50 protein-coding genes and 1 other annotated feature (1 of these 51 running past the window's edge) are annotated in these 57671 nt (G+C 63.1%); of the genes, 38 read left to right on the top strand and 12 right to left on the bottom strand.

Going from position 1 to position 57671, the window contains the following annotated elements; translation table 11 throughout:
• The 14 genes from smc to B5E67_RS09370 form a co-directional block, all read left to right on the top strand.
• Positions 1-878 carry the final stretch of a chromosome segregation protein SMC gene (smc, locus tag B5E67_RS09435; RefSeq protein WP_087384935.1) on the top strand. It extends 2680 nt beyond the left edge of the window, so 878 of the gene's 3558 nt are visible here — the last part of the coding sequence; the start codon falls outside the window, past its left edge; it ends in the stop codon at positions 876-878.
• 45 nt (positions 879-923) lie between these two features.
• Positions 924-1856 (top strand): signal recognition particle-docking protein FtsY, encoded by a 933-nt coding sequence (gene ftsY, locus B5E67_RS09430; RefSeq protein ID WP_087248089.1) that lies wholly within the window; start codon positions 924-926, stop codon positions 1854-1856.
• 2 nt (positions 1857-1858) lie between these two features.
• A complete protein-coding gene (gene rdgB / locus B5E67_RS09425) occupies positions 1859-2497 on the top strand; it encodes an RdgB/HAM1 family non-canonical purine NTP pyrophosphatase (RefSeq protein WP_087364170.1) in 639 nt (212 codons plus the stop codon).
• 45 nt (positions 2498-2542) lie between these two features.
• Positions 2543-2839, top strand: a complete 297-nt coding sequence (locus B5E67_RS09420) for a YhbY family RNA-binding protein (protein ID WP_087248087.1) — start codon at positions 2543-2545, stop codon at positions 2837-2839.
• Positions 2836-3501, top strand: coding sequence for a nicotinate (nicotinamide) nucleotide adenylyltransferase (gene nadD / locus B5E67_RS09415; protein ID WP_087248085.1), 666 nt, complete (start codon positions 2836-2838; stop codon positions 3499-3501). Before B5E67_RS09420 ends, nadD begins: the two co-directional genes overlap by 4 nt.
• Before the next feature lie 26 nt (positions 3502-3527).
• The gene (yqeK, locus tag B5E67_RS09410) at positions 3528-4103 is read left to right on the top strand and encodes a bis(5'-nucleosyl)-tetraphosphatase (symmetrical) YqeK (protein WP_087248083.1); all 576 of its coding nucleotides are present in this window, start codon (positions 3528-3530) and stop codon (positions 4101-4103) included.
• A 265-nt stretch (positions 4104-4368) separates the two neighbouring features.
• Positions 4369-5865, top strand: coding sequence for an LCP family protein (locus tag B5E67_RS09405; RefSeq protein WP_087384933.1), 1497 nt, complete (start codon positions 4369-4371; stop codon positions 5863-5865).
• Between the two features lie 22 nt (positions 5866-5887).
• Positions 5888-6274 carry a ribosome silencing factor gene (gene rsfS, locus B5E67_RS09400; protein ID WP_087248079.1) on the top strand — a complete coding sequence of 129 codons (387 nt, stop codon included), beginning with the start codon at positions 5888-5890 and terminating at the stop codon, positions 6272-6274.
• Positions 6275-6345: 71 nt separating this feature from the next.
• Positions 6346-8895, top strand: coding sequence for a leucine--tRNA ligase (gene leuS, locus B5E67_RS09395; protein ID WP_087248078.1), 2550 nt, complete (start codon positions 6346-6348; stop codon positions 8893-8895).
• A 162-nt stretch (positions 8896-9057) separates the two neighbouring features.
• The gene (rpsU, locus tag B5E67_RS09390; RefSeq protein ID WP_087170910.1) at positions 9058-9234 is read left to right on the top strand and encodes a 30S ribosomal protein S21; all 177 of its coding nucleotides are present in this window, start codon (positions 9058-9060) and stop codon (positions 9232-9234) included.
• A 117-nt stretch (positions 9235-9351) separates the two neighbouring features.
• Positions 9352-9855, top strand: a complete 504-nt coding sequence (locus tag B5E67_RS09385; protein WP_087248076.1) for a YqeG family HAD IIIA-type phosphatase — start codon at positions 9352-9354, stop codon at positions 9853-9855.
• Positions 9852-10721, top strand: coding sequence for a TIM barrel protein (locus tag B5E67_RS09380; RefSeq protein ID WP_087248074.1), 870 nt, complete (start codon positions 9852-9854; stop codon positions 10719-10721). Before B5E67_RS09385 ends, B5E67_RS09380 begins: the two co-directional genes overlap by 4 nt.
• A gap of 113 nt (positions 10722-10834) precedes the next feature.
• A complete protein-coding gene (efp, locus tag B5E67_RS09375; protein WP_087248073.1) occupies positions 10835-11392 on the top strand; it encodes an elongation factor P in 558 nt (185 codons plus the stop codon).
• A gap of 71 nt (positions 11393-11463) precedes the next feature.
• The gene (locus B5E67_RS09370; protein ID WP_087384930.1) at positions 11464-12012 is read left to right on the top strand and encodes a CD1247 N-terminal domain-containing protein; all 549 of its coding nucleotides are present in this window, start codon (positions 11464-11466) and stop codon (positions 12010-12012) included.
• A 126-nt stretch (positions 12013-12138) separates the two neighbouring features.
• On the opposite strand, the gene B5E67_RS09365 is transcribed toward B5E67_RS09370, so the two are convergent.
• From B5E67_RS09365 to B5E67_RS09355, 3 genes are all read right to left on the bottom strand, one after another.
• Entirely contained in the window at positions 12139-12429 is a 291-nt protein-coding gene (locus B5E67_RS09365) for a hypothetical protein (protein WP_087248069.1), read from the bottom strand.
• A gap of 451 nt (positions 12430-12880) precedes the next feature.
• Complete coding sequence (locus B5E67_RS09360; protein WP_242956905.1) at positions 12881-16144, bottom strand: FtsX-like permease family protein; 3264 nt, start codon at positions 16142-16144, stop codon at positions 12881-12883.
• A gap of 6 nt (positions 16145-16150) precedes the next feature.
• A complete protein-coding gene (locus B5E67_RS09355; protein WP_087248067.1) occupies positions 16151-16855 on the bottom strand; it encodes an ABC transporter ATP-binding protein in 705 nt (234 codons plus the stop codon).
• Between the two features lie 1132 nt (positions 16856-17987).
• Positions 17988-18259, top strand: a binding site (T-box leader).
• Between the two features lie 88 nt (positions 18260-18347).
• Between B5E67_RS09355 and B5E67_RS09350 the strand changes: the two genes are divergently transcribed.
• From B5E67_RS09350 to B5E67_RS09325, 6 genes are all read left to right on the top strand, one after another.
• Complete coding sequence (locus tag B5E67_RS09350; protein WP_087384928.1) at positions 18348-20000, top strand: 2-isopropylmalate synthase; 1653 nt, start codon at positions 18348-18350, stop codon at positions 19998-20000.
• Between the two features lie 25 nt (positions 20001-20025).
• Positions 20026-21285 carry a 3-isopropylmalate dehydratase large subunit gene (gene leuC, locus B5E67_RS09345; protein ID WP_087364020.1) on the top strand — a complete coding sequence of 420 codons (1260 nt, stop codon included), beginning with the start codon at positions 20026-20028 and terminating at the stop codon, positions 21283-21285.
• A gap of 21 nt (positions 21286-21306) precedes the next feature.
• Positions 21307-21801, top strand: a complete 495-nt coding sequence (leuD, locus tag B5E67_RS09340; RefSeq protein ID WP_087246465.1) for a 3-isopropylmalate dehydratase small subunit — start codon at positions 21307-21309, stop codon at positions 21799-21801.
• A gap of 15 nt (positions 21802-21816) precedes the next feature.
• Positions 21817-22893, top strand: a complete 1077-nt coding sequence (gene leuB / locus B5E67_RS09335) for a 3-isopropylmalate dehydrogenase (RefSeq protein ID WP_087246466.1) — start codon at positions 21817-21819, stop codon at positions 22891-22893.
• 233 nt (positions 22894-23126) lie between these two features.
• Positions 23127-24332, top strand: coding sequence for a threonine ammonia-lyase (gene ilvA, locus B5E67_RS09330; protein ID WP_087384926.1), 1206 nt, complete (start codon positions 23127-23129; stop codon positions 24330-24332).
• A 372-nt stretch (positions 24333-24704) separates the two neighbouring features.
• Positions 24705-25076, top strand: coding sequence for a RidA family protein (locus B5E67_RS09325; RefSeq protein ID WP_087384924.1), 372 nt, complete (start codon positions 24705-24707; stop codon positions 25074-25076).
• A 72-nt stretch (positions 25077-25148) separates the two neighbouring features.
• Here the strand turns inward: B5E67_RS09325 and B5E67_RS09320 are convergent, their stop codons facing one another.
• The gene (locus B5E67_RS09320) at positions 25149-26147 is read right to left on the bottom strand and encodes a GDSL-type esterase/lipase family protein (protein ID WP_087384922.1); all 999 of its coding nucleotides are present in this window, start codon (positions 26145-26147) and stop codon (positions 25149-25151) included.
• A 180-nt stretch (positions 26148-26327) separates the two neighbouring features.
• On the opposite strand from B5E67_RS09320, the gene B5E67_RS09315 reads away from it, so the two are divergent.
• The 4 genes from B5E67_RS09315 (at position 26328) to B5E67_RS09300 (ending at position 31152) form a co-directional block, all read left to right on the top strand.
• On the top strand, positions 26328-27479 hold the full coding sequence (locus tag B5E67_RS09315; protein WP_087384920.1) for a cysteine desulfurase family protein: 1152 nt from the start codon (positions 26328-26330) through the stop codon (positions 27477-27479).
• A 77-nt stretch (positions 27480-27556) separates the two neighbouring features.
• Positions 27557-28756, top strand: a complete 1200-nt coding sequence (thiI, locus tag B5E67_RS09310; protein ID WP_087384918.1) for a tRNA uracil 4-sulfurtransferase ThiI — start codon at positions 27557-27559, stop codon at positions 28754-28756.
• Positions 28757-28770: 14 nt separating this feature from the next.
• A complete protein-coding gene (locus B5E67_RS09305; protein ID WP_087384916.1) occupies positions 28771-30087 on the top strand; it encodes a competence/damage-inducible protein A in 1317 nt (438 codons plus the stop codon).
• An 87-nt stretch (positions 30088-30174) separates the two neighbouring features.
• Positions 30175-31152, top strand: a complete 978-nt coding sequence (locus tag B5E67_RS09300; RefSeq protein ID WP_087384914.1) for a hypothetical protein — start codon at positions 30175-30177, stop codon at positions 31150-31152.
• A gap of 111 nt (positions 31153-31263) precedes the next feature.
• On the opposite strand, the gene B5E67_RS09295 is transcribed toward B5E67_RS09300, so the two are convergent.
• From B5E67_RS09295 to B5E67_RS09270, 6 genes are all read right to left on the bottom strand, one after another.
• Entirely contained in the window at positions 31264-32706 is a 1443-nt protein-coding gene (locus B5E67_RS09295) for a TrkH family potassium uptake protein (protein WP_087384912.1), read from the bottom strand.
• A complete protein-coding gene (gene trkA, locus B5E67_RS09290; protein ID WP_087246475.1) occupies positions 32703-34079 on the bottom strand; it encodes a Trk system potassium transporter TrkA in 1377 nt (458 codons plus the stop codon). Before trkA ends, B5E67_RS09295 begins: the two co-directional genes overlap by 4 nt.
• Positions 34080-34242: 163 nt before the next feature.
• Positions 34243-34977, bottom strand: a complete 735-nt coding sequence (locus B5E67_RS09285; RefSeq protein ID WP_087384910.1) for a J domain-containing protein — start codon at positions 34975-34977, stop codon at positions 34243-34245.
• Positions 34978-35138: 161 nt separating this feature from the next.
• Positions 35139-35972, bottom strand: a complete 834-nt coding sequence (locus B5E67_RS09280; protein ID WP_087384909.1) for a DUF5685 family protein — start codon at positions 35970-35972, stop codon at positions 35139-35141.
• Between the two features lies 1 nt (position 35973).
• Positions 35974-36369: a hypothetical protein gene (locus B5E67_RS09275; RefSeq protein WP_087246478.1), complete on the bottom strand. Its 396-nt coding sequence runs from the start codon at positions 36367-36369 to the stop codon at positions 35974-35976.
• 215 nt (positions 36370-36584) lie between these two features.
• Positions 36585-38993, bottom strand: a complete 2409-nt coding sequence (locus tag B5E67_RS09270; RefSeq protein ID WP_242956904.1) for a glycoside hydrolase family 2 TIM barrel-domain containing protein — start codon at positions 38991-38993, stop codon at positions 36585-36587.
• 225 nt (positions 38994-39218) lie between these two features.
• Here B5E67_RS09270 and rsmD point away from each other — a divergent pair, with 225 nt between their 5' ends.
• From rsmD to B5E67_RS09210, 12 genes are all read left to right on the top strand, one after another.
• Complete coding sequence (rsmD, locus tag B5E67_RS09265; protein ID WP_087246479.1) at positions 39219-39791, top strand: 16S rRNA (guanine(966)-N(2))-methyltransferase RsmD; 573 nt, start codon at positions 39219-39221, stop codon at positions 39789-39791.
• Positions 39788-40246 carry an ATPase gene (locus B5E67_RS09260; RefSeq protein ID WP_087246480.1) on the top strand — a complete coding sequence of 153 codons (459 nt, stop codon included), beginning with the start codon at positions 39788-39790 and terminating at the stop codon, positions 40244-40246. Before rsmD ends, B5E67_RS09260 begins: the two co-directional genes overlap by 4 nt.
• Before the next feature lie 352 nt (positions 40247-40598).
• Positions 40599-41018, top strand: coding sequence for a division/cell wall cluster transcriptional repressor MraZ (gene mraZ / locus B5E67_RS09255; protein ID WP_087246481.1), 420 nt, complete (start codon positions 40599-40601; stop codon positions 41016-41018).
• 215 nt (positions 41019-41233) lie between these two features.
• Positions 41234-42202: a 16S rRNA (cytosine(1402)-N(4))-methyltransferase RsmH gene (rsmH, locus tag B5E67_RS09250; RefSeq protein WP_087384907.1), complete on the top strand. Its 969-nt coding sequence runs from the start codon at positions 41234-41236 to the stop codon at positions 42200-42202.
• A 39-nt stretch (positions 42203-42241) separates the two neighbouring features.
• Positions 42242-42763: a cell division protein FtsL gene (locus tag B5E67_RS09245; protein WP_087384904.1), complete on the top strand. Its 522-nt coding sequence runs from the start codon at positions 42242-42244 to the stop codon at positions 42761-42763.
• Positions 42764-42881: 118 nt separating this feature from the next.
• Complete coding sequence (locus B5E67_RS09240) at positions 42882-45374, top strand: penicillin-binding protein 2 (RefSeq protein WP_087384902.1); 2493 nt, start codon at positions 42882-42884, stop codon at positions 45372-45374.
• A 136-nt stretch (positions 45375-45510) separates the two neighbouring features.
• Positions 45511-46911 carry a UDP-N-acetylmuramoyl-tripeptide--D-alanyl-D-alanine ligase gene (murF, locus tag B5E67_RS09235; RefSeq protein ID WP_087384899.1) on the top strand — a complete coding sequence of 467 codons (1401 nt, stop codon included), beginning with the start codon at positions 45511-45513 and terminating at the stop codon, positions 46909-46911.
• A 26-nt stretch (positions 46912-46937) separates the two neighbouring features.
• A complete protein-coding gene (locus B5E67_RS09230) occupies positions 46938-47963 on the top strand; it encodes a hypothetical protein (protein ID WP_087246486.1) in 1026 nt (341 codons plus the stop codon).
• A 66-nt stretch (positions 47964-48029) separates the two neighbouring features.
• Positions 48030-49355 (top strand): FtsW/RodA/SpoVE family cell cycle protein, encoded by a 1326-nt coding sequence (locus B5E67_RS09225; RefSeq protein ID WP_087364060.1) that lies wholly within the window; start codon positions 48030-48032, stop codon positions 49353-49355.
• 97 nt (positions 49356-49452) lie between these two features.
• Entirely contained in the window at positions 49453-50580 is a 1128-nt protein-coding gene (gene murG / locus B5E67_RS09220; RefSeq protein ID WP_087384897.1) for an undecaprenyldiphospho-muramoylpentapeptide beta-N-acetylglucosaminyltransferase, read from the top strand.
• 153 nt (positions 50581-50733) lie between these two features.
• Positions 50734-52179, top strand: a complete 1446-nt coding sequence (locus tag B5E67_RS09215) for an FtsQ-type POTRA domain-containing protein (protein WP_087384895.1) — start codon at positions 50734-50736, stop codon at positions 52177-52179.
• A 14-nt stretch (positions 52180-52193) separates the two neighbouring features.
• On the top strand, positions 52194-53672 hold the full coding sequence (locus B5E67_RS09210) for a UDP-N-acetylmuramoyl-L-alanyl-D-glutamate--2,6-diaminopimelate ligase (protein ID WP_087384893.1): 1479 nt from the start codon (positions 52194-52196) through the stop codon (positions 53670-53672).
• An 81-nt stretch (positions 53673-53753) separates the two neighbouring features.
• On the opposite strand, the gene B5E67_RS09205 is transcribed toward B5E67_RS09210, so the two are convergent.
• On the bottom strand, positions 53754-54914 hold the full coding sequence (locus B5E67_RS09205) for a phosphoglycerate dehydrogenase (RefSeq protein WP_087384891.1): 1161 nt from the start codon (positions 54912-54914) through the stop codon (positions 53754-53756).
• A 24-nt stretch (positions 54915-54938) separates the two neighbouring features.
• A complete protein-coding gene (gene serC / locus B5E67_RS09200) occupies positions 54939-56021 on the bottom strand; it encodes a 3-phosphoserine/phosphohydroxythreonine transaminase (protein WP_087384889.1) in 1083 nt (360 codons plus the stop codon).
• A gap of 308 nt (positions 56022-56329) precedes the next feature.
• On the opposite strand from serC, the gene B5E67_RS09195 reads away from it, so the two are divergent.
• Positions 56330-56749 carry a BlaI/MecI/CopY family transcriptional regulator gene (locus B5E67_RS09195; protein ID WP_087384888.1) on the top strand — a complete coding sequence of 140 codons (420 nt, stop codon included), beginning with the start codon at positions 56330-56332 and terminating at the stop codon, positions 56747-56749.
• Between the two features lie 258 nt (positions 56750-57007).
• The gene (locus B5E67_RS09190) at positions 57008-57472 is read left to right on the top strand and encodes an Hsp20/alpha crystallin family protein (protein ID WP_087246494.1); all 465 of its coding nucleotides are present in this window, start codon (positions 57008-57010) and stop codon (positions 57470-57472) included.
• Positions 57473-57671 lie beyond the last annotated feature (199 nt).

The following is a 57671-nucleotide window of genomic DNA, read 5'->3' as shown; positions in this document are numbered from 1 at the left end:
GGATGGAACAGCAGGCCGCCGAGACCAAAGCCCAGGCCGCCGCCCGGGCCGCCGCCGAGGAACGGGAGGAGGCGGGCCGGGAGATGGCCCGCCTGTCCGAGCGCAAGAGCGCCGCAGAAGGGGAGTACGACCAGCTGGCGGCCAAGCTCTGGGACGAATACCAGCTGGCCCCCACCGATGCGGCCAAATACTGCGTCGAGTATACTTCCATGGTGGCTCTGCGGGCCCAGGTGGCCGAGGTGCGGGGAAAAATCCGCGCCCTGGGCAGTGTCAACGTGGGGGCGGTGGAGGAATACCAGGAAGTCCGTACCCGCTACGACACCCTGAAAACCCAGGTGGAGGACGTGGAGGAGAGCCGCAGCCGGCTGATCCGGATGATCGGAGAGCTGAACGGCCAGATGCGGGATCTGTTCAGCCGCAACTTTGCCGCCATCAACCAGAATTTCGGCCGGGTCTTTGCTGAATTGTTCGGCGGAGGCGAGGCGTCCCTATCCCTGGAAAACCCCGAGGACGTTCTGGGCAGCGGCATCGACATCCAGGTCAGCCCCCCGGGCAAGGTGATCCGCAATCTGGAAGCCCTCTCGGGCGGAGAGCGGGCCCTGGTGGCCATCAGCATCTACTTCGCCATCCTGGCGGTGAACCCCTCGCCCTTCTGCATCCTGGACGAGATCGAGGCCGCCCTGGACGACGCCAACGTGGTGCGGTTCGCCCAGTATCTGCGGCGGATCGGGGAAAAGACCCAGTTCATCGTCATCACCCACCGCCGCGGCACCATGGAGGCCGCCGACGTCCTCTATGGCGTGACCATGCAGGAAGACGGGGTGTCCAAGCTGCTCCGGCTGGATCTGGACCAGGTGGACGCCACCCTCGTCTCATAACATACAGACCAGACAGACTTACATACTAGCAGGAGGATTCCCCCTATGGGTTTGTTCGGAAGAAAAAACAAGGAAAAGATGGAAAACGGCCTCAAAAAGACCCGCACCGGCTTTTGGGGCAACATCATCAACACCCTCACCGGGGCCGAGATCACCGACGATCTCTACGATGACCTGGAGGAACAGCTGATCCTGGCCGACGTGGGCGCCGAGGTGGCGCTCCACCTGGTGGAACGGCTGCGTGAGGAAGTGAAGAACCAGCACCTCAAGACCGGCGACCAGGCCATGGACGCCCTGCGGGAAATCCTGCGGGAGGAGATGGAGCCGGGCACCGAGATGGACCTGAGCGGCCATCCCGCCGTCATCCTGGTGATCGGCGTGAACGGCGTGGGCAAGACCACCAGCATCGCCAAGCTGGCCAACTATTACCGGGAGCAGGGCCGCCGCGTCATGCTGGCGGCAGGCGATACCTTCCGTGCCGCGGCCAGCGAACAGCTGGACATCTGGGCCGGACGGGCCGGGGTGCCCATTGTCAAGGCCGGCGAGGGCGCCGACCCGGCGGCGGTCATCTTCGACACCGTCAAGTCGGCCCAGGCCCGGGGCTATGACATGGTGATTGCCGACACCGCCGGCCGTCTGCACAACAAGGCCAACCTGATGGCCGAGCTGTCCAAGATCAGCCGCAGCGTCCGCAAGGCCGCCCCCGACGCCAGCCTGGAAACGCTGCTGGTGCTGGACGCCATCACCGGCCAGAACGCCATCAGCCAGGCCCGGGAATTCTGCCGGGCCGCCGACGCCAGCGGCATCATCCTGACCAAGCTGGACGGCACCGCCAAGGGCGGCTGCGTGGTGGCGGTCAAGCGGCGGCTGGGCCTGCCGGTGCGGTTCATCGGCGTGGGCGAGGCCATCGACGACCTGCTGCCCTTTGATGCAGCGGGCTTTGTCGAGGAGCTGCTGCCCCGCAAATGGAGGAGCTGACCATGAAAATTTGTGCAGCAACCGGCAATCCCGGCAAGCTCAAGGAGCTGCGCCGGATTCTGGAGGCCCAGGGCCATCAGGTCCTGAGCCAGAAGGAGCTGGGCCTGGATCTGGACCCCGAGGAGACCGGCACCACCTTCGCCGAGAACGCCGCCATCAAGGCGGCAGCCTTTGCGGCGGCCAGCGGCCTGCCCACCGTGGCGGACGATTCGGGCCTCTGCGTGGAGGCTCTGGACGGCGCACCGGGGGTCTACAGCGCCCGCTACTGCGGCCATCACGGGGACGATGAGGCCAACAACGACAAGCTGCTGGAGGCCATGCGGGATGTCCCGGCGGGAAAGCGGGGCGCCAAGTTTGTCTCGGCGGTCTGCTTCCGGATGCCGGACGGCCGCACCCTGACCTGTATGGGCGAGTGCCCCGGCCAGGTGGCCTTTGACCGGCAGCCGGGGGACTATGGCTTTGGCTATGATCCCCTGTTCATCCCCGACGAGCGGGGTACCGCCGACGGCGGCAAGCGCCCCAACACCGAGCGGGACAGCTACGCCCAGCTCACCCCCGACGAAAAAGATGCCATCAGCCACCGCGGCCGCGCCCTGGAGGCGCTGGAAGCCCGGCTGGAGGCGTTCCTGCAGGAAAAGTAACGTGTGAGATCCGCCCAGGACGGAGGACATAAAAGGAGAAATCGTATGCTGACAAGTAAACAGCGCGCCATTCTGCGCGGCAAGGCCAACACCATGGACCCGGTCTTTCAGATCGGCAAGGGCGAGATCGACCAGACCCTCATTGACGCTGTGAAGGCCTGCCTGGACGCCCGGGAGCTCATCAAGCTGAAGGTGCTGGAGACCAGTATGTACAATGCCCGGGAGGCCTCCATCGTTCTGGCTGAGGCCACCGGCGCCGACTGCGTGCAGGTGATCGGTTCCAAGTTTGTGCTGTACCTTCAGAAGAAAAAGGACAGCGCCTACGCCGACCTGCTGAAATGAAGGTCCTGCTGTATGGCGGCACCTTTGACCCGCCCCACAACGGCCACCTGAACAATTTGCAGGCGGCGGCGGAGCGGGTGAGGCCGGACCAGGTGGTGGTGATGCCGGCGGGGGTGCCCCCGCACAAGGCGGCCAGCTCCACCCCGGCGGCCCTGCGCCTGGAAATGTGCCGCTGTTTTTACGCCCTGGAAGGGACACCGTATCTGCCCCGGATCACGGTCAGCGACTGGGAAATCCGCCAGGCGGCCGCCGGACAGCGCAACTATACCGTTCGGACCATCGAGATGCTGGGCCAGACCTATCCGGAGGCCCGGCTGTATCTGGCGGTGGGCAGCGATATGCTGGAATCCTTCCAGGCGTGGTACCGCTGGCAGGATATCCTCCGCCTGGCCCAGCTGGTGGTGGTGAGCCGGGAAATCGGGGACGACTGTGTCCTGCACAGCGCCGCCCGGGCCCTGGACCCCACCGGCAGCCGCATCCTGATGACCCAGGTGGAGGCCCTGCCCATGGCCAGCCGGGAGATCCGGCGCCGGCTGGAAGCGGGGGAGGACTGTGCCGCCGCCCTGCCGGAGCAGGTGCGGCAGGTGATCCGGCGGGAGGGGCTGTACACCGGCCCCGGCCATGAGGCCATCCCGCACCCCTGCCAGCATCCGGAACCCTGATTGGATCAAGAAAGGAAGGCTGCTCTATGGATCTGAAGGAAGCAAAAGATGTGGCCCGCAAGCGCCTGGGGGACAAGCGCTACCGTCACACCCTGAACGTGGAAAAAATGGCCGTCAAACTGGCCGAGCGCTACGGCGCCGACTGTGACCAGGCCGCGCTGGCGGCCCTGCTCCACGACACCGCCAAGGAAATGCCGGTGGCGGACCAGCTGGCGCTGCTGCGGGCCCATCCCGACCTGGCAGGGAACACCGAAAACCGCCCCACCCCCATCTGGCATGGGGTCTGCGCGGCCATCCTGGCCAAGACCGAATGGGGCGTCACCGACGAGGCGGTTCTCTCGGCGGTGGCCTGCCACACGGCGGGCAAGCCGGGGATGACCCTGCTGGACAAGATCCTCTTTCTGGCCGACATGACCAGCGCCGAGCGGGACTTCGACGGGGTGGAGGAGCTGCGGAAACTGGAGATGGAGGACATCGACCAGGCCATGTACCAGGCCCTGGACCAGTCGGTCTCCTTTGTGAAAAAGGGCGGCCGGCCCCTGGACTCCATGTCCGCCGCCGCCCGGGAAGACTTCCGCAGGATTCTGGACCAGCGGGCCTGAATTTGACCTATCCGTGAAGGTTTGTCAAAACGGATTGCAGATTCTGCCCGAGAATGCTATACTACTAAGAGATTGCGCCGCCAGCATGCAGGAAACCCCTTCCCCCAGGCTGCGGCGCACCGGCTTTGGTTTTGGGGCGCAGCGCCGCCCCGGCCAGAGGTTAAGAAGAAAGAAAGTGACTGTGCCCCTCCCGGTGGCACGGGATGGATGAATTTTGAAGGAAAGTGATCGCCTGCCCCGGGCAGGCCGATGAAGGAGACAAGCTATGAGTGGAACGCCTCGCCGCATCAATACCGACCGTTCACTGGGAACTCCCACTGCAGGGAGCGGCGCAGGGGGCAGCGTTCCGCCCCGCCCGCCCGTCCGGCCCCAGGGGTCGGCGCCGCAGGAGGATGACGGCCAGAGCTTCTTCCGGATGGAGTCAGGGGAGGACAGCCGTCCGGCGGCCCGTCCGGTTCCCCAGGAGCGGACCGAAAGCCGTCCCGCCCATTCGGCCGGCGGCAATGGTGGCGGCAAGGAGCCGCCCCGCCACACCGGCGGCTCGGGCGGCCATGGCGGCGGACGGAAGCGCAAGCGCCTCTCTCCCATCTGGCTGCCGCTGGCGGTGGTGCTGGGCGTGGTGGCCCTGATCGGCTGCGGCGTGGTCTATGCGGTGAATTACGTCAACCGGGTGCAGGAGAGCATCCGCCCCGAGTCGGACGCCCCCTCCATTGTGGAGGAAATCCAGACGCTGGAGGAGTACAAGGGGGATGTGGTCAACATACTGGTCTGCGGCATCGACTATGAGGAAGGCCGGGCCTACGGCGACGGCAGCAACGACGGCATGACCGACATGATCCTCTACTGTCAGTTCGACATCAAGAACGGCGCGCTGCGGATGCTGCAGATCCCCCGCAACACCCTGGTTACCACCGAGAACCGCACCATCACCCTCTCCAGCGGCAAGACCTACAAGGCCTCCAACTACCAGATTAACTCGGTGGCCCTGTCCAACGGCGGCAGCATCGCCGCCCTGGCCGAGGTCATCTACGACCAGTACAAGCTGCCCATCGACTACTACGTCTCCATCAACATGGAGGCCCTCACCGAGGTGGTGGACAACTTCGGCGGCATCGAGGTCTATATCCCCCAGGATATTGAGTACAACGGCAGCTACCTGGCCAAGGGCTACCGCAACCTGGACGGCGCATCGGCGGAGTTCTTTGTCCGCAACCGCCACGGCGCAGGCTATGAGAACGCCGACATCGACCGCCTGAACATGCAGCGCTACTTCTACGCCGCCCTGTTCAAGCGGGCCCGCTCCATGGGCATTCAGGACATCCTGAACCAGATGCCCATCATCTTCAACAACTATATCCAGACCGATATGGATCTGATTACCCTGGGCAAGCTGGCCGTCTCCTTTATGAAGGTGGACAGCGCCAACATCATGATCGCCCAGACCCCCGTCTTCTCGGGCGGGGTGCCCTATATCGGTGCCACCGACAGCTTTGCAGGCTACTCCTGCGTGGTGCCGGATGCCGGCTCCATCGCAGAGCTGCTCAACACCTATTTCCGCACCTACACCGGCCCGGTCAGCGAGGATGAACTCAACCTGACCACCGACCATTGGCCCCACGGGTCGATGTCCACCAGCGCCAACATTCAGTTTATGGGCCAGCTGGACAAGGAGTCGGACGACGCCATTCTGGAAGGCGACACCGACGTGCAGGGCGCAGTGACCACCGACGGTCAGCCCGCAGGCGGGCAGGCCGCTCAATAAAATCTCAAGAGAAAGGGTTCCTATGGAAAATCTGAACGACAGCAAGACTCTTGCCATCCGCATCGCAAAGATCCTGGATAAGAAAAAGGCACAGCAGATCCGTGTGCTGAAGGTGCAGGATCTGACCGTTCTGACCGATTATTTCGTCATCGCCTCCGGTACCTCCACCACCCAGGTGGCGGCCCTGGCCGACGAGGTCCAGTTCCAGCTCTCCCAGGAAGGGGTTGAGCCCTATCACACCGAGGGCTTTGACTCCAAGAACTGGATTCTGCTGGACTACTCGGGGGTGATGGTGCACGTCTTTGTCCCGGGTACCCGCACCTATTACGACCTGGAGCACCTGTGGGCCGACGCCGAGACGGTGGACGTGTCCGAGTGGCTGGACCAGGCCGGCGAGGACGCCCAGTAACAAGCCCCAACCCGAGAGGGAAGCAATATAAAGCAACACCAAGTAAGTCAAAAGTCTGGAGCTGATACGAGATGAAGTATGATTACAAGGCCGTCGAGGCCAAATGGCAGAAGGTGTGGGAGGACGAAAAGACCTTCCACGCTGAAGTGGACCATTCCAAACCCAAGTTCTATGCGCTGGTGGAGTTCCCGTACCCGTCGGCTGCCGGCCTGCACGTGGGCCATCCCCGCAGCTACACCGCCCTGGACGTGGTGGCACGCCGCCGCCGTCAGTGCGGCTACAACGTTCTCTACCCCATGGGCTGGGACGCCTTCGGCCTGCCCACGGAAAACTACGCCATGAAGAACCACATTCACCCGGCCATCGTGACCAAGAACAATGTGGACCGCTTCCGGGCACAGCTCAAGTCCCTGGGCTTCTCGTTTGACTGGGACCGCGAGATCAACACCACCGACCCTGAGTACTACAAGTGGACCCAGTGGATTTTCCTCCAGCTGTACAAGCACGGCCTGGCCTACAAGAAGGAAATGAACGTCAACTGGTGCACCGGCTGCAAGTGCGTCCTGGCCAACGAGGAAGTGGTCAACGGCGTCTGCGAGCGGTGCGGCAGCGAGGTGGTTCACCGGGTCAAGAGCCAGTGGATGCTCAAGATCACCGAGTACGCCGACAAGCTGATCGACGGCCTGGACGGCCTGGACTACATCGACCGCGTTGTGGCTCAGCAGAAGAACTGGATCGGCCGCAGCTACGGCGCTGAGATCGACTTCGGCACCACCACCGGCGACACCGTGACCGTCTACACCACCCGGTGCGACACCCTGTTCGGCGCCACCTACATGGTCCTCTCCCCCGAGAACGCCCTGCTGGGCCGCTGGATGGAGGAGGGCATCATCCAGAATGCCGACGCCGTCAAGGCCTACCAGGCCGAGGCCGCCCGCAAGAGCGACTTTGAGCGCACCGAGATCAACAAGGAAAAGACCGGCGTCCGCCTGGAGGGCGTCATGGGCATCAACCCGGTGAACAACCAGGAGATTCCCATCTTCATCTCGGACTACGTCCTGGCCACCTACGGCACCGGCGCCATCATGGCCGTGCCCGCCCACGACAGCCGCGACTGGGAGTTCGCCAAGAAGTTTGGCCTGCCCATCGTGGAGGTGGTCAAGGGCAAGACCGAGTCCAACCTGGACAAGGAGGCCTTCACCGACGTGGCCACCGGCACCCTGGTGAACTCCGGCTTCCTGGACGGCCTGTCGGTCACCGACGCCAAAGAGAAGATGGCCGCCTGGCTGGAAGAAAACGGCAAGGGCCACAAGAAGGTCAACTACAAGCTGCGCGACTGGGTGTTCAGCCGTCAGCGCTACTGGGGCGAGCCCATCCCCATGGTCAAGTGCGAGAAGTGCGGCTGGCAGCCTCTGCCCGAGAGCAGCCTGCCCCTGACCCTGCCCGACATCGTGGACTTTGAGCCGGGCCCCGACGGCGAGAGCCCCCTGGCCCGCCACACCGACTGGGTCAAGACCACCTGCCCCTGCTGCGGCGGTCCCGCCGTCCGTGAGACCGACACCATGCCCCAGTGGGCTGGCTCGTCCTGGTACTTCCTGCGGTATATGGACCCCCACTGCAAGGACGCCATCGCCTCCAAGGAGGCCCTGGAGTACTGGTCTCCGGTGGACTGGTACAACGGCGGCATGGAGCACACCACCCTGCACCTGCTGTACAGCCGGTTCTGGCATAAGTTCCTGTACGACATCGGCGTGGTGCCCACCGCCGAGCCCTACCAGAAGCGCACTTCCCACGGCATGATCCTGGGTCTGAACCCCCACAACTTCGCCAACCTGCCCGCTGAGGAGCAGAAGAAGCTGCTGGAGGAGTACGGCAGCCAGAAGGCCGCCGAGAAGGCTCTGGAGGAGAAGTACGGCGAGATGAGCCGTCACCCCGTGGTCAAGATGTCCAAGTCTCTGGGCAACGTGGTCAACCCCGACGACGTGGTGGACGCCTACGGCGCTGACACCATGCGTCTGTATGAGATGTTCATGGGCGACTTTGAGCAGGCTGCCCCCTGGCAGACCTCGGCCATCGCCGGCTGCAACCGCTTCCTGGACCGCGTCTGGGGCCTGATGGACAAGCGGGTGGAAGGCGAGGGCTACCGTCCCGCCGTCGAGACCCTGATGCACCAGACCATCAAGAAGGTGGGCGCAGATATCGAGGGCCTCAAGATGAATACCGCCATCGCTCAGCTGATGACCCTGGTGAACGCCCTGTACGACAACGGCGGCGCCACCAAGGCCGAGTTCGAGACTCTGGTGCAGCTGCTGAACCCCTTCGCTCCCCACATGACCGAGGAGCTGTGGGAGAAGCTGGGCCACAGCCACGACCAGCAGCTGGCTTATTATCCCTGGCCCAGCTACGACGAGGCCAAGTGCGTGGAGTCCACCGTGGAGATCGCTGTGCAGGTCAACGGCAAGGTCCGCGCCCGCCTGAGCGTCCCCGCTGACATCACCGCCGAGGACGCCATCGCCACCGCCAAGGCCGAGCCCGCTGTGGCCGAGGCCCTGGCCGGCAAAACCCTGGTGAAAGAGATCTACGTCAAGGGCCGCCTGGTCAATCTGGCCGTCAAAGGCTGATCCTACAGACCCCTGAAGGACTCTTTTCACGATTTGTTCAGAAAGTGGAGCGGAAAAACTTCGCCAAAAAGGTTGACTGAAACGCAAAAATGCGTTATACTGTCTCTGTTAGTTACCATGTAACAACGAAATTCCCGCCTCACGGTCCAAGGGAGGGATAAGATGTCGGAAATTCGTGTTAAAGAGGGCGAGTCGCTGGAAAGCGCACTGCGTCGCTTTAAGCGGAGCACTGCCCGCAGCGGCGTGCTCGCAGAGGTTCGTAAGCGCGAGGCTTACGAGAAGCCCTCTGTTCGCCGCAAGAAGAAGTCGGAAGCGGCCCGCAAGCGCAAGTACAAGTAATTGAGCCTTGCCCACGGTCCTGATGACCGCTGCGTTGCTAACGCCGATGTGGGAGAACCCTGTTTGGGGTTCTCCCATTTTTGTTGACCTGCTGCTCTGCAAAGGAGTTTTGCCTTTATGCTCATCACCCCGGAATATGTCTTTCAGGACGTGACCCACATCACGCCGGCCTTCCTGGCCGGCAAGGGGATCACCGCCCTGGTTCTGGATATCGACAACACCCTGACCGACGACGGCAGCCAGGAGCTGAGCGAGGATGTAGCAGCCTGGCTGGACACCATGCGCCGGGCCGGCATCGGGCTGACCATCGTGTCCAACGGCACCCCCCGGCGGGTGCGGCCCTTCGCCGAGAAAATCGGCCTGGACTATGTCTGCTGGGCGGCCAAGCCCCTGACCTTGGGGTTGTCGGTGGCCCGGCGGCGTCTGGGGGTTCCCCGGAGCCGGATGGCCATGGTGGGGGATCAGCTCTACGCCGACCGGATGGCCGCCGCCCTCTATGGCATCCCGGCCTTCATGGTGGTGCCCCGCGGCCCCGACCGGGGCGCCCAGGTCAAGATGAAGCGCAAATGGGAGCGCAGCCACTGGCAGGCCTATTATGACCGGGGAGGGAAGCTGCTGTGACCGAGCCGCAGATCCGTTTCGGCCCTGCCGGCATGGGAGACAGCTTCGCCGCCCAGGGCTACAAGACCAGCCTGGATATCCCCGCCTATACCGCCGGCATGGGCCTGAACGCCTTTGAATACCAGTGCGGCCACGGCGTCCGCCTGGCCGAGGACAAGGCCCGCAAAATGGCCGCCCTGGCGGCGGAAAAAGGGGTGGTGTTCAGCGTCCACGCCCCCTATTATATCAGCATGTCCAGCCTGGACGAGGAAAAGCGTCTGGGCAGCATCCGCTATCTGCTCCAGAGCTGCGCCCTCTGCCGGGCGCTGGGCGGACAGAGGGTGATCTTTCACCCCGGCAGCTGCGGCAAACAGAGCCGCGCCGCCGCCCTGGAAAAAGCCCTGGACACCCTGCGCCGGGCCATGGAGGCTCTGGACGAGGCCGGTTATGGCGACATGACCCTCTGCCCCGAAACTCTGGGCAAGATCGGCCAGTTGGGCGACCTGGAAGAAGTGCTGGCCCTGTGCCAGGTGGACAAGCGCCTGGTGCCCTGCATCGACTTCGGCCACCTGAACGCCCGCACCCTGGGCGGCATCCAGGGCAGGGAGGACTATGCCGCCATTCTCGACCGGCTGGGTGAGGCACTGGCCGATGACCGTGCGCGGCAGTTCCACGTCCATTTTTCCCGCATCGAGTTTTCCGCCGGCGGGGAAAAACGCCACTGGACTTTTGCCGAGACTCAGTACGGCCCCGAACCCCAGCCTCTGCTGGAACTGGTGGCCCAGCGAAAGCTGGCCCCCGTCATCATCTGCGAGAGCGCAGGCACCCAGGCGGAGGACGCCCGGGCCATGCAGCAGATGTGGAAAGCCGCACAAGGCGCTGTTTAAGCCGCCTTTTTGCCCCTTTTTTGCCGAAACCCCTTGCCAAACAATGCGCAATTGGGTACAATATTCTTAGATATGCGCGAGCATGAGATACTAAATTAATGGAGGAATTCCTTATGATTTCTGCAGGCGAATTTCGCAATGGCGTGACCTTTGAGCAGGACGGCCAGGTTCTCCAGGTCGTTGAGTTCCAGCACGTCAAGCCCGGCAAGGGCGCTGCCTTTGTCCGCACCAAGACCAAGAACGTCATCACCGGCGCTGTCATCGAGACCAGCTACAACCCCACCGCCAAGTTCCCTCAGGCCTTCATCGAGCGCCGTGAGGTGACCTATAGCTACCAGGACGGCGACCTGTACCACTTCATGGACAACGAGACCTACGACGATATCCCCGTCAACGCCAGCGATGTCCCCGATAACTTCAAGTTCTGCAAGGAGAACGAAGTCTGCAAGCTGCTGTCCTACAAGGGCAAGGTTTTCAGCGTCGAAATCCCCAACTTCATCGAGCTGACCGTCTCTGAGACCGAGCCGGGCATCCGCGGCAACACTGCCACCAACACCCTGAAGCCCGCTACTCTGGAGACTGGCGCCACCATCCGTGTGCCTCTGTTCATCAACGAGGGCGATGTGATCCGCATCGATACCCGCACCGGCGAGTATATGGAGCGCGTCTAATCTGACACCAAGCCGGGCTTGCGGGCTGACCGCCGGTCCGGCTTTTTGATTTTCACAGGGAGGGATAGACTATGGAACTGATCGAAAAAGCTGCCTATCTTCAGGGCTTGCTGGAAGGCCTGGAGCTGGACGAGTCCACCAAGGAAGGCAAAGTTTTTCACGCAATGAGCGATCTGCTGGCCGATATGGCCGCCACCATCAAGGCCCTGGAGCAGGACATCACCCAGGCGGAGGACCATCTGGAAGCCCTGCGCGGCGACGTTGAGGAGCTGCAGGCCGACGTCTACGAGGACGACGAGGAGGACGACTCCGAGGCCCCCTGCTATGAGGTGGATTGCCCCAACTGCGGTGAGACGGTCTACGTCACCGAGGAAGATCTAGACGCCGGCGAGGCCTTCTGCGCCAACTGCGGCTGCACCTTTGAGGTGGCCCTGGACGACGCAGAGGAAGACGACGACCAGGCCCAGGAAGATCTGGAGGCCGAGGACGCCAGCTATGAGGTCACCTGCCCGCTGTGCGGCGCTGTGACCGTGCTGAGCGAGGACGAGCTGCTGTCGGGCAAGGCCCGCTGCGCAGGCTGCGGCAAGCCTCTGGAGATTGATCTGCCGGCAGAGGAGTAAAACTCCCCCCGGCGTGCCCCCCCGCAGGCAAAACCCAAACAAAAAACCCCCGCCCGGTCAAACGCCGGGACGGGGGATTTTTTTGCGCTTACGAAAACCTGAAGAGCTTCTCCATGCAGCAGGTCATCAGCGGGTGGCGGCCAGGGCCTTTTCCAGCCAGATGGAACCGATGTCCAGGGCATTGTACAGCCCGTGGCGGACCGACTGACGGGCAGTGCGCTCCTTGATGGGCTTGGACAGGTCGGTGGACAGGAGGGTGACCTGGACCTTGTCGGGGGTCTCGTTGCCGTCCACCGGGGCGGTGGTCAGGATCTGGAGATAAAGCACATAGGGGTCGGTCATCCAGCCGTAGTAGAGCTCATTGTCCTTGCGGACGAGGGGCTTGCCTTTATAGGTCATTTTGGGTTTATAGGACATTCCAAAGCCTCCCTTATCTTTGAAGCCCGCTGCCCGGCGCAGCCGCACAGCTGGGCTGATTATAAAAAACTCTCTCTTAGTATAACATAAAAGCAAAGGCTTTACAAATGATAAATTTGCGAATGCCTCCGCAGCGCCGCAGATTGGACGCATCTTCGATGGAAAAAACCGATGTCCGGGGCTTTGCCCGGGCCGGTGCGGACGGTAAATCCGCGGGTGAAAAGAGGCGAAAAAGGAAACCGTCCCGCGCTTGCGGCTGCACGGGACGGTTCATTGCGGTATTCGGTTTGGTATGAGGAGGAATCATGTGTTACAGGTAGCGGTTGCGGCCCCGCCGTCCCTGTGTCTATAAGATACCAAAGATTTATACATAAACTGTTTTGAATCTATGAATCTTTTGTAAACTCTAACCATCTTTTTCCCCATTGGCCCGCCGCAGGGAGAACTGGGGTTATTCGGGAGCCTTCATGCTCTCCACCATGCTGATGTTCCGCACCTGACGGCGCATCATCCGACAGACCGCCACCGTGAACAGCAGGGTCAGGGCCACGCTGTACAGGAAGCTGGTGGGTTCCAGAGCGCGAATGAACATCATCTGTTCCGACTCCACGGTGCGGATGACAAACTGGTGCATGGGGGCGCCGATGAGCAGGCCCACCACGGCGCCGATGACGCTCAGCAGCTCAATCTCCCGGAAGATATAGCGGTAGACTTCCTTGTCAAAGAAGCCCAGCACCTTGATGGTGGCCAGCTCCTTTTTCCGCTCGCCGATGTTGACGCTGATGAGGTTGTACAGCACCACCGCGGCCAGAGCTGCCGCACAGGCGATGATCAGCAGAACCACATAGTTGATGCAGGTGATGGTGCTGTCGTACATGGCGGCGGTGTCGGCGGTGAAGGAGGTGCTGGCCACATAGTTGCAGCCCAGCAGGATGGTGCTCAGGTTCTCCCGGTCCGAGTCGGTCTCACAGGAGGTGGACACATAGACGGTGTTCCATGCGGGATCGGCCACCAGGCGGTCCAGGGTCTTCTGGGTCACATAGAGGTAGGCTCCCAGATAGTTCTTGGCCACGCCGGTGAGGGTCAGCTCCACATAGGAACCGTTGGTGCCCTGCACCCAGAAGGTATCTCCGGCCGACAGGCCCAGCAGCTCGGCGGTCTTTTCGCTCAGCACCACGCTGCCGTCGGTGAAGGGCAGCTCATTGCCCGTGCGGCTCTCCAGGGTGAAGTATTCGGTCAGCTTCTGGGGGGCCTCGGCGGCCACCAGGGTGACGCTCAGCTCGTTGCTGCCGTCCTTGGTGTCCGACACCGAGACGGTGCGGGTGTAGAAGGCGCCCCAGCTCTCCACCTCATCCCGGGAGGTGAGGGCCTCGGTGAGGCCGCCCTCCACTTCCAGAGCCTTGTCGCTGGACAGGGAGATGGTCAGGTCGGCCTTCTGGATGGTGTCATACTGCCGGGTGACGATCTCCACAATGGAGTCCTGCAGGCCAAAGCCGATCAGCAGCAGGGCGGTGCAGCCCGCCACGCCCAGCACCGTCATATAGAACCGCTTTTTGTAGCGGAACAGGTTGCGGGCGGTGGTCTTCTGGGAGAAGGTCATCCTGCGCCACAGGGGGCGGATGCGCTCCAGGAAAATCCGTTTGCCGGCGGCAGGAGCCCGGGGCAGCAGCAGGGCGGCGGGTTTCTCCCGCAGGGAAACCCGGCAGGCCGCCAGGGTGGTGAGGCCCACCACGCCGGTGCTGATGAGGATGCTCATGACTGCCAGGCCGGGATAGATCCGCAGCTGGAAGGTGGGCAGGTCAAAGACGGTGGAGTAGGCGAACCAGATGACGGCGGGCAGGCCGTAGAAGCCCAGTATCATGCCGCCGGCACAGCCCAGCAGCCCGGCGGTGATGCCGTAGACCAGGTACTTGGCGGTGATCTCCCGGTCGCTGTAGCCCAAGGCCTTGAAGGTGCCCATCTGGGTGCGGTTTTCCTCCACCATCCGGGTCATGGTGGTGCTGGCCACCAGGGCCGCCACCAGGAAGAAGAAGATGGGGAACACCCGGGCGATGGACTCAATGCGGTCGGCGTTCTGCTCGAACATGACCATCGAAACCACGCTGCCCCGGTCCAGGACGTACCATTCGCCGCTGGTGATGTCGTCCACCTGCTCCTGGGCGTCGTTCAGCTGCTGGCGGGCGTCGGCCAGCTGGGCCTCGGCGTCGGCCTTCTGCTGGGCGAATTCCGCGGCGCCCTCGTTGTACTCGGTCCAGCCCTGGTCCAGCTGGGCACGGGCGGATTCCAGCTGCTTTTCGGCGGCGTCAAAGGCGGTCCACGCCTGGGCGTTGCCGGTGTTCAGGGCCAGCTGGCCCGAGAGAAGATCCAGTTTCATCTGCCGCAGGGCGGCTTCCGCCTCGGTCACCAGTTCCTCGTTGGAGAGGTTGGGGGAGGAGATCAGACCCTGCTGGTACATCTGGCGCTTGCCCTCGTCCAGCTGGGCCTGGTAGTCGGCCAGCTGCTGATAGGTGGAGTCATAGAGGGCCTGGGCACGGGCCAGCAGGTCCCGCAGCTCCACATAGTTGACGTCGTCGGGCTCGGCCTCCTCCAGGGCGGCCTCGGCATTGGCCAGAATGTCCTCGGCGTAGCCCAGCATGGGGTCGGCCACGCTTTTCAGGGTAACCAGCTGCTTGATCTGTTCCAGCTGGGCCTCAAAGTCCAGCACCTGCGCCTGGGCGTCCACCAGCTGGTCGGCGCCGCTAGCCATGGAGTCGGGCAGGGCGGCCTTCTGGGCTTCCAGCTGGGCCAGCCCGCTGGCGTATTCGGCCTCGCCCTGATCCAGCTGGGCTTTGGCGTCGTCCAGCTGCTGCTGGGCCTCAGCCAGCTGGGCCTGGGCTTCCGCTTCCTTGGCCTCAAACTCGACCCGGGCGTCATCCAGCTGGGCCTGGGCAGAGTCAATCAGGTCGTTCCGCCGCTGGTCCGACTGCTGGGCGCTGATGGCTTCCAGCCCGTCCATGACGGTGTCCACGGCGGCCTGGTATTCGTCGGAATAGTTGTCGTACGGGGCGGCGTCTGCCACCTTGATGTAGCAGGAGGCGTAGTAGTCCATGGTCAGACTGCCGTCGGGGGTGTAAATGGCCATCCCCAGAGCGCCGTTGCCGGCGGTGGTGCTCTCGGTCTCATTGGAGAAGTAGAGCGGGTCTTTTACAAAGCCCACCACCGTCAAAGTATCGGTCGCCACGTCGGACGCGCCCGACAGGGTGATGACGTCCCCCAGCCGGATGCTGGAGGCCGCGCCGGGGTCCAGTACCTGGACCACGCACTCGCCGGAGGCCTCGGGCATCCGGCCCGATTCCAGCACCAGGCGGTTCATGGTGGCCTCGTCGGTGAGGGTGGGGTAGACCGGCAGCTGCTGCACCCGCACCGCCAGGGTATTGCCCTTGCGGTAGCTGGCCTCACAGTCCACCGATTTCACCGGCATGACGGCGTCCACGCCTTCCACCGCCGAGATGGCCTCGATGTCCTTTTCGCTGAGGCCCAGGGTGGACACCACCCGGATATCAAAGACATTCTGCTGGGTGTACCAGGTGTTGCCGGCCCGGCGCATGCCGGGGGCGACGCTGAGCAGGCCCGACAGCATCATGACACCCAGCAGGACGATGCCGAACACCGAGGCAAAGCGGCTTTTGCTGGCGGAAAGTTCCCGCCACATATTTTTCCGATAGGTCTTTTTCACGTTGGCTCACCACTCGATCTCTTCCACCGGGACAGGGTGCTCGTTCACCTCGTTGGAGATGATCTGGCCGCTTCGCACCTGTACGATCCGGTCGGCCATACCGGTTAAGGCTGTGTTGTGAGTGATGACGATGACGGTACGGCCAGTCTTGCGGCAGGTATCCTGCAGCAAAGCCAGCACCGACTTGCCGGTCTTGTAGTCCAGAGCGCCGGTGGGCTCGTCACACAGAAGGATCTTGGGGTTTTTGGCCAGGGCGCGAGCGATGGCCACGCGCTGCTGTTCACCGCCCGACAGCTGGGCGGGGAAGTTATTGAGCCGCTGGCCCAGGCCCACGCTTTTCAGGGTTTCGGCGGGGTCCAGGGGATTGCGGCAGATCTCGATGGCCAGTTCCACGTTTTCCAGGGCGGTGAGGTTCTGTACCAGGTTATAGAACTGGAACACAAACCCCACGTCGTACCGGCGGTAGGCGGTGAGCTCTTTTTCGTCAAAGCGGCTGACCTCGGCGCCGTCCAGGACAATACGGCCCTCGTCGCAGCGGTCCATGCCGCCCAGCATATTCAGCAGGGTGGTCTTGCCAGCGCCGGAGGGGCCCACGATGACGCAGAACTCCCCCTTGTTGACATGAAAGGTCATGTGATCCGCCGCGGCGACCCGGACGTCGCCGGTCTGGTAGTATTTCGACACGTCCGAAAAACTGACAAATGCATCCATGGATACCACCTTCGCTTTCCGTATCTTTGCGCGCCGCGCAGGAGCGTTTCTTTTGCTACTCTAATAGTACAACAAACTGACCTGCAGATGCAAGGCTAAGCCGGTTGTTTTAATGCAAACTTTACAAATCACCCCGCTTTTTCGAGAAAAAGCTTGGCAAAAAGCTTTACTGGGTACCATGAACTCTGGCCGCTCTTTATACACCCCTGCCGGCGGCAAACACACCTTACTCACACGACGTTTGCGCCTGCGGCGCGGTACGATGCATGGTTTTGTGGAGGCTGATTCATCTGGTGCCGCGCTGACTGCTGCAGTCCTCACCAAGTCCTGCCGGCGGCCTGGTTTCAGCGTACCATGAACTCTGGCCGCTCTTTATACACTCCCGCCGGCGGCAAACACGCCTTGCTCACACGACGTTTGCGCCTGCGGCGCGGTACGATGCATGGTTTTGTGGAGACTGATTCATCTGGTACTGCGCTGACTGCTGCAGTCCTCACCAAGTCCTGCCGGAGGTCGGGGTTCAGACACTTTATCGCTTTATGAGGTTCCCGGCCGGCGGCCCTGTGTGTCCGGGAACTGTGCAGGCCGATCTTTTGGGGAACCATCGGCAGGGCCCTGGGCGGATCACAAAAGTCGACGGTACGATGAAATGAGGCCAGGGAAAACCTTATATCGCATCGCGCCACAGACGCAAACGCCGGGAGCCTTCTAAAGCGGATGACAATGCTTGACCTGTAAAATCAGGTTTTGAGTCCGTTTGCATCGAACCGGGGCACAGCCCCAGACGCCGGGAGCCTTCTAAAGCGGATGACAATGCTTGACTTGTAAAATCAGGTTTTGAGTCCGTTTGCATCGAACCGGGGCACAGCCCCAGACGCCGGGAGCCTTCTAGAGCGGATGACAATGCTTGACCTGTAAAATCAGGTTTTGAGTCCGTTTGCATCGAACCGGGGCGCAGCCCCAAACGCCGGGTGCGAGCCTGGGCGTAGAGGCCCCGCGGAAGTGTCGGAGACCCGGAAAGTGTATGGTACCCAGTGAAGTTTTTTGCCAAGCTTTTTTTCAAAAAAGCGGAAAAGTCGGGGTTGACTTTAGGAGCGTAGAGTGATAAAATAAGCGCAATGTTAGCAATCAACCAAATGCGCTGACGGGGAAAAATCGAAGGATGTCCCGCTTGCAGAGAGCCGCCGGGTGGTGTAAGGCGGTGTGGGAACTTTCGGCTACTGGCCCCTGAGCAGCGAAGCTGAACGATCATTTCCAGTAGGCTTCGACGGATGCCCACCGTTATTGGGGCAGCGATTCGCCGCCAGTGGCTGGCTGATCGTGTCGAGCGGCCGCATCATCTGCGGCAAAGAGAGTGGTACCACGGGTGCCCTGTAAAAGAACTTACAGGCTCTCGTCTCTCAGGGCTTTCGCCCCCTGAGCGACGAGGGCCTTTTTGTATGCGCAGCCAGGGATTCGACGTATTTTACGCATCGTTTAGGAGGATACCGCTATGATGGACGCCACCAAGTACGCACCCGGATACTACCCCGCACCCGCCGGCTATGACAGCTGGGTCAAGAAAGACCACATCGAGACCGCTCCCGCCTTCTGCAGCGTGGACCTGCGGGACGGCAACCAGGCTCTGATCGTCCCCATGAGCCTGGAGGAAAAAATCGAGTTCTTCCAGATGCTGGTCAAGATCGGCTTCAAGGAGATCGAAGTGGGTTTCCCCGCCGCCAGCGAGACCGAGTATGAGTTCCTGCGGACTTTGATCGAGCAGAACATGATCCCCGAGGACGTTACCGTCCAGGTTCTGACCCAGTGCCGCGACCACATCATCCGCCGTACCTTCGAGGCCGTCAAGGGCGCTCCCCGGGCCGTCATCCACTTCTACAACTCCACCTCGGTGGCCCAGCGGGAACAGGTGTTCCACAAGTCCAAGGACGAGATCAAACAGATCGCCATCGACGGCGCCAAGCTGGTCAAACAGCTGAGCGAGGAATATGAGGGCAACTTCCTGTTTGAGTACAGCCCCGAGAGCTTCACCGGCACCGAGCCCGACTACGCTCTGGAAGTCTGCAACGCCGTCATCGACATCATGGAGCCCACCCCCGACCGTCCCATGATCATCAACCTGCCGGTCACGGTGGAGATGAGCATGCCCCACATCTACGCCAGCCAGATCGAGTACTGCTCGGCCCACCTCCACAACCGGGACAGCGTCATCCTCTCCACCCATCCCCACAACGACCGCGGCACCGGCGTGGCCTGCGCCGAGCTGGCCGTCCTGGCGGGCGCACAGCGAATTGAGTGCTGCCTGTTCGGCAACGGCGAGCGCACCGGCAATGTGGACGCCATCACTCTGGCCCTGAATATGTACAGCCATGGCGTAGATCCCAAGCTGGACTTCTCCGACCTGCCCGCCATCTGCGAGACCTACGAGCGGGTCACCCGGATGCATGTCTATGAGCGCAGCCCCTACGCCGGCCAGCTGGTGTTCGCCGCCTTCTCGGGCAGCCATCAGGACGCCATCGCCAAGGGCATGAACTACCGCAAGGCCAACGGCGAGCACCGCTGGACCTGCCCCTATATCCCCATCGATCCCCACGACATCGGCCGTACCTACGACGCCGACGTCATCCGCATCAACAGCCAGAGCGGCAAGGGCGGCATCGGCTTTGTGCTGGAACAGAACTTCGGCTACAACCTGCCCGCCAAAATGCGGGAGGATCTGGGCTACAAGGTCAAGGCCGTGTCCGACCACAGCCACAAGGAACTGTCCGCCGCCGAGGTCTGCCGTATCTTTGAGCAGGAATACCTCAACAAGCAGAAACCCCTCAACGTGGCCGAGGCCCACTTCATCCAGAAGAGCGGCATCACCGCATCGGTCACCCTGGAGATGAACGGCTCCACCCGCGAAGTGGTGGCCATCGGCAACGGCCGTCTGGACGCTGTGGCCAACGCCATCCAGACCGCCACCGGCATGGACTTCCACCTGGAGCAGTACTCTGAGCACAGCCTGGACGGCGGCTCCACTTCCCGCGCCGCCTCCTATGTGGGCCTGGTCTGGGGCGACGGCACCACCACCTGGGGCGCCGGCACCGACACCGACATCATTGTGGCCGGTATCCGGGCGCTGGTGTCGGCCATCAACAACAAGTGAGAATGGATGAAGGGAGAACCATATCATGGGAATGACTCTGACGCAGAAGATTCTGGCCGCTCACGCGGGCCTGGACCAGGTCAAGGCCGGCCAGCTCATCAACGCCAAGCTGGACATCGTCCTGGGCAACGACATCACCACCCCGGTGGCCATCAACGAGTTTGAGAAGGCCGGCTTTGACAGCGTGTTCGACAAGGAGCACATCGCCATCGTCCTGGACCACTTCGTCCCCAACAAGGACATCAAGAGCGCCACCCAGTCCAAGCAGTGCCGCACCTTCGCCAACAAATACGACATCCTCAACTTCTACGACGTGGGCGAAATGGGCATTGAACACGCCCTCCTGCCTGAAAAAGGCATCGTCACCGCCGGCGACTGCATCATCGGCGCCGACAGCCACACCTGCACCTACGGCGCTCTGGGCGCCTTTTCCACCGGCGTGGGCTCCACCGACATGGCCGCCGGTATGGCCACCGGCATGGCATGGTTCAAGGTGCCCGCCGCCATCCGGTTCGTCCTCACCGGCTCGCTGCCCGAGCGGGTCTCGGGCAAGGACCTGATCCTCTCCATCATCGGCCAGATCGGCGTGGACGGCGCTCTGTACAAGTCCATGGAGTTCACCGGCCCCGGCGTGGCCAGCCTCACCATGGAGGACCGTCTGTGCGTCTGCAACATGGCCATTGAGGCCGGCGCCAAGAACGGCATCTTCCCGGTGGACGAGGTGACCAAGGCCTATCTGGCCGGCCGCAGCCAGCGCACCCCCGTCTATTACGAGGCTGACCCCGACGCCGAGTACGAGCAGACCATCGAGATTGACCTGTCCGCCCTGGTGCCCACCGTCAGCTATCCCCACCTGCCCGAGAACACCCACCCCGCCAGCGAGGGCGGCGACATCAAGATCGATCAGGTGGTGATCGGCAGCTGCACCAACGGCCGTCTGGAGGACATGGAGGCCGCCTACAACATCCTCAAGGGCAAGCACATCGCCAAGGGCGTCCGGGGCATCATCATTCCGGCCACCATGGCAGTCTATAAAGAGTGCATCCGCCGCGGCTGGGCCGAGGCCTTCATCGATGCAGGCTGCATCGTCTCCACCCCCACCTGCGGCCCCTGCCTGGGCGGCTACATGGGCATCCTGGCCGAGGGCGAGCGCTGCGTCTCCACCACCAACCGCAACTTCGTGGGCCGCATGGGCCACGTCAAGAGCGAGGTCTACCTGGCCAGCCCGGCCACGGCAGCCGCCTCGGCCCTCACCGGCTATATCACCGACCCCCGCACGGTCTGACGACGAAAGGAGCACACTGCAATGAACGCGAAAGGTCATGTTTTTAAATATCCCGACAACGTGGACACCGACGTCATCATCCCGGCCCGCTACCTGAACACCCAGGACGCCAAAGAGCTGGCCTCCCACTGCATGGAGGACATCGACAAGGAATTTGTCGCCAAGGTCCAGCCCGGGGACGTGATGGTGGGCGGCTGGAACTTCGGCTGCGGCTCCTCCCGGGAGCACGCACCCCTGTGCATCAAGACCAGCGGCATCTCGGTGGTCATCGCCAAGAGCTTTGCACGGATTTTCTACCGCAACAGCATCAACATCGGCCTGCCCATCCTGGAGTGTGAGGCAGCCGCCGAGGCCATCGAGGCCGGCGACCTGGTGAGCGTGGACTTTGACACCGGCGTCATCACCGACGAGACCACCGGCGCGGTCTTTCAGGCCGAGCCGTTCCCGCCCTTCATCCAGGAGATCATCGCCGCCGGCGGCCTGATGAACTCCATCCAGGCCAAGAACGCCAAGTAAGAAAGGGATACCGCCATGGAAAAGAACATTGCCGTCATCTGGGGCGACTGCGCCAGCCCCGAGATTGTCCGCCAGGCCCTGCGGGTGCTGGATAAGGTGGCCGAGAAATACGGCCACACCTTCCACTACATTGACACCGCCATGGGCGGCGAGGCCATCGACAAATACGGCGACCCGCTGCCCCAGCACGAGCTGGACAAATGCCTGGCCGCCGACAGCGTTCTGCTGGGCGCGGTGGGCGGCCCCAAGTGGGAGGGGATGCCCGGCGACAAGCGCCCCGAAAAGGGCCTGCTGCGCCTGCGGGCCGGCATGGGCCTGTACTCCAACAGCCGCCCGGCCAAAATCTGGCCCCAGCTGGCCCCGGCCAGCCCCCTCAAGCCTGAGATTGTGGCCCAGGGGATTGACTTCATCATTGTGCGGGAACTGACCGGCGGCGTCTATTTCGGCGAGCACCGCACCGACACCCTGCCCAGCGGCGAAAAGCAGGCGGTGGACCTGATGCCCTATTCCGAGCATGAGATCGAGCGGATCGGCCGCATCGGCTTTGAGACGGCTCAGAAGCGCCGCAAGAAGCTGTGCTGTGTGGATAAGGCCAACGTTCTGGACACCAGCCGCCTGTGGCGTGCGGTGATGCACCGCCTCCAGGCCGAGTATCCCGATGTGGAGTACAGCGAGATGTTCGTGGACAACTGCGCCATGCAGATCGTCAAGAATCCCGCCCAGTTCGACGTCATCGTCACCGAGAATATGTTCGGCGACATCCTGTCGGATGAGGCTTCCATGATTACCGGTTCCATCGGCATGATTCCCTCCTCCTCGCTGGGCGAGGGGACCCGGGGCCTCTATGAGCCCATCCACGGCTCGGCCCCCGACATTGCCGGCAAAGACGTGGTCAACCCCACCGCCTGCATCCTGTCGGCAGCCATGATGCTGCGCTACAGCTTCGGGATGGCGGCCGAGGCCGACTGCATTGAGGCGGCCGTGGGCAAGGTGCTGGATGCCGGCCTGCGCACCGCCGACAACATGAGCGAAGGCTGCACCTGCCTGGGCTGCGCCGCCATGGGCGACGCCATCCTTCAGGCGATGGACTGAACGCTGCGATTTCCTGTTATTTGAGACAAAGGCCCCTGTCCGATGCGGCTCGGATGGGGGTCTTTGTCGTTTGGAGGGGCCGGTCTGCGCCCCCGGCGACGGTAGCCGGAATGCGTCGTGAAAGGATTTCATTTGACAAAACAGTTTATGTAATCTATACTGGTGTCTATCAGATCTTTTTACAGAAAGAGACACAGGGCGTCCCGGCCCTGTATTTTGTTGGGAGAGGGATTATGCTTACACTGGATAAAATCTACCACGCTGCCTTTGTGCTGAAGGACATCGCCCGCCGCACCGACCTGATCGAGGCACCCCTGCTGTCCAAGGACTGCCATATCTACCTGAAAACCGAGAATCTCCAGGTGACCGGCAGTTTCAAGGTGCGGGGCGCCTATTATAAGATCAGCCAGCTGTCGGAGGAGGAGCGCAGCCGGGGTGTCATTGCATGTTCGGCGGGCAACCACGCCCAGGGCGTGGCCCTGTCCGCCACCCGCCGGGGGATCAAGAGCATTGTCTGCATGCCGGACGGCGCCCCCATCATGAAGGTGGAGAACACCAAGAACCTGGGCGCTGAGGTCTGTCTGGTGCCGGGCACCTACGACGACGCCCACGACAAGGCGGTGGAGCTCCAGGCCGAGACCGGCATGACCTTCATTCATCCCTACGACGATGAGCTGGTCATCGCAGGGCAGGGCACCATCGGTCTGGAGATTCTGGACCAGCTGCCCGACCTGGACGCAGTGATTGTGCCCATCGGCGGCGGCGGCCTGATCGCCGGCATTGCCTTCACCATCAAGTCCCTGCGGCCTGAGGTAAAGGTCTACGGTGTCCAGGCGGCGGGTGCGCCCAGCATGTACCAGTCGGTGAAGCAGCACAAGTACCAGACCCTGGACACCGCTTCCACCTTTGCGGACGGCATCCAGGTCAAGACCCCCGGCGAGCTGACCTATGAAATGTGCGAAAAGTACGTGGACGAGGTGGTCACCGTCAGCGAGGACGAAATCGCAGCGGCCATCCTCTCCCTGATGGAGAACCAGAAGCTGGTGGCCGAGGGAGCCGGCGCGGTGCCGGTGGCGGCGGCCCTGTTCCACAAGCTGCCCATTCAGGGCAAGAAGGTGGTCTGTGTGGTGTCGGGCGGCAACATTGACGTCAACATCCTCAGCCGTGTCATCACCCGCGGTCTGGTGATGAGCGGGCGGAAGTCCAATCTGACCATTGCCCTGGAGGACAAGCCGGGCCAGCTGACCAAAGTGTCCCGGATTGTGGCCGAGTGCGGTGGCAACGTGGTATCGGTTCAGTACGACGGTTCCGATCCCGACATGCCCATCTCCAGCTGTTTCCTCAAGCTGGGCATGGAGACCCGCGACGCCGCCCAGATCGAGCAGATCCGCACCGAGCTGGCCAAAGCCGGTTTCCAGCTGGTCGCCGAACGCACCTGACCCCGCTTTTTCGAGAAAAAGCTTGGCAAAAAGCTTCACCTGGTACCGCTGACTGCTGTGGTCCTCACAAGGCCCTGCCGGCGATAAGGTTCCAGCCGCTTTAGGAGGTTCCCGGCCTGCGGCCCTGTGAGTCCAGCGTCGTGCCAGTCTGATTTTTCGGTCTTTACGCCTGCTTTTGAGAGAAAAATGGGCAGACAGCCGCAGAAGCAGGTCAGGCGAAAGGGGACAGTTTCCCGGCAGCTTTATAAGGCTCCCGGCCTGCGGCCCTGTGAGCCCAGCGTGATGGGCCGGGCCGTTCCGCTTCGACAGGGGCTTTCATTCGACGAATATACATCACCCAGGCGCAAGCCTGCCGCAAAAGGAGAACTTACCATGAACGTTGTTTCCACTTCCAACGCACCCGCCGCCATCGGTCCCTACAGCCAGGCTCTGGACCTGGGGGATCTGGTCTTTGTGTCGGGTCAGATTCCTGTGAACCCTGCCACCGGCCTGATGGCTGACACCGTGGAGGAGCAGGCCGCCCAGAGCCTGGCCAACATCAAGGCCATTCTGGCCCAGGCCGGCCTCACCATGGCCAACGTGGTCAAGACGGTGATTTTCCTGGCCGACATCAACGATTTCGCCGCAGTGAACCAGGTCTACGCCCAGGCTTTCAGCGAGCCGTATCCCGCCCGCAGCTGCGTGCAGGTGGCCGCCATCCCCAAGGGCGCCAAGCTGGAGATCGAGTGCATCGCCAAGCGGTAACAAGAACCAAAAAAGAAAAGGGACAGCGGTCGGATGACGCGCTGTCCTTTTTGTTTGTGTTTTGAGGGGAAATCAGGCCGGGATGCTGGCTGCGGCGGGGAGACTTTCGGTCTGGACGCCGGCCTCAGCGGTCTGGACCTGTTCTTCGGTGGGGTTCACAATGTCGTTGTGGGCCACATGGGTGCGCAGGTACTCCACCCAGGCGGTATAGCCCGCAGGCAACAGATGGTAGCCGTCGGGTTGGGCGTATTCGGCTTTCAGGTCGCCGTTTTCGTCCGCCAGCACCTCCCAAAGATCCAGGAAGTAGCAGCCCTTTTCCACGGCCAGGGCCGCCAGGTCATTGTTGACCCGGATGAACCGCTCGGCATACATGCCGGCGTGCTTGGCGTCGGCGCTGACTTCGGGGCGCACCGGCGTGATGGACTGGACATAGATGTCCGCGTCCGGCAAAAGGTTCCGGATGCGGTCCAGCATCAGGCTGTAGTAGTTGAGGAAACTGGTGTAGTCGGTGTCCTGGGTCAGGACGTTGGTGCCCAGCAGAATGTACACGGATTCGGGGGCATAAGATACCATTGCATCCAGCGGCACTTCCTGGATGCCGTCCACCCGGGTGCAGGTGGTGCCGTTGACCACCGCGCTGGGGCCTACCCCGCGGTAAGCACAATAGTGGGCGTTGGGAAGGCCGGTGTCGTAGATCTGCAGGCCCTGGGTCAGGCTGTCTCCCAGAAAGACGGCGTTGTCAAAATAGCTCAGATCCACCGGCGCGGTCTGGGTTTCGGGCATGGACGCCAGCCGGAAATCCATGGCGGTGGTGATGCCGTCGGTCAGTTTCTGGACGGTGAGGCTGGTCTGACGGGTGTAGCTGAGGGTACGCCATTCGGTGCTGGGCAGGGTCTGTTCCAGCAGGGTGACCTGGGGCGTTTTGTTTTCGCGGCGGGTGGGGTAGAGCTGACGCCACAGCACCCATACGCCGCACAGCAGCACCAGCATCAGAAACGCCAGCACGGTGGAAAACGTCCTGCGCCACCGCCTGTGCAGAACATGGCGGCGGTATTCCTGATAGTCTGCCATAGGGTCCTCCTTGCCCCGGTTTCCCGGGGACTTTTGATGATTGATTCTATTATACAGCGCCCGCCACCGCCGCGCAAGGCGGCAGGTGAATTTTGCCAGGGGGCGGCGGGGCCTTTCTTCCTGGCTTGATTTATGCTATACTTATAAAATAGGAATTCTTGACAGAAAGCAGGTAATTTGATGCGCACAGACCCTTCGCTGCATTATCTGGACAACGCGGCCACCACCATCGTGGACCCCGCGGTGGCCGATGTCATCCATACCGCCATGCTGGAGCACTGGGCCAATCCCTCCTCCCTTTACCGGCCCGGCGCCGAGAGCGAGGCGGCCCTCGGCCATGCCCGGGCCGCTCTGGCCCGCACCATCGGCTGCAAGAGCAAGGAGTTTTACTTCACCTCCTGCGGCAGCGAGGGAAACAACCTGGCCCTGCTGGGCGGCGCTCTCACCAAGACCTTTGGCAAAAAGATCATCTGCTCGGGGTTTGAGCATCCCAGCGTCCGCCGTCCTCTGGAGCAGCTGGCTTCCAGCGGCTGGCAGGTGGTGTTTGTGGACCCTGAGGCCGATGGCCGGCTGGATGTGGACCGGATGCTGGAACAGGTGGATCGTTCCACCGTCCTGGTGGCCTGCATGATGGTGAACAACGAGACCGGCGCCCGCTGCGACGTGGAGCGCCTGGCCCGGGAGGCCAAAAAGATCAACTCCCGGGTGATGGTCCATGTGGACGGCGTCCAGGCCTGGATGCGGCTGCCGGTCAAGCTGGCGGACAGCGGCATCGACAGCTTTACCGTCAGCGGCCACAAGATTCACGCCCCCAAGGGGGTGGGCGGCCTGTTCCTCAGCGACAAGCTGATCCAGAGCTTCCGGCCGCCCTATCTGGGAGGCGAGCAGGAGCGGGGCATCCGGCCCGGCACCGAGAACCTGCCCTATGCCCTGGGCCTGGCGGCCGCTGCCCAAAAGCTGGCCCCCACCCTGCGGGAGCGCACCGCCCGTGTGCGGGAGCTGAATGACCGGCTGCGGGCCGGGCTGGCGGCCTTCCCCACGGTGGAGATCAACAGCCCCGCCGACGGCGTGCCTGAAATCCTGAATTTCAGCCAGAACCGGATCAAGAGCGAGACCATGCTGGCCTGGCTGGCCGAGGCGAAGGTATATGTCTCCTCGGCGTCGGCCTGCGGCCGGGGTGAGCCCAGCCATACATTGGCGGTCATGGGCCGCAGCGATCGGGCCATCGACACCGCCATCCGGGTGTCCTTCTGCGCTGACAACACCCCCGAGGATGTGGACGCCTTCCTGGAGCGGTTTGAGGCCGGCATGAAAACCCTGGCGTCCTTTTAAAGGAACCGGAAACGGCCGGTCCGGCCCGGGCCGGACTGGCTTTTGTTTTGACAGATTGTTATAGTAGGAGAATGTATATGCAGGAAGTAATCATTGGCTACCAGGGCGAAATGTCCCTCAAGGGCCTCAACCGGAATCAGTTTGAGTCCGCCCTCATGAAAATTCTGCGCTTCCGGCTGAAGGACGCCGGCAAGTTCAACGTCTGGTGCGCCCAGTCCACCTTTTACATGGAGCCGGAGGAGGACGGGGCCGACCTGGACCTGGCCTTTGAGCGGGTGAGCAAGGTGTTCGGCCTGGCGGCAGTCAGCCGCAGCGCCGTCTGTGAAAAGGACTTTGACGCCATCTGCCGCACCGCCGAGTCCTATCTGGGAGACAGCCTGCGCCATGCCGTCACCTTTAAGGTGGAGGCCCGCCGTTCGGACAAGACCTTCCCCATGGACAGCCCCGCCCTGATGCGGGAGCTGGGCGCCTATCTGCTGGAGCGTCATCCCCGGCTGAAGGTGGACGTCCACAACCCGGACTGCAAGGTGATTGTGGAAATCCGGGACCGCGGGGCCTACGTCCACGGCCCCAAGACCCCCGGCGAGGGCGGTCTGCCGGTGGGCACCAGCGGCCGCGCCCTGAATATGCTGTCGGGCGGCATTGACAGCCCGGTGGCGGCCTACCGTATGGCCAAGCGGGGCCTGGCGCTGGATCACATCCACTTCGCCTCGCCTCCCTATACCTCTGAGCGGGCCCGCCGCAAGGTGATTGCCCTGGCCCAGCGCACCACCGTCTACACCGGCAGCTGCAACCTGTTTGTGGTGCCCTATACCCGTCCTCAGGAGTATATCCGAGACAATGCCCCCGCCATGCTGTTCACCGTTCTGATGCGCCGCAGCATGATGCGGATTGCGGGCCAGATCGCCCAGCGCCAGGGCTGCGAGGCCCTCATCACCGGCGAGAGCCTGGCCCAGGTGGCCAGCCAGACCGTCCACGCCCTCCGCTGCACCGATGCAGCCCAGGACCTGCCGGTTCTGCGCCCCCTGATCGGCATGGACAAGACCGAGATTGTGGAGACTGCCCGGCACATCGGCACCTTTGAGACCAGCATCCTGCCCTATGAGGACTGCTGCACCATCTTCACCCCGCCCCACCCCAAACTCCGCCCCACCCTGGAGGAGATTCTGGAGGCGGAGGCCGCCATGCCCGGCCTGGTCCAGCTGGAGGCCGAGGCAGCGGCCCAGACCGAGCGGCTGCGCATCCGCATCAATGACGAGCTGGAGCTGGAAGACTGAGGGGAGGCCGAGCCATGACGGCAGAAATCATCAGCGTGGGCACCGAGCTGCTGCTGGGGAATATCTTGAATACCAATGCCCAGTTCCTCAGCCAGGAGCTGGCCCAGCTGGGCATTACCGTTCAGCGCCAGAGCACCGTGGGGGATAACCATGAGCGGCTGGCCGACTGGGTGCGGGAGGCCAAGGACCGCTGCGACCTGCTGGTTTTCACCGGCGGGCTGGGGCCCACCGACGACGACCTGACCAAGGAGACGGTGGCGGCCTGCTACGGGGATACGCTGGTCTTTGACCCCGAGGAGTGGGAGAAGATCGTGAGCTTTTTCACCCGGATGGGCCGTCAGACCACCCCCAACAACCGCAAACAGGCCATGGTGCCGGTTCACGGCCGGAAAATCCCCAACGCCCACGGCACCGCGCCGGGGGCCTGGTTTGAGCAGGACGGCCGCTGCGCCGTCCTGATGCCGGGGGTGCCGGCCGAGATGAAAGCCATGTGGGCGGAACAGGTCCGGCCCTGGCTGCTGGCCCGGCAGAACTGCACCCTTCACTCCCTGACGCTGCGGGTTCTGGGGGGCGAGAGCGAGATCGAGTACCGTGTGCGGCACCTGCTCAGCAGCCCCAACCCCACCGCGGCCATCTACTGCAAGACCGGCGAGAGCGAAATCCGCATCACCGCCCGGGCCGCCAGCGACCAGGACGGGGAGGCCATGTGCCGGGCATATGCCAAAAAGTTCTATGATATTCTTGGCGACGCGGTGTATGATGAAGATGTACCTGGTTTGGCGCATACCGTGATCCACACCCTGGAGGCCAAGGGCATGACCCTGGCCACCGCCGAGAGCTGCACCGGCGGCCTCATCGCCCAGCAGCTCACCGCAGTGCCGGGGGCAAGCCATGTGTTCGGCTATGGCTTTGTGACCTATTGGGAACAGGCCAAGGCCCGGCTGCTGGGGGTGGACCCGGCGGTGATTGAGCGCTACAACGTGGTGTCGGGACCGGTGGCGGCCCAGATGGCGCTGGGCGCCCGGCGGGCTGCCGGCGCGGACCTAGCGGTCTCGGTCACCGGGCTGGCAGGCCCGGGGGGCGGCGACCAAGTGCGCCCGGTGGGCACCGTCTATATTGCCGGTGCCACGGAGGACGGCGTTTGGGTGGAAAAATTCCACTACGTCCGTTCGGGGCGGGAAAATGTCCGGGCCCGGGCGGCCCATGCGGCCCTGGAGCTGGCCCTGCGGCTGATGCAGGGCAAGGCCCCGGCGGGCTGCTGCCGCCTGACGGCCGAGGACTGCACCCGGCCTGAGGCGCTGGAGGCACTGGACCAGGCGTTGATCTTATAAGGTCCATCTGAAACCCTTCAGCGCGCCATCACCCTTGCCGGACCGGCTTTCAGATGCACCGCAGAAAGCGACAGGAGGAATGCAAGGATGGATGGGGCAAATGAGAGCTGGGTGCTCCGGTTTTTTGGTGTACAGGAGGCGGAGGTGTGCCGGGCCGCCTCCGGACTGGCGGGCCGGTATGGCCTGACCCAGGTGGAGAGCCGGTCCCAGGGGCCCGAAACCCTTCTGGCCCTGACGGCCCCGGCCCCCGCGCTGCACAAGGCGGAGGGACGGCTGCGCCGGACCTTTCGGGCGGGGCTGTACGGCACAGGGGAACAGACCCTGGCCGATTGTGCCGCCCGGGCCCTGGTGAAGCGGGACCGTCTGCTGGCCTGCGGGGACAAGCTGGCCTTGGAACTGCTGGCCCCCCGGCTGGAAGGCCGGGACGGGGTGGACCGCGTCTTTGATTTTGGGGCGGGCAGCTGTGAGGACCCCGATGCCGCCGCGCGAATCGAGGCCCTGGTCCTCCGGCGGGACAAAAAGGGAACCGCCGGCCCGGTGGCCCGGGAGCTGGACCGCCTGCGGGCAACCCTCAAGGTGACAAAGGCCGATCTGGCGGCGGGGGCTCTTTCGATGGAGGAGCGCACCCTGGTGGCGGTGGCCGGCCGGAAGGGCAGCTGGTTCTATCTGGCCGGCGCGGGGGAAAATCCCGCCCTCTGGCTGCTGGATATCCTGCGCCGTGCCGCCGAAGGCCGCCGCCAGTCCCCGGAAGTATGCTTTGTGCCCCGGGGCAAACGGCCCGGCCCCCTGTGGGAGGCCCAGGCGGCCCCCGCCGAATCCGCTGCCCCTGAGGAGGACGAAACGCCGGAAAACCCTGCCTCAGCAGAGACAAGCCTCCCGGCGCCGCAGACGCATCGCCGCCGCTGGCCGGCGCGCCTGGCCTTTGTGCTGGGGGTGGTGGCTCTGGCAGGTCTGGCGGCCGCCCTGCGGGTGACCGACGGAGACCTGACCGCCCTGCCCAGCCTGGTGCAGAGCATGATGGAGGGGAGCCAGCTGCCGGCCCATTCGGGGGCGGCCCTGATCTGAATCTGAAAAAAATCCGCTGTTCCGTGCCGGATATCGGCAGGAATGGGCGGATTTTTTGTTTTGGGCCCAAAAAAGCCCCCTGCCGGCGGGCAGAGGGCGCAGAAAAGCGAATTAGAATTTCTTCCAGGTCTCGGGGGCGAACAGGAGCAGCAGGGGGAACAGCTCCAGACGTCCGGCCAGCATGTCGAAGGTCAGCACCAGCTTGGAAAAGCCGGAGTAGATGGAGAAGTTGGCGGTGGGACCTACGGCCGCCAGGCCGGGGCCGATGTTGTTGAAGGTGGCGGCCACGGCGGTGAAGTTGGTGGTGAAGTCGTAGCCGTCCAGGCTGATCAGCAGCACCGACGACGCAAACAGGATGATGTAAGCCGCCATGAACACGTTGATGGACCGGAGGGTCTCGTGGTTGATGGGCTTGCCGTCCACCCGGATGGGGGTGACCGCGTTGGGATGAACGGTTTGGAACACCTCTTTGCGGATACTCTTGGCCAGGACCATCAGACGGCTGATCTTCATGCCGCCGCCGGTACTGCCGGCGCAGGCGCCAATGAACATCAGGGCCACCAGGATGCTCTTGGAGAAGGAGGGCCACAGGTCAAAGTCGCAGCTGGAGAAGCCGGTGGTGGTGATGATGGAGGCCACCTGGAAGGCGGCCTGCTGCATCGCGGTGAGGAAGTTGGGGAACAGGTCCCGGATGTTCCAGCTGATGAGCAGGATGGAGGCGGCGATGACCGCCAGATACCACCGGACTTCCTCGATGGCGAGGGCCTTTTTGAACTTGCGGCGGGTCAGATAGAAATAGACGCTGAAGTTGACGCCGAACAGGATCATAAAGATGGTGACCACCACCTGGATATAGGTGGAGTAGCTGCCCAGGCTGTCGTTCAGGACACCGAAGCCGCCGGTGCCTGCGGTGCCGAAGGTCAGCAGCAGGGAGTCCATCAGGGGACAGCCGCCCGCCAGCATGAACAGAATCTGGAGAACGGTCATGCCCAGGTAGATGGTGTAGAGGATCTTGGCGGTGGCCTGGACCGAGGGCACCATCTTTTCCACCTGGGGGCCGGGGCTTTCGGCCTTCATCAGGTTGACGTGGCTGCCGCCGGTCAGGGGCATCACCGCCAGCAGAAACACCAGAATGCCCATGCCGCCGATCCAGTGGGTGAAGCTGCGCCAGAACAAAATACCCATGGGCAGGCTCTCCACGTCGGCCAGCACCGACGCGCCGGTGGTGGTAAAGCCCGACACCGTCTCAAACAGAGCCTCGATGGGGTTGGGGATGGCCCCCGACAGGACAAAGGGAATGGCGCCCATGATACTGATGACAATCCAGGTCAGGGCGGCGGTGGCGCAGCTCTCCCGCATATGGAAGATCTTGCTGCGGGGTTTCAGGAAGGTGAGGGAAAGGCCGATCACAAAGCAGAGGGCCACGGTGAAAAGGAAAATCCACAGGATATCCCATTCGCCGTACAGGGCGCTGACCAGGGCCGGCAGGCACAGCAGGCCGCCCTCGCACAGCAGAATATAGCCCAAAAGCCGGAAAACAACAGCATAATTCATCGGCGTGCGCTCCCTTGTCCGGCCGCGATGTCCCGCAGGTCATGGAGGCCATGCTGCAGGGTCACCACGATGACGGTGTCGCCCACCTGGATGGTGTCGCCGCCCCGGGGAATGATGATCCGGTCGCCCCGGGCGATGCAGCACAGCAGCAGATTGGGTTTCAGGGACAGGCTGCTCAGGGGGACGCCGGTGACGGCGCTGTTTTCGTGGACGGTGAATTCCAGCGCCTCCACCCGGTCGTCCAGAATGCGGTAGAGGGTTTTGATGTTGCTGCCGGCCTCGTTCTGGAGGGCGCGGACGTACTGGACGATGAAGTCGCAGGTCATGTACTTGGGATAGATGATGCTGCCCAGGTCAAAGCTGGAGAGCATATCGTCGAATTCCAGCCGGTTGATCTTGGTGACCCGCTTGGCGCGGGAGTGGTTGCTGGCAAAGAGGGACAGCAGGATGTTTTCCTCGTCCATGTTGGTGAGGGAGACAAAGGCCTCGGTGGAGTCCAGGCCCTCGGACAGCAGGAAACTGCGGTTGGAGCCGTCGGCACAGAGAATCTGGGCCTGGGGCAGTTCCTCGGCCAGATAGTCGCAGCGGTTCAGATCCCGCTCGATGATGCGGACCTTGACGTTGTCCGCCAGCAGGGACTTGCTCAGGTAGAAGGCGATGGCGCCGCCGCCCACGATCATGGCGTTTTTCACCGGCTTGACCGGGATGCCCAGCTTGAGGAAGAACTGGTGGGCTTTTTCCTGGGTGGCCAGGAAGGTGACCAGGTCGCCGCTGCGCAGCACAAAGCTGCCGTCGGGAATGGTCACCGTCTTGCCCCGTTCCACTGCGCAGACCAGAATGTCGCAGCCCAGCCGGGAGGGGATGTCCCGGATGGGCATGCCGTCCAGGCCGTGGGGTTCCAGCAGGGCGAACTTGATCAGGCGGACCCGGCCGTCGGCGAAGGTGTCGATCTTGGTGGCGCCGGGGAACCGCAGCAGCCGCGAAATCTCAGCGGCGGCGGCCATCTCGGGGTTGATGATGGCCGAGATGCCGGTCTGCTGGCGGATAAAGTCCAGCTCGTGGCTGTAGGACGGGTTGCGGACCCGGGCGATGGTGTGGCGGCTGCCCGCCTTTTTGGCGAACATGCAGCACAGCAGATTCAGCTCGTCCGAGCCGGTGATGGCGATAAAGACGTCGTTGTCCTCGATGCCGGCCTCGGACAGGGTGGCAATGGAGGAACCGTTGCCCACCACGCCCAAAACATCGTAGTTCTGGACGATTTGTTCCACGCGGGCCTTGTTGGTGTCCACCACCGTGACGCTGTGGCCTTCCTCGCTGAGCTGACGGGCCAGGGCCGTGCCCACTTTGCCGCCGCCCACAAGTATGATTTTCATACGTTAAGCATCCTTTCCAGTTGATCCAGGCCGGGGGTAGGGCCGCCCGGTCACATTAATAATATATTAACATAATTTGTGGGAAAGGTCTATATCCAGCGGCAAGAAGAAAGCCCCTGTCCGGGCGGGACAGGGGCGAAACTGCGCGAAAAAACGGGGAACATCAGAAGGGCCGGTAGAAGAACCAGCGGTTGCCGCAGCAGCAGTTGCACAGCAGGTTCAACAGGATCATGGACCAGCACCACCGCATGATGCCGCCGCCGGCGTTGGTGTAGGTGGTCTGGGTCCGGTAGGTCTGGCCCGGATTCTGCAGCCGGTTCAGGTGAGAGCGGTACTCGGTATTGTTGGGGTCCAGCTGGACGGCCCGGCGGGCGTCCTGCAGAGCGTCGATGCTGCGGCCCAGGCCCTGGTTGGCCAGGCTGGACAGATAGTACCAGCGGGCGTTCCGGTCCCGCTGGGAGTCCAGCACCCGGCGGGCCTCGGCGTAGCGGCCGTTGACGATGAAGTTGCGGGCCGCCTGGATCTCAGCCGGGTCGCTGCTGGAACTGCTGGGGCCCCGCTGCTGCTGGGTGTAGCCGTATCCGCCAAACCCAAAGCCGAAGGGGTCAAACCCATAGAAGCCATCCTCAAAGCCGCCCTGCTGGTAGCCCTGCTGATAACTCTGCTGACTGTATCCGCCATAGCCCTGCTGGCTGTAGCCGCCGGCGCTCTGGGGGCCGGTATCCCCCTTCATGATGGCGTCGTAGGCGGCCTGCACCTCTTTGAAGTGTTCCTCGGCGGTGGGGTCGTCGGGGTTCAGGTCGGGGTGCCAGCGCTTGCACTTGGCGCGGTAGGCTTTCTTGATCTCTTCATCACTGGCGCCGCGCTGGACGCCAAGAACCTCATAGGGATCTTTCATCGAATAACTTCCTCACAACTCTCTATCGCAATGTGGAAAAGGAGCGCGCAGGCCGCCGCCCATGAGCGGGAAACACCCGCGCTCCCGGAAAGGTCTTCACAATCTCATCTATTTTATCGTATACAGGCTCAAAAAGCAAGCCCCACACCGCACAAGAAGGCTCAGCGGGGCTGTTTTCGGCTGTTTTTCACGTTGTATTTGAGCCAGATGCCGGAGTACAGGATATTTTCCAGCAGATCGACGTCTTCGACGCAGGGCAGCCGCCGGAAGGCGGCCGCGGCCTGGGCCAGAAGCAGCTCGAAAATCTCCCGCATCTGGTTTTCATAGTCCGGCTCGGCGGACAGGCTGCGCAGGGGATTGTAGGAACCCTTCCGCTTGTCCCGCTCCAGGTCGTCCCAGGCGTCCAGGAGATAGATATATTTGCCGATGCTGTAGCCGATGGTGCGCAGCTCGCCGGACCAGCGGTCCTGCTTGTAGTCGAACAGCTCGGCCATCAGACCCCCGAAGGACCCCGACACCAGGTCCAGGTCCTCGCAGCCGTCGGCCTCATAGGCGGCCAGCTGGGCCAGGCCGGTGGTGATGGCCTGGCAGGCCCGGGGCCAGCGGGCCTCGGCGTCCCGGCGGCGCTGGTCCAGCAGCTTCATATACCCAAGGCCCAGAGGGCTGCGGTCGTCCTCCCATTTGTCCTTGGCGCTGTAATAATGAAGGGCCAGGCCGATGTCGGCACAGTACTCGGTGGGGCCGCTGTACCGCCAGTGGATGGGCCGGATGGGATGCACCGGACAGCGGCCGGTCTCGGCCACCGCCGGCGTCTCGCCCTCGTACAGGCTGGACAGCAGCAGGTTCAAAAAGGTCAGGTCGTAGCTCAAGGTCATCCGGCCAGCCATGCCATGGAGGGCCGCAGCCCGGCGGCACAGCCCGCAATAGGCGGTGCGGTAGCGGTCCCGGGCTTCGGGGGTCATGGCCTGCTGGTCGGGAATGATATAGCCGAACATATCAGCTCTTCTTGATGAACTGGGTGCCGCACCGGGGGCAGGAAATTTCGATCCGGCCCCGGCCCTTGGGCACGCGCAGCATCTGGCGGCACTTGGGGCACCGGAAATAGCGGTAGGTCTTGCGGTCGTCCCAGCGGCGCTTGATGCCGCGGAACTTGCCGGCCACCCGCTCTTTCAGGTTGTAGAAGCGGTAGTTCTCCTCGGTGCGGCGGGAGATGTTGCGGCTGAAGGTGCGGAAATAGCAGTAGATCAGCGCGGCCAGGCCCAGCCAGGTGAAGATGCCCCAGCCGGTGACCAGCGAGAGCAGCAGCAGGACCACGGCCAGAATGCTCAGGAACTGATTGAGCGCATCGGTGCCGTAGCGGCCGGCCATAAATTGACGGATTTTCTCACGCATATGTGTATAAGCCCCCATGTCTTTGAAAAATAAATTGTGAACGTCGGAATCCAAACCGGAAAGCTGGGGCGGCACAGATCTGCACCGCCCCAGGGCCCTCCGCGCACTGGATGCGCAGAGGAATGCCTGTTAAATTTAGTATGCCAGCTGGAAATGATCAAATTTTGAACAGACTGCAAAGCAAACGTAAAAAGCGGGCGGAGTCTGGGTTTTTATCAGGCTTCACGCCGCCGGATGATGACCGAGACCTCGGTGTCCAGGGCGCCCTCCATTTTGCAGTGGAGGGTGGCCCGGCCGGCCACCCCGTCGGTGGCCAGATAGGTGCCCGCCATGCCGCCCCGCAGGGGAACCACCGAGGGGCCGATCAGCTTGGCGGGGCCCTCCACCGACAGCTGGACCGCCTCGCTGCAGTAGGGCAGAAGGCTGCCGTTCTGGTCGATGGCCCGGAGGGACACTGCGGCGCAGTCCCAGGTGGGGCCGTCGGTGAGGATGGCGTTGCGGACGGTGCATTCCAGGCGGACCCGCTGGGCGGGTTCCTGCACCACCGTGCGGGCCACACGGCCCTTCCACACCGCATCAAACCGGTAGGAGGCGGTGGGGCCGCCCAGCACCCCGATATAGGTCTGGTACAGCCGGATCAGGTTGGATTCGTCCATCCGCAGAGCCCGCAGCAGCCGGCCCAGACGGGCCCGCAGCAGGGGAGAGGGAATGTTGGGGTCCCGGCGCATGGCGTTGAGACAGCCGGCCAGCTGGACCGCCTCGCTGTGGGCGATGCCCTCGTATTTTTCCAGCAAGGGGCCTACAAAGTCGTCGATCTGGATGGGCGGATAGGGCAGGGCGGCAAACCGGCCCTGACGGTCGGGGGAGAATTCGGCGATGAAATCCCCGTTGCGGTACACCCGCACCGTGTCGGCGTTGGTGAAAGCCCAGCATCCGCCGGGATAGCCGGCGGGCATATCCCCGAAGGCGGCCGCCGGGGATACCTCCAGCACAATGTCGGAGGGGACCCGGGGCGGCTTCTGGCTGGCAAAGACGGCGGCGGCCAGTTTGGGGTTGCGGAACAGGTCCAGCACCCCCTGATAGCTGACCCGGTCCCCGCTGCCGTAGGCCGGGTGGGTGTTGTAGTCGGTCATGCACCAGCCAAAGCTGCCGGCCACCCCCTGCTGGGCGGCGGCATCGTTGAGGACGGCGCCGTAGCGCAGGGCCTGGCTCAGCCGCTGGGCGTTGCCGTCAAAACTCTTGGTGGGGTACATCATTCCGCCGTAGCCGCTGATGAGGTAGCCGCGGCGCAGGTCCGGGGTGACCGAGGCCCGGGGCAGACAGCCCGGCCCTGCCCCGGCAAAGGAAAAGTCGTCGTAGGCGTAGACGTCCTCCAGCAGCTGGCCCTTTTTGGCCCGGTGGGTGCCCGCCGTGGGGCGGGTGGGGTCCAGGCGGCGTGCCGCCTCGTTGGTCTTTTTATAGAAAGCTTCGTCGTCGGCGCTGCCCGGCACCCGCACGCCCCACAAAAAGACGCTGGGGTGATTGCGGTACTGGCAGACCATCTCGCGGCAGTTCTGAAGGGCCTGGGCTTTCCAGGCGGGGCCGCCGATGTGCTGCTGGCCCGGCATTTCCACAAAGGCCAGCAGGCCCAGCTCGTCGCAGGCATCCAGGAAAGCCGGGCTGGGCGGGCAGACACACCGCACCGCATTGCAACCCAGCTCCTTGCGGAGAATCTGGGCGTCCAGGCGCTGGATGCTGTCGGGCATGGCGTAGCCCTGGTAGGGATAACTCTGGGGACGGACCAGTCCCCGCAGATGGGTGCGGACCCCGTTGAGGTACAGCCCGCCCGCCACAAACTGGATGGTGCGGAAGCCAAACCGGATCACCTTCTGGTCCAAAGCCCGGTCGGGCAGGCCGCTGGTGCCGGGGCGGATCAGCCGCACCGTGAGGGTATAACGGGTGGGGTGCTCACAGCTCCAGGGCTGGACCCCGTTCAGGGTGCCGTTGATGGGCAGGGAGAGCTCGCCCACATAGGCGGCCCGCCGCCCCGACGGGGAGCGGATTTCGGCCTCCAGGGTGCAGCCCACCGTCTCGCCCTCGGCGGCGGAGTAAATGCGGAAAGACCCGTCGGCCCCCGCCTGGATGAACACATCCCGCAGCCAGGCGTTTTCCTTGACGTCCAGGGACACCCCGCGGTAGAGGCCGCCGTAGGTCAGGGTCTCGGTCTGGCCGCCGAAGGGGGGAATGTCCAGCGTTTCCCGGCTGTCGCACCGGACCACCAGAATGTTTTCCTGTCCCAGCCGGACCGCATTGGTGAGGTTGACGGTGAAGGCGGTGTATCCGCAGGCGTGATGCCCCACCCGCTGGCCGTTGCAGTAGACGGTGGCGTCGTGGGCCGCCGCGCCGAAGGTCAAAAGCAGGGTGCGGCCCTCCCAGCTCTTGGGCGCAGTGAACACACGCCGGTAGCCGCTGACCAGCTGGTAGTCGTTCTCGTTGCAGTAATTGAAGGGCAGCACTTTGACGGTGTGGGGCAGCCGTACCGGCTCCAGATCCAGGCCGCCGATCTCCGGCCCCAGCAGGGCCGGGTCATAGCGGGGGGTGAAAAACCAACCGTCGTTCCAGTCGTAATGTTCGATGCGTTCCATCTGTTGCAGACTCCTTGACCGGTCAGGATAGACCAAATTTAGCACAAAAATTCATTTTTATCTTAACACAAAGATATGAACGAATAAAGAATGTAAATCCCCAGGAGCAAGATTTTTTGGCGAAAACGGGGACAAATCCGCACCACCCCCCGCCAAGGCTTGACAAGTCCGGCCTGCTCTGTAATAATGAAGGGAACAACGTACCACTGAAAGGAGCGGATGCAGATGCGTGTGATCGCAGGTGAAGCACGGGGCCGCCGTCTGGAGGCGCTGCCCGGAACAGACGTGACCCGGCCCACCCTGGACCAGGTCAAGGAGGCGATGTTCAGCATCGTCCAGTTTGACCTGCCTGGCGCCCGGGTGCTGGATCTTTTTGCCGGCAGCGGCCAGCTGGGCATCGAGGCGCTGTCCCGCGGGGCGGCGCGGTGCGTGTTCCTGGACCAGAACCGGGATGCAGCCGCCGTGGTGATGCGCAACTGCAAGGCCTGCGGCCTGTTTGACCGCAGCCGGGTCAGCGTGGGCGAAGCCGCACGCTGGCTGTCGGCCTGCCATGAGCAGTTTGATCTGGTATTGCTGGACCCGCCCTTCGGCCAGGGAACCCTGGAGGAGATTTTGCCCGCGGTGGACAAGGTGGTGGCGCCCGGCGGCATCGTCCTGTGTGAGAGCGAGGCAAAGCTGGTCCTGCCCGCCGAGGTGGGGGGCCTGACCCTGCGCAAGCAGTACCGCTATGGCCGTGTGCTGCTGTGGCGCTACACCAAGCCCCACGCCGGCGAACTGGAAGGGAGAGACACCGTATGAACATCAATGAACTGTTGGATACCATCGAGGATGCCCTGGAGGAGAGCGCCAATATGCCGCTGTCGGGGGGCAAACGGATCGTGGATGTAGACCAGATACGGGATTATCTGGATGAAGTCCGGGCCAACCTGCCCGGCGAACTGCGCCAGGCCCAGGCCATCGTGAACGACCGGGCCCAGATTGTGGACTCGGCCAACGCCCAGGCCCAGGCCATCGTCCGCAAGGCCGAGGAGCGGGCCCGCATCCTGGTCAGCGAGTCGGAGATCGTCAAGAACGCCCAGCAGCGGGCCTCCGAGATCATGGCCCAGGCCCAGGCCGAGAGCCGCACCCTGCGCCAGACCACCGCCGACTACTGTGACAACATGCTCAAGAACACCGAGGAAGTCATGCTGTCCAACGCCGCCCAGGTCAAGAGCGTCCGCGCCAGCCTGCGCACCCCGCCCAGAAAACAGTAATTACATGGGTCCCAAAGCCCCTTCCGCCCCTGCGGCGGAGGGGGCTTTTTCCGTGCCGGGGCAAAATTGCCAGAAAAAGGATTTTTGGGCCGGCCGGAACGCAGAAACACGGGGAGTTATTCCGCCCCCGGTGCACATCTCCCGAAAAGCTTAAACTGGGATACAAAGAGATCAACTTTATTGCGGAAACGGACGATGTTTTGGATATCCTGCGGAAAATTAATGGAAAAAGTCGGGCGAAAACTATTGCATTCAAAGGTCCGTTTTGTTACAATAAAACCATATCAGTGGAGTAAAGTAGAGAGAAGTGGGGAACGCGCCCCACACAGCTCCACAAAAGGAGGCGGTCAGGGTGTTCTTTGGACGTTACGACTGTACCATTGACGCCAAGGGCCGCCTGAATTTCCCGGCCAAGTTCCGGGACGGAATGGGCGACAGCTTTGTGGTGATGGAATGGCTGGACCAATGCCTGTTCGCACTGCCCATGTCGGAGGTGGAGCGCATCTCCGAACGGATGGGAGCGGACGAGCTGATGGACAGCTGGGAGATCACCGGCGACCTGTTCAGCACCGCCTGCGAGGTGACGCTGGACAAGCAGGGGCGAATCCTCCTGCCGGCCAGCCTGCGCCAGTATGCGGGCCTGGGCAAGACGGTGGCCGTCATCGGCAACCGCAACCATGCTGAGATCTGGGACGCCGCCCGCTGGGACGCCCGCCGGGCCGCCATCACCAACGAACAGCGGGCCGCCCGTCTGCGGGAACTGCACATCTGACACGGCTGCAGAGGGAGCGCAGGATGCAGCCTGTGGAGATGAGAAAAACCGGGCTTCGTGACGGCGCCTGAGCCCCGTCCCTGCCTGCCCGGGCGGGGTCAGGGGACAGGCTGCGCCGTCCCTTGTCTTTTCAACCATGGCGGACAGGCCCTCTGCGCCGGGCCCGGGCCGCTGGAACAACGCGAATGAATGATTTGAGAAAGGAGGCGGGCCCAATGGAAGCAGAACAGGAACAGCAGGCATTTGACCCGGCCTCGTTTGAACACGTGCCGGTGCTGCTGGAGGAGTGTCTGGAAGGGCTGGCCATCCGCCCCGACGGCACCTATCTGGACGGCACCGCCGGAGGGGCAGGACATTCCCGGGCCATTGCGAGCCGGCTGGACGCCGCGGCAGGCGGACGGCTGATTGCGCTGGACCAGGACCCCGACGCGGTCCAGACCGCACGGCAGCGGCTGGCAGGCCTGCCCGCCACAGTGGTACAGACCAACTTCCGCTATGCAGCCGACGCGCTGGCGGGTCTGGGCGTGGCCCAGATCGACGGCGCGCTGCTGGATCTGGGCGTCTCCAGCCATCAGCTGGACGACGCAGAGCGGGGCTTCTCCTATCGGGCGGACGCTCCGCTGGATATGCGGATGAGCCAGGAGGGGACAAGCGCCGCCGACCTGGTGAACACCCTGGACCGGGAAGAACTGGCCCGCATCCTCCGCGACTACGGCGAGGAACCCTACGCCTGGCAGATTGCCGGACGGATCGTCGAGGCACGGCAGGAAACCCCCATTGAAACCACCCTTCAGCTGTCCGGGCTGATCGCTTCGGCGGTTCCCCCGGCGGTGCGGCGCAAGGATAAAAACCCGGCGCGCCGCAGTTTCCAGGCATTGCGCATTGCGGTGAATCATGAGCTGGATGCACTGGAAGAAGGATTGGATGCGATTTTCGGAGCCCTGGCGCCCGGCGGACGGCTGTGTGTCATCACCTTCCACTCTCTGGAGGACAGGCTGGTGAAAAACAAGTTCCGCCGCTGGGCCACAGCCTGCACCTGCCCGCCGGAATTTCCGGTCTGCGTGTGCGGCGGCAAGGCCAAGGCAAAACTGATCACCCGCAAGCCCATTGAGGCGAAACCCGACGAGCTGGCCGACAACCGGCGCAGCCGTTCGGCCCGGCTGCGGGTCCTCGAAAAACTGTAAGCAAGCGCTCCGTTTGGTGCGTAGAAGGAGAGATAGATCATGGGTCAGCCTGCATACGATATTCATTATTCCGGAACTGCCTATGCACAGACTGTCCGCCGCCCGGCTCCCCAGCCCGAGCGGCGGGTAAACCTGCGTGTTGAGCAGGGCGGCAAAGCGGCCATTTCGCCGCTCCGCGCGATGATGCAGCACGGGGTGCAAATCCTGGCGCTGGGGATTCTGGCAGGACTTTCGGTGGCGCTGCTGTTCAGCGAGGCGCGCATCGTGGAGCTCAGCGGCGACATCCGCCAGGCCAAGGCAGAGCTGGTGTCGGCCCAGAGCCAGAACGACTACTACAACACCACCCTGAACGTTCAGTCCAGCATCAGCAATGTAGAGGATGTGGCCGGACGTCTGGGTCTGATGAAGATTGACGACAGTCAGATTACTTACATCCGTCTGGACGACCAGAGCGTCCTGACCCGCCGCGAGAGCGCGGTGGAAAAGTGGACCGATACCCTGGAGGCAGGGGTCTCGTCCCTGCTGCGGACCATCAATCCGCCGTCCAGCGTTGCGCAGTGACCTGCGGCCGGCTGAGACGGCCTGTACAGACAAACTACCCGGAGAAGCGTGCGGCAGCGCACGCTTTTTCGGTTTTTGGCGCCTGTGAGCTCAGACCGGGCGCCGTCAGGAGAAGCAGATGAATCAGGAAAACAACAGGCGCCGGCGGAACTATATGCTCCGCCGGGAACCCGACGCCACCCCCATTCCACGCCGGACCCGGACCATTGGGATGGCCGTTTCCATCGGTGCGGTGGCGCTGGCCACCCTCATCGTGGTGGGCAGCCTTTATAATATTCAGATCCGCAATGGCGAGATGTTTACCCGCTACGCCAGCGACCAGCAGCTGCTGGACACCACCATTCAGGCCACCCGGGGCGAGATCTACGACGCCACCGGCAAAGTCCTGGCTTCCACCAGCGTGGTCTGGGATATCTGGTGCGACCCCAGCTATTCCTCCGCCCTCTACGACAGCCAGACCATCACCTCCACCGACCCCGAAACCGGGGAGGAAGTGGAGTCCACCGCCCACAACCTGAATGCGGCGGCCTGCGCCGAAATCAGCCGGGAACTGACCCTCCGGCTGCTGTCGGGGGACGGCGTTAGCCTGGACAAGGTGGACACCACCTCCGACGCCTATGTGGCCCAGTACGAGAAGATTTACAATGCCCTCAGCAAGATTGATTCCTCCTATCAGGTGCTGGCCGAGAAGGTGAACAACGCCGTCAAGGAGTCCATCGAGAGCTACGTCTCCGACCGCAACGCCAAAAAGGGCACCGGCCGGCTGTCCATTTCCAGCTCCCGCACCTATCAGCGGAACTATCCCTACGGGGCCTTTGCGGCGTCGGTGCTGGGCTTCACCAATGCCGACGGCGAGGGCTTCTACGGGCTGGAAAAGTCCTATAACGACGTGCTGGCCGGCACCGACGGCCGCACCGTCACCATCCGCAATGCCCGGGGCAATGCCATCGCCGACAGCGGCGCGGTGACCTACGACGCCAAGGACGGCAACAGCCTGATCCTGACCCTGGACAGCACCATTCAGGAAGTGGTGGAGCGGTATCTGAACGAGGCCATCGCCGCCAACACGGTGGAAAACCGCGGCTGCGCCATTGTGATGGACGTCAAGACCGGCGGCATCCTGGCCATGGCCTCCAAGCCGGATTTTGACCCCAACAACCCCAACGACTACACCGCCAACCAGGCCTATCTGGAGGAACTGGTCCGGGCCGAGCCGGAACTGTACGGCATCTACCTGAAAAACGAGGACGGCTCCTACGTCACCGACGAGGAGGGCAACAAGATCCTGGACCCGGAGGCCGACTACTCGGGCTATTTCCGGGATATCATGTGGAAAAACAAGAACATCACCGAGCTGTACTACCCCGGAAGCGTCTTTAAGGTGATTACGGCGGCCATGGGCCTGGACTCGGGCAACGCCACCTACAACACCACCTTCAACTGCTCCGGCGCCTATGCGGTGGCCAAGGAGACCTACCACTGCGCCGGCCGTCACAGCCACGGCGTTCAGAACCTGGCTCTGGCTCTGCAGAACAGCTGCAACATCTACTTTATCCAGCTGGGCCAGCGGATCGGCGTCCAGTCCTTCTATCAGTATTTTAAGGCCTTTGGCTTCACCGAACAGACCGGCGTGGACCTGCCCAACGAGACCGCCTACATGCAGTACTACACCGACAAGAACATGGGCGAAGTGGAGCTGGCCTCCTCGGCCTTTGGCCAGTCCATGGCGGTGACCCCGCTGCAGGTCTGCACTGCCATTGCGGCCTCGGTCAACGGCGGCTATCTGGTGACCCCCCACGTGGTGGACCAGATTGTGGACGCCAACGGCAACGTGGTGGAGCAGATCGGCGCCAACGTCCGCCGCCAGGTCATCAGCGAGAGCGCCAGCGAGACCATCCGCCAGATCATGGAGTATGAGGTGGGCGACGGCACCACGCAGGTGGGCGGCTACCGTGCCTATGTGGCCGGCTACCGCATCGGCGGCAAGTCGGGCACCTCCGAGCTGCTGAACATGGACCGCCGCGCCGACGGCGACTACAAGAAGGCGGCTTCCTTTGTGGCGGTCCTGCCGGCAGACGACCCGGAGATCCTGGTCTATGTGATGCTGGACGACCCCAACAACGCCAACAGTGACTACTCGTCGGTTCTGGCTGCGCCGGTGGTGGGCAATATCATCAGTGAGATTGCCCCCTATCTGGGCCTGGCCACCGACGGCATCGACCGCAGCGGCACCACCGTCAAGGTGCCCAACCTGATCGGCACCGAGTGGAGCAACGCCCAGGTGTCTCTGAACATCCGGGGCCTCAAGCACCAGCTGGTGGAGAGCGAGGCCGACAACACCGCCGCGCCGGTCACCTGGCAGTATCCCACCGCCGGGTCCACCGTGCCCAGCGGCACCACCGTCTACCTCTACACCGACGGCTCGGGCGGCAAGACCACCGAGGTGCCCGACCTCACCGGCAAGAGCGCCGACTTTGCGCGGCAGATGCTGCTGGCGGCGGGCCTGAACTGCACCGTGGAGGGCAACGCCGGAGGCCTGGTCCAGAGCCAGAGCGCCGCGCCGGGCAGCAGCGTTCAGCTGGGCACCATCGTCACCATCACCTGCGGATGAGTCCGCGCTCCCCGGCCCGAAGGCCCCGAGAGGTGAAAACGAAGCGAAAAGAAAAGGTCTTTACTTGCCAACTGCGGTACGCTATATTTATAATACATATAGATAAGAATGAAACAGGAAAGGGGATCAGAACGATATGGAACACATCGCAGCAAACATCCTCCTGGCAGGCCTGGCGCCTGCGGAACGGATCGGTGAAGAAAAAGTCACTCTGGTGACCACCGACAGCCGAGAGGTTGTGCCGGGATGCGTCTTTGTGGCGTTTCCGGGCGAGCACTTTGACGGACACAATTTTGCAGCCAAAGCGCTGGCAGACGGAGCCGCATGGGTGGTGCTGAACCACCCGGTTGAGGGAGTCCCCGAGGAAAAGACCATCCTTTGCCCCGACAGCTATCAGGCCATGATGCAGATGGGCGCCAATTACCGGGCCCAGTTCTCGCCCAAGGTGATCGGCGTCACCGGCAGCGTGGGCAAGACCACCACCAAGGAATTCTGCGCCACCGCCCTGTCGGTCCTGGGCAACACCATCAAGACCGAGGGCAACCAGAACAACGAGCTGGGCCTGCCCCGGACGCTGTTCCGGATCGACGCCTCCACCGAATACGCCGTGATCGAGATGGGGATGAACCACGCCGGAGAGATCAGCCGTCTGTCCCGCTGCGCCAAACCTGATATCGGTATCATTACCTGCATCGGCCTGTCCCACATCGGGAATCTGGGCAGCCAGGAGAATATCTGCAAGGCAAAGCTGGAAATCTGTGAGGGGATGCCCGAGGGCGCGCCCCTGATCCTCAACTACGACGACGAATTCCTGCGCAAGGCCCAGCTGCCCAGCCACGTCCGCCCGGTCTGGTACAGCATGACCAGCCAGGAGGCCGACGTTTACGCCTCCGCCATCCGGCAGGAGGACGACGGCATGAGCTTCCTGCTGGACGACGCCGAGAACGGCTGTTTCATGGTCCACATCAGCGCGCTGGGCCGCCACAATGTGGCCAACGCCCTGGCGGCCTACTGCGCCGCCATCCAGGCCGGCCTGGAGCCCCGGGACGCCCTGAAGCAGATGAAGGAATTCCGCCAGACCGGGATGCGCCAGCAGATGCTGGACAGCCACGGGGTGTGGATCATCAAGGACTGCTACAACGCCAACCCCAACAGCATGAAGGCCGCCCTGGAGATGTTCAAGGAATATCCCTGCAAGCGCCGTTTTGCGGTGCTGGCGGATATGCTGGAGCTGGGCGAGCACGGCCGTGAAGCCCACGAAGAACTGGGCCGCCTGGTGGCCCAGAGCAACATTGACGTGCTGATTACGTACGGCGACCTGGCCCGCCGTACCGCCACCGTGGCCGCGGCCAAAGGGGTGCGGACCATCCACGCCAACAACTACGATGAAATTGCCGGTTTCCTGGCGCGGGCAGCTGCGCCGGGGGATGCGGTCCTCTTTAAGGGCAGCCGCGGGATGGCGCTGGAAAACGCCATCGAAAAGCTGAGCGCCCTGCAGGACGCCGAGGCCAGAGCAGAGAGCGAAAACAGCGACTGAAAACCAACGGATCGGAGATAGAAAGCATGATACGTTTTGCCTTGATCGTGGCGTCGGTGCTGGGATTTGCCCTGACGACCGCGGTCGGGAACCTGTTGGTCCCGCTGCTGCGGGCCCTTGTCCCACCCGAAAAAGAGACCGGCGCCGGCGCAAAGCCGGATTCGCCGGAATCGGAGCGCCAGCCGGAGCCGCCTGAGCCCAGGGGCCTGCCCACCATGGGCGGCCTGTGCTTTATCATTGGCACCCTGGCGGCGGTGGGCGTGGGCTGGGTGGTGGTCTGCCTGGTCCAGCCGGAACTGCTGGGCGGCGGGCTCACCGGCCGGCTGATGCTGGGTCTGGGGTCGGGCTTCCTCTTTGGAGCGGCGGGCCTGGCCGACGACCTGGCCCGGCTGCGGCCCCGCCAGGTGCTGGGCCTGCGGACGGGGCCCCGGCTGGCTCTGGAAGGGGCGGCCGCCCTGGTGACGGTGGCGGCCCTCTACCTGAACGGCGCCATGCCCACCGGTCTGACCCTGCCCGGCGTCGGGTATCTGGAGCTGGGCGGCGCGGCAGCCCCCCTCTGGGCGGTCATGCTGATGGCTCTCAGCGAGTCGGCCCGGATGTCCGGCCCCGCCGACGGCGCGGCGGCCGGCGCGGCCTTTGTGGCCATGCTGGGCCTGATGGGAGCCGAGACCATCCTGGGATTTTTCCCCCTGGCGGTGCTGCCTGCAGCCCTGGCAGGGGCTTTGATGGCTTTTCTGCTGTGGAACTTTTACCCGGCGCGGCTGCTGCCGGGCTCGGTGGGAAGTATGTTCCTGGCCGGTGCGGTGGGAGGCATCCCCCTGTCCATTGGCCGGGCGGACATCGCCCTGGCGCTGGCCCTGCCCTTCTGGGTGGAGGGCCTGGCCGGCCTGCTGCAGGCTCTGTGGCGCCGGGTGCGGCGGCGTCCTCTCTTTCGGGAGGGCAGCTTCGACGCCTGGCTGTGCCGGCGGGGCGGCCCGGTGACGGTGTTTTATGTATTCTGTGCGCTGGCCCTGGCCGGAACGCTGGCCGCCCTGCGCACCGCACAGCTCTGAGTGTGCGGCCTGTCTCCGCCTGACCGGGCGGGACGGCATCCAATCCAACGAAAGAGAGATGTTCCTATGGCTGTTGCAAGAAGACGACGCCCCGACCCCAACGGGCCGGTGGTGGTGTTTCAGCGCAACCCCGGGCCGTGGACCCCGCTGACCATCGGCTGGCTCGCGACCCTTATCCTGATCGTGATTTTTGGGCTGGTGATGCTGTTCAGCGCCAGCTATACCACCGGTTACCTGCGGATGGGGGACAGCTTCTACTACATCAAGTCCCAGACCCTCTACGCCGCCATCGGAATGGGGGTTATGTTCCTCTTTTCCTACATCGACCTGCGGTTCATCCGCAAATTTGTCTGGGCTGGCTACATCGTCAGCCTGATTCTGCTGGTGCTGGTGCTGTTCTGTGAGCCGCTGAACGGCTGCCGCCGCTGGATCAACATCCGCGGCCTGCCCACTTTGCAGGCTTCCGAGCTGGTGAAGTTCGAGATGATCCTGCTGACGGCCCATCTGGCCAGCCGCACCCCCCATCTGGTCCTCCAGGGAGAGCCCGGGGCCCGGCGGGTGGCGAAAAACTTTGGCCGGTGGCTGTACCAGAAGGTGGTGCGGGAACTGATGGTCCCGCTGATCCCTCTGCTGCCCATCATTGTGCTGCTGGCTCTGGAACCTCATATGTCCGGCATCGTCCTGATGTGCGCCATCGTGGGCAGCATCCTGCTGCTCAACGGCAGCGGCGGCATCATTACTTACGGCGGCGCAGCGGCCGCCATCCTGCTGCTGGAGAGCATCCTGTCCCATATTGACTCCATCCCTTACCTGCAGGCCCGTCTGGACGGCTGGACCCAGGACCTTACCAAGATGACCGACCAGACCCTCCAGAGCCTGTACGCCATCGGCTCGGGAGGCCTGACCGGCCTGGGCCTGGGCAACAGCGTGGAAAAACAGCTCTGGCTGCCCGAGTGCACCAACGACTTTATCTTCAGCGTGGTGTGCGAGGAGCTGGGCTTTGTGGGCGCTGTGGTGGTTATCCTGCTGTTTGTGCTGCTGCTGGTGCAGGGCTTCTGGATTGCATTCCAGGCCGCGGACCGGTTCAGCACCCTGGTGGGCGTGGGCATCATGGCCCAGGTGGGCTGGCAGGTGTTCTGCAATGTGGCGGTGGTCACCAACACCCTGCCCAACACCGGCATCAGTCTGCCCTTCTTCTCCTCCGGCGGCACCAGTCTGCTGCTTCTGATGGCTGAGATGGGCGTTATGATCCACATCGGCCGCAACGGCGCCCGGGCTGCGGAAGCCCGCCGCGCTGCGCAAATGGAAAAAATCCGTCAGGAATCGGCCCGGCCGCCCATTGTTCTAAATGGCCTGGGCCGCCGGTCCGCCGGGCATCAGCCCGGGCTGTGAGTCCGGACGGCATCTGTGCTGTTTCTCCCGTCCGTCAAACAGGCGGATGGGTTTTTCATGGAAATCGTCCGGCCAGACCGGACAGGAGGAATCGGATATGCGCGTATTGATCGCAGCCGGCGGCACCGCCGGCCATATCAACCCGGCCCTTGCCATTGCGGGGGCGCTGCGGGCGGCGGACCCGTCCGCCGAGATCCACTTTGCGGGGCGGAAAGAGGGCATGGAGTACCGTCTGGTGACCCAGGCGGGCTACCCCTTCCACCACATCGAGGTGACCGGCTTTCAGCGGCGGCCGTCCCTGGAAAACCTGCGGCGGAATGTTGTCACCGTCTGGAATCTGGCCCGCTCGGGACCCCGCTGCAAGGCCATCCTCAATGAGGTGAAGCCCGACCTGGTCATCGGCTGCGGCGGCTATGTGTCGGGCCCGGTGGTCCGTGCGGCGGCCAAGCGGGGGATTAAGACCGCCATCCATGAACAGAACGCCTTCCCCGGCGTCACCAACAAGCTGCTGGCCCCCGAGGTGGATGTGGTTTTTGCGGCGGTGCAGGCCGGCGCCGACCGTCTGGGCGCACCCGGCAAGACCCTCGTGGTGGGCAACCCGGTCCGTCCCGAGGTCTTTGACTGGACCAAGCGCCGGGACGAAGCCCGGGCCAAGCTCAATGCAGGAGACCGCACCGTGATCCTGTCCTTTGGCGGCAGCCTGGGGGCACGCCGGATCAATGAAGTAGTGGCCGACCTGTGCGCCTGGGAGCAGAAAAATCACCTGAACACCCTGCACCTCCACGCCACCGGCCAGTACGGCGTGGAGCTGTTCCGCAACCTGGAAAAGGAGAAGGGCTTTGCCCGGGGGGACAGCCTGATTGTGCGGGAGTACATCGACAATATGCCCGAGCTGCTGGCCGCGGCGGACCTGGTCATCAGCCGGGCCGGCGCGCTGACTCTGGCCGAGCTGGAGGCCGCCGGCCGGGCCGCCATCCTGATCCCCAGCCCCAACGTGGCCGAGAATCATCAGTACTACAATGCCCTGGAGCTGGCCAAGGTGGACGCAGCGGTGGTCATTGAGGAAAAGGACCTGACCGGTGAAAAGCTGGTGGAGGAGGTGCGGCAGCTGCTGGCCGAGGACACCAGATTGGCCCGGATGGGCCGCAATGCCCGCACCCTGTCGGTGGACGACAGCCTGAACCGGATTGTGGACCGGCTGCAAAAGCTGGTGCGGGAGCCGTAAGCCGTAAAGAACACAAAGACTGCGCCGCAAGGAGAGAGCCGCCCGCACAAGGGGCAGGCCCTCTCTCTTGGAGCGCCCGGGCTTCTGCGGACCGCAGGGCCCCAAAAAGATTGGATTGCGCTTTTGAACGAGAAGGAAAGGAGGCGGAGCGGTATGCCTTCCAAAAAGCGCAGGCGGAGGCCGGCAGGGCGATCCGCCCCGCAGCGGCCCCAGCAGGGGCAGAACAGACAGCGTCCGGCCCCGGCGGCGGGGAGTGACCAGAGGGTGGAGGACAGCTTCTTTTATGAGCATCCGCCCCGGGCCCGCCGCCAGGATAACCTGGTGGAATTCCCCACCGGCCAGACCCGGCCCAGCCAGCGCCCGGGGGAGCAGCGGACCCGGAACGGGGCCCGTCCCCAGCAGGTGCGGCCGGGCCGCAGCGCCAATGGAGCCCGGCGGCCCGCACAGGCCCGTCCGTCCGCCTCGGCGCCCCGGCGGGAGGGCCGCCGCCGTCGCCGTCTGACCCGCAAAATGCTGCGCCGCCGCCGGATGATGCGCCGCCTGACTGCGGTGTTCCTGGTGCTGTGCGTGGCGGCGGCGGGCGTCTACCTCACCGTCACCATGCTGTTTAAGATCAACGCCATCCGGGTGGCGGGCCCCGATGGGGCCACCCTCACCGAGGCGGGGCCCTACACCAGCAGCCAGATTCTGGAGACCCTGGGGGTGCAGGTGGAGGAAAACATCTTCAGCTTTGACCCAGGCGAAAAGGCCGCCATGCTGGAGAAAACCTTCCCGCTGCTGGAACAGATCGAGGTCAAGCGGGTGTATCCCAGCACCGTGGTGGTGCAGGTGACCCCGGCCACCCCTGCCTATACCATACAGACCTCCACCGGCTGGATCAACCTGTCGGCAGGGCTCAAGATTTTGTCCACCGAGACCCAGCAGCCCGACCTGCTGGTGCTCTACGGCGGCGACCCGGTGAGCGTGACCCCCGGCGATCAGCTGGCCTACGCTCTGGCGGACCCCGCCCTGAGCGGGGCAGACTCCGCAGAGGCGTCCAGTGCAGCGGACAGCGAGAGCGCCGCGCTGGCTCAGGATGGGCGGATTGATGCCCTCACCACCCTGCTGACCGCTCTGGAAGAGCGGGGCCTGCTGGGGGACGTGACCCGCATCGAATACGCCGATGTGGAGGAGATCGCCTTCCTGTATCAGGACCGGATCAGCGTCCTGCTGGGCACCTTGAACGAGCTGGACTATAAACTGGACTATGCCGAGTACATGCTGCTGAACAAAGAGGGCAAGGGCTGCGCCGAGACCGATACCGGTCAGCTGGACTGCAGCCACGTCAAGACCGACGGCACCCTGCAGGCCATCTTTGCCCAGGGCGTGCCCGAACTGCCCTCGGGCTATGTTGTGCCGGAGGAGGTGCCTGTACCGGACACCGAAACCACAGACCCCGCCCTGACCGGTGAAACCGCCGCAGAGGGGGCGCCGGCAGGAGAGACCGGTGCAGACCCGGCGGCAGATCCGTCTGCCCAGCCGGCGGACCCCGCCGCGGAAAACCAGGCCGCCGGAGACGGAACGGCCCCAGAGACCCCCGCTGAGGGGACAGACCAATGAGGAGTGAATCCGCTATGAAATTATCTGCATTGACGGAAGGCGTCGCCTGCACCCTGGTCCAGGGCAGCATGGACACCGAAATCACCGATATCGTCTATGACAGCCGAAGGGCCGCCCCCGGCGTGCTGTTTGTCTGCATTGTGGGCACCCAGCGGGACAGCCATGACTTTGCCGCCGACTGCGCCGCCAAGGGCGCGGCGGCCATCGTCATCCAGCACGACATCGACCTGACCGGAATGGACGGGGTCACCGTCCTGAAGGTGGACAGCAGCCGCTATGCCATGGCCCGGATGAGCGCCAACCTCTTTGGCAACCCGGCCCGCCGGATGACCATGATCGGCGTCACCGGCACCAAGGGCAAGACCACCACCGCCCACATGATCCGCAGCGTGCTGGAGGCGGCGGGCCGCAAGGTGGGCATGATCGGCACCAACGGCGTGTCCTATATGGGCCGCCATGAGGACACCGCCAACACCACCCCTGAGAGCTACGAGCTGCAGAAGATTTTCCGCACCTTTGTGGATGCGGGCTGCGACACGGTGGTGATGGAGGTTTCCAGCCAGGGCCTGATGATGGACCGTGTGGGAGGCATCCACTACAACGTGGGCGTCTTTACCAACCTTTCCCCCGACCACATCGGCCCCGGCGAGCACGCCAGCTTTGAGGAGTACCGCAGCTGGAAGGGCAAACTGTTCCAGCGGTGCGACGTGGGCATTGTAAACGCCGACGACCCCAACGCCGAGGCCCTGCTGGAGGGCCATACCTGCCGCCTGGTGACCTACGGCATGGGGGAGAAGGACGACTACCGGGCCGGGGAATGCCAGCTGCTGCGGACCCACGACTTCCTGGGCGTGACCTTCCACGTCAGCGGCAAAGACGAGATGGACGTCCGGGTCAATATGCCGGGCGCATTCAGCGTCTACAACGCCCTGGCCGCCCTGGCGGTGGGCAAGGAGCTGGGTGTGCCCGACCAGGCCATCCACGACGGCCTGGCCCGCTGTGTGGTCAAGGGCCGGGTGGAGCTGGTGCCCATCAGCAAAAAGTTCACCATCCTGCTGGACTACGCCCACAACGAGGTCTCCACCGAGAGCCTGCTGACCACCCTGCGGGCCTATCAGCCCCACCGTCTGGTGGTGGTGTTCGGCTGCGGCGGCAACCGCTCCAAGCTGCGCCGCTACGGCATGGGCGAAATCTGCGCCAAGATGGCGGATTTCTCCATCCTCACCGAGGATAACAACCGCTTTGAAAAGGTGGAGGACATCCTGGCCGACATCCGTCAGGGCATGGTCAAGGGTAACCCCGACGCCAAGTTTGTGGAGATCCCCGACCGTCTGGACGCCCTCCACTATGCGGTGGACCACGCCCAGCCCGGCGACCTGATCGCCGTCATCGGCAAGGGCCACGAGACCTACCGCGACCGGATGGGCGTCAAGACCCCCTTCCTGGAGCGGGAGCTGCTGGAAGAGTACGCCAAGGAAATCGGGCTGGAATAATCCCATAAAAATACCCCCGGGCTGCTGCAGTGTGCAGACAGCCCGGGGGCTTTTTTGGGTAATGGAGGATGGTGAGATTTATCACAGGATGCGAACCCGGATGACGGCCGGGATTTCATCCAGCTTTTCTTTCAGACCGTTATCCATGGGACCGGTGACATCCAGCATGGTGTAAGCCATGTTCTTTTTGCTCTTGTTCACCATGTTCTCGATGTTCAGACCGGCGGCGGTGGTCAGAGCCGTGATCTGGCTGATGACGCCCGGCTCGTTCTTGTGGATGATGCAGACCCGCTTGCCGCCGGCGCGGGGCTGCTGGACGTCGGGCATATTCACCGAATGGGTGATGTTGCCGTTGCGCAGATAGTCGCTCAGCTCCTGGGCGGCCATGATGGCGCAGTTGTCCTCGGCCTCCGGGGTGGAGGCGCCCAGGTGGGGAGTGCAGATGACGCCGGGATTGTTCAGCAGCTCCTCGGCGGGGAAGTCGGTCATGTACTGGGCCACCTTGCCGCTCTCCAGAGCTTCCAGCATGGCGGCATTGTTCACCAACTCGCCCCGGGCGTAGTTCAGGACCTTGACGCCGTCCTTGCACAGAGCCAGGGTCTGGGCGTTGATGGTGTCCTTGGTGGTGGGCAGGTAGGGAACATGGATGGTCAGGTAGTCGCACAGAGGCAGCATGTCGTTCAGGTTGACGCAGTGCTGCACGCGGCTGCTCAGATTCCATGCGGCGTCGATGGAGATATAGGGGTCGTAGCCGTAGACCTCCATGCCCAGCTCGATGGCGCAGTTGGCCACCCGGGAACCGATGGCGCCCAGACCGATGACGCCCAGCACCTTGCCCGAGATTTCATTGCCGACAAACTGCTTTTTGCCCTTTTCCACGTCCTTCTTCAGGTTGGGGTCGCCGGCCAGGTCCTGGGCCCAGGCCGAGGCCGCCGGAACATTGCGGCTGCCCGCAATCAGCATGCCCACCACCAGCTCGGCCACCGCGTTGGCGTTGGCGCCGGGGGTGTTGAACACCACGATGCCCTGCTCACTGCAGCGGTCCAGGGGAATGTTGTTGACGCCGGCGCCCGCCCGGGCGATGGCCAGCAGGTTGGGCTTGAACTCGGTGTTCAGCAGGTCGGCGCTCCGCACCAGAATGCCTTCGGGGTCCTCGGCGTTCACCGACACCTCAAACAGGTTCTTGGGCAGTTTGGCCAGGCCCACCGGGCTGATGGCGTTGAGAGTCTGAATCGTAAACATGGGTGTATTCCTCCCTGGAAAAGCTCAGGCGTTGTTCTTGCGGAAGGTCTCCATAAAGGCGACCAGCTTGTCGATGCCCTCGGCCGGCATCGCGTTGTAGATGGAGGCGCGCATGCCGCCCACCAGGCGATGGCCCTTCAGGTTGACAAAGCCTGCCTCGGTGGCCTCAGCGCAGAATTTCTTGTCCATGTCGGGGTTGGGGCTGGTGAAAGTGACGTTCATGGTGCTGCGGTAGCGGTGCTCCACAGGGTTGGTGTAGAAGTCCTGGCTGTCCAGATAGTCGTACAGGACCTTGGCTTTGGCCTCGTTGATCTTCTGCATCTCAGCCAGGCCGCCCACTTCGTTCTCCAGATAATCCAGCACCAGGCCGGTCATATAGATGCACCAGCAGGGCGGGGTGTTGTACATGCTGTCCTTGCCGATGATGGTGGTGTAGTTCATCATGGTGGGGACGGTGTCGGCGGCGTGGCCCAGCAGGTCCTCCCGGATGATGGCGATGGCCATGCCGGCGGGGGCGACGTTCTTCTGAACGCCGAAGTAGATGCAGCCGTACTGGCTCACATCCACCGGGCGGGACAGGATCATCGAGCTCATGTCCGCCACCAGGGGAATGTTCTCCACCTGGGGGATCTCCACATACTGGGTGCCGAAAATGGTGTTGTTCTGGCAGATGTGGATGTAGCTGGCGTCGGGGTTATAGGGGATGGCCTTGACGTCCGGAATATAGGTGAAGTTCTTGTCCTTGCTGGAGGCGATGATGCGGGCCTCGCCGAACTTGGCGGCCTCTTTGGCGGCCAGGTTGGAGAAGTTGCCGGTGACGATGTAGTCGGCCTTGCCGGTGGTCATGAAGTTCAGGGGCACCATGGCGAACTGCTGGGTGGCGCCGCCCTGGAAAAAGCCCACCTTATAGTTGTCAGGAATCTGCATCAGGCGGCGCAGGGAGGCCTCGGTGTTCTGGATGATGTCGTCAAACCACTTGCTGCGGTGGCTCATCTCCATGACGCTCTGGCCGCTGCCGTGGTAGTCGAGCATTTCGGCCTGTGCTTTTTTCAGGACTGCCTCAGGCAGCATGCTGGGCCCGGCGCTGAAATTGTAAACTCTTGCCATGATGAATTCCCTCCGTCTGTATGATTCAGATTGCTCTGTGTTGGCGTGTTTGATGGTACAAAGTATAAAGGTTTTGGGACGGCAAAAACAAGAGCTCTTTTGCACAAAAAAGACCGGTGCAGACAAGCAGTGAAAGCGCAGAACACACAAATGTGTGCCATACAAGGACAAAAACAAATACAAATGTAGTAGAATGACCTAAAATGCCCATTCCAGGCCTAAAAACACCCCTTGCCACCCGGGCTGAGGTCTGCTATACTGAGTAAAACTAATACAAATGTAGAGACAAGAAAAAGGGGGATTTTGGGATGTACGGCATACCGGAGCACTGCAAACTGCTTTCAGCGGCGGAGGAACAGGTCCTTTTGGCCCTCTGGGAAGCGGCTCCCGCCTCCCGGCGGGACATTGGCCGGAAGCTGAAAGAGAAGGGCTGGGCCGACGGGACCCTGCTGACCTTTCTCAGCCGGCTGGAGGCCAAGGGCTGGGTGAAGGTCACCCGGAACGCCAACTATAATATCTATACCCCTACCATCACCCGGCGGGCCTATGGGGTCTATTGTATGCGGGAGCGGCTGGACACCCTGTTCGGCGGGGATCTGGCGGCGGCGGTGCGGGCCCTGGTCAGCGAGTCGGGGGCAGGGCCCAGCCAGCTGGAACAGGCCGGGGCGGTCATCGAGGAGATGAAAGCCCAGGCGGAGGAGTACGACAGCTACGACGCATTTTTCTGAAGAAGCAGGTGCGGTCGGGCAGAGTGGGCCAAAAACACGGAATAGCGTATAAAACGGCGAGAGATTGCATGAGATGTGAACAAACTGTGTCCACAAAGTGAATTTTAGCAGTCAATGCTTGACAGCGCTAAAAGTCCGTGTTATAGTATAGCTGTGCTCAGGAGGAAGGGCACCAGAGATCCAAACAACCTCCGGTTCCCATTCCGCCGGGAGCAAAGCTCAGCCCGTTTCGGGGCTGTTTGATTGGAGGTTTGACTTATGCTTCTGCCTGCTGTTTTTCATGAGAATCTTTTCGATGATTGGTTTGATCCGTTCTTCGATGATATGGATCGCGAACTGAACCGCGAATCCCACCAGGTTTTTGGCAAGCGCGGCGCGAACATGATGAAGACCGACGTCCGGGACACCGGCAGCGCCTATGAGGTGGCCGTGGATCTGCCCGGCTGCAAGAAAGAGGACGTCAAGATGGAGCTGGAAAACGGCTATCTGACCATCCAGGCCGTCCGCAGCCACAGCAACGACCAGACCGACCAGAATGGCCGCTATGTCCGCCGGGAGAGCTTCTCCGGCACCTGCGCCCGCAGCTTCTATGTGGGCGAGGATGTGAAGAAAGAGGACATCCACGCGAAATTTGAGGATGGCGTGCTGAAATTCTCCCTGCCCCATCCCCAGGTCCAGCAGCAGCTGCCCGCCGCTCAGCAGAATCTGATCGAGATTGAGTAACCAGGCGGCGCGTTCCGAAAACGCATCAAAATGCCCCCGAGAGTGAACTGAACCAGTAAAAACGGACAATAGACAAAACACCCCCTGTGTAGGAAAATAAACCTATACAGGGGGTGTTCGTATGTCCAGACAAAAATACACACATATCCAAGTGAAAGAGGAAGAAATTCTAGCCTTGCGAGAGGCAGGAGCGACCCGG

The organism is Faecalibacterium sp. An122, from assembly GCF_002160895.1.
GTDB lineage: Bacteria > Bacillota > Clostridia > Oscillospirales > Ruminococcaceae > Faecalibacterium.
This window is presented reverse-complemented; position numbering and strand designations above follow the sequence as displayed.

Bases quoted from the DNA above. Each gene is read 5' to 3' on its own strand.
- leuC (WP_087364020.1), top strand. From the start codon at position 20,026: ATGGGAATGACTCTGACGCAGAAGATTCTGGCCGCTCACGCGGGCCTG.
- B5E67_RS09225 (WP_087364060.1), top strand. From the start codon at position 48,030: ATGGCTGTTGCAAGAAGACGACGCCCCGACCCCAACGGGCCGGTGGTG.
- B5E67_RS09350 (WP_087384928.1), top strand. From the start codon at position 18,348: ATGATGGACGCCACCAAGTACGCACCCGGATACTACCCCGCACCCGCC.
- B5E67_RS09325 (WP_087384924.1), top strand. From the start codon at position 24,705: ATGAACGTTGTTTCCACTTCCAACGCACCCGCCGCCATCGGTCCCTAC.
- B5E67_RS09355 (WP_087248067.1), bottom strand. From the start codon at position 16,855: ATGGATGCATTTGTCAGTTTTTCGGACGTGTCGAAATACTACCAGACC.
- leuS (WP_087248078.1), top strand. From the start codon at position 6,346: ATGAAGTATGATTACAAGGCCGTCGAGGCCAAATGGCAGAAGGTGTGG.
- B5E67_RS09190 (WP_087246494.1), top strand. From the start codon at position 57,008: ATGCTTCTGCCTGCTGTTTTTCATGAGAATCTTTTCGATGATTGGTTT.
- B5E67_RS09370 (WP_087384930.1), top strand. From the start codon at position 11,464: ATGGAACTGATCGAAAAAGCTGCCTATCTTCAGGGCTTGCTGGAAGGC.
- B5E67_RS09285 (WP_087384910.1), bottom strand. From the start codon at position 34,977: ATGAAAGATCCCTATGAGGTTCTTGGCGTCCAGCGCGGCGCCAGTGAT.
- B5E67_RS09280 (WP_087384909.1), bottom strand. From the start codon at position 35,972: ATGTTCGGCTATATCATTCCCGACCAGCAGGCCATGACCCCCGAAGCC.
- nadD (WP_087248085.1), top strand. From the start codon at position 2,836: ATGAAGGTCCTGCTGTATGGCGGCACCTTTGACCCGCCCCACAACGGC.
- rsmD (WP_087246479.1), top strand. From the start codon at position 39,219: ATGCGTGTGATCGCAGGTGAAGCACGGGGCCGCCGTCTGGAGGCGCTG.
- murG (WP_087384897.1), top strand. From the start codon at position 49,453: ATGCGCGTATTGATCGCAGCCGGCGGCACCGCCGGCCATATCAACCCG.
- B5E67_RS09365 (WP_087248069.1), bottom strand. From the start codon at position 12,429: ATGTCCTATAAACCCAAAATGACCTATAAAGGCAAGCCCCTCGTCCGC.
- thiI (WP_087384918.1), top strand. From the start codon at position 27,557: ATGCAGGAAGTAATCATTGGCTACCAGGGCGAAATGTCCCTCAAGGGC.
- B5E67_RS09275 (WP_087246478.1), bottom strand. From the start codon at position 36,369: ATGCGTGAGAAAATCCGTCAATTTATGGCCGGCCGCTACGGCACCGAT.
- B5E67_RS09210 (WP_087384893.1), top strand. From the start codon at position 52,194: ATGAAATTATCTGCATTGACGGAAGGCGTCGCCTGCACCCTGGTCCAG.
- B5E67_RS09315 (WP_087384920.1), top strand. From the start codon at position 26,328: ATGCGCACAGACCCTTCGCTGCATTATCTGGACAACGCGGCCACCACC.
- B5E67_RS09300 (WP_087384914.1), top strand. From the start codon at position 30,175: ATGGATGGGGCAAATGAGAGCTGGGTGCTCCGGTTTTTTGGTGTACAG.
- rpsU (WP_087170910.1), top strand. From the start codon at position 9,058: ATGTCGGAAATTCGTGTTAAAGAGGGCGAGTCGCTGGAAAGCGCACTG.
- B5E67_RS09295 (WP_087384912.1), bottom strand. From the start codon at position 32,706: ATGAATTATGCTGTTGTTTTCCGGCTTTTGGGCTATATTCTGCTGTGC.
- B5E67_RS09420 (WP_087248087.1), top strand. From the start codon at position 2,543: ATGCTGACAAGTAAACAGCGCGCCATTCTGCGCGGCAAGGCCAACACC.
- B5E67_RS09195 (WP_087384888.1), top strand. From the start codon at position 56,330: ATGTACGGCATACCGGAGCACTGCAAACTGCTTTCAGCGGCGGAGGAA.
- B5E67_RS09245 (WP_087384904.1), top strand. From the start codon at position 42,242: ATGGGTCAGCCTGCATACGATATTCATTATTCCGGAACTGCCTATGCA.
- yqeK (WP_087248083.1), top strand. From the start codon at position 3,528: ATGGATCTGAAGGAAGCAAAAGATGTGGCCCGCAAGCGCCTGGGGGAC.
- B5E67_RS09405 (WP_087384933.1), top strand. From the start codon at position 4,369: ATGAGTGGAACGCCTCGCCGCATCAATACCGACCGTTCACTGGGAACT.
- trkA (WP_087246475.1), bottom strand. From the start codon at position 34,079: ATGAAAATCATACTTGTGGGCGGCGGCAAAGTGGGCACGGCCCTGGCC.
- B5E67_RS09270 (WP_242956904.1), bottom strand. From the start codon at position 38,993: ATGGAACGCATCGAACATTACGACTGGAACGACGGTTGGTTTTTCACC.
- B5E67_RS09385 (WP_087248076.1), top strand. From the start codon at position 9,352: ATGCTCATCACCCCGGAATATGTCTTTCAGGACGTGACCCACATCACG.
- leuD (WP_087246465.1), top strand. From the start codon at position 21,307: ATGAACGCGAAAGGTCATGTTTTTAAATATCCCGACAACGTGGACACC.
- rdgB (WP_087364170.1), top strand. From the start codon at position 1,859: ATGAAAATTTGTGCAGCAACCGGCAATCCCGGCAAGCTCAAGGAGCTG.
- ftsY (WP_087248089.1), top strand. From the start codon at position 924: ATGGGTTTGTTCGGAAGAAAAAACAAGGAAAAGATGGAAAACGGCCTC.
- efp (WP_087248073.1), top strand. From the start codon at position 10,835: ATGATTTCTGCAGGCGAATTTCGCAATGGCGTGACCTTTGAGCAGGAC.
- B5E67_RS09260 (WP_087246480.1), top strand. From the start codon at position 39,788: ATGAACATCAATGAACTGTTGGATACCATCGAGGATGCCCTGGAGGAG.
- B5E67_RS09320 (WP_087384922.1), bottom strand. From the start codon at position 26,147: ATGGCAGACTATCAGGAATACCGCCGCCATGTTCTGCACAGGCGGTGG.
- B5E67_RS09240 (WP_087384902.1), top strand. From the start codon at position 42,882: ATGAATCAGGAAAACAACAGGCGCCGGCGGAACTATATGCTCCGCCGG.
- B5E67_RS09205 (WP_087384891.1), bottom strand. From the start codon at position 54,914: ATGTTTACGATTCAGACTCTCAACGCCATCAGCCCGGTGGGCCTGGCC.
- serC (WP_087384889.1), bottom strand. From the start codon at position 56,021: ATGGCAAGAGTTTACAATTTCAGCGCCGGGCCCAGCATGCTGCCTGAG.
- rsmH (WP_087384907.1), top strand. From the start codon at position 41,234: ATGGAAGCAGAACAGGAACAGCAGGCATTTGACCCGGCCTCGTTTGAA.
- ilvA (WP_087384926.1), top strand. From the start codon at position 23,127: ATGCTTACACTGGATAAAATCTACCACGCTGCCTTTGTGCTGAAGGAC.
- B5E67_RS09305 (WP_087384916.1), top strand. From the start codon at position 28,771: ATGACGGCAGAAATCATCAGCGTGGGCACCGAGCTGCTGCTGGGGAAT.
- B5E67_RS09230 (WP_087246486.1), top strand. From the start codon at position 46,938: ATGATACGTTTTGCCTTGATCGTGGCGTCGGTGCTGGGATTTGCCCTG.
- leuB (WP_087246466.1), top strand. From the start codon at position 21,817: ATGGAAAAGAACATTGCCGTCATCTGGGGCGACTGCGCCAGCCCCGAG.
- B5E67_RS09215 (WP_087384895.1), top strand. From the start codon at position 50,734: ATGCCTTCCAAAAAGCGCAGGCGGAGGCCGGCAGGGCGATCCGCCCCG.
- rsfS (WP_087248079.1), top strand. From the start codon at position 5,888: ATGGAAAATCTGAACGACAGCAAGACTCTTGCCATCCGCATCGCAAAG.
- murF (WP_087384899.1), top strand. From the start codon at position 45,511: ATGGAACACATCGCAGCAAACATCCTCCTGGCAGGCCTGGCGCCTGCG.